General features: G+C 72.6%; 51 protein-coding genes, 1 pseudogene and 1 riboswitch (2 of these 53 running past the window's edge). Of the genes and pseudogenes, 21 read left to right on the top strand and 31 right to left on the bottom strand.

Annotated elements, in window-relative coordinates:
• From ACZ5GP_RS09855 to ACZ5GP_RS09835, 5 genes are all read right to left on the bottom strand, one after another.
• Positions 1-932, bottom strand: the 5' portion of a protein-coding gene (locus tag ACZ5GP_RS09855) for a DUF6895 family protein (protein ID WP_468750338.1). It extends 1 nt beyond the left edge of the window; the window shows 932 of its 933 coding nt (coding positions 1-932); its start codon is at positions 930-932; its stop codon straddles the left edge of the window (only 2 of its three bases are visible, at positions 1-2).
• Positions 929-1762 carry a hypothetical protein gene (locus ACZ5GP_RS09850; protein WP_468750337.1) on the bottom strand — a complete coding sequence of 278 codons (834 nt, stop codon included), beginning with the start codon at positions 1760-1762 and terminating at the stop codon, positions 929-931. Before ACZ5GP_RS09850 ends, ACZ5GP_RS09855 begins: the two co-directional genes overlap by 4 nt.
• Entirely contained in the window at positions 1759-1941 is a 183-nt protein-coding gene (locus tag ACZ5GP_RS09845) for a hypothetical protein (RefSeq protein ID WP_468750336.1), read from the bottom strand. Before ACZ5GP_RS09845 ends, ACZ5GP_RS09850 begins: the two co-directional genes overlap by 4 nt.
• A gap of 570 nt (positions 1942-2511) precedes the next feature.
• Positions 2512-2667: a DUF6131 family protein gene (locus tag ACZ5GP_RS09840; RefSeq protein WP_468750335.1), complete on the bottom strand. Its 156-nt coding sequence runs from the start codon at positions 2665-2667 to the stop codon at positions 2512-2514.
• A gap of 135 nt (positions 2668-2802) precedes the next feature.
• Positions 2803-2931 carry an LPFR motif small protein gene (locus ACZ5GP_RS09835; RefSeq protein WP_468750334.1) on the bottom strand — a complete coding sequence of 43 codons (129 nt, stop codon included), beginning with the start codon at positions 2929-2931 and terminating at the stop codon, positions 2803-2805.
• Between the two features lie 287 nt (positions 2932-3218).
• On the opposite strand from ACZ5GP_RS09835, the gene ACZ5GP_RS09830 reads away from it, so the two are divergent.
• Positions 3219-3446 (top strand): DUF5133 domain-containing protein, encoded by a 228-nt coding sequence (locus tag ACZ5GP_RS09830; RefSeq protein WP_468750333.1) that lies wholly within the window; start codon positions 3219-3221, stop codon positions 3444-3446.
• 291 nt (positions 3447-3737) lie between these two features.
• Positions 3738-5957, top strand: coding sequence for a catalase (locus ACZ5GP_RS09825; RefSeq protein WP_468750332.1), 2220 nt, complete (start codon positions 3738-3740; stop codon positions 5955-5957).
• A gap of 27 nt (positions 5958-5984) precedes the next feature.
• Here the strand turns inward: ACZ5GP_RS09825 and ACZ5GP_RS09820 are convergent, their stop codons facing one another.
• The 3 genes from ACZ5GP_RS09820 to ACZ5GP_RS09810 all read right to left on the bottom strand — a co-directional run bounded on the left by ACZ5GP_RS09820 (position 5985) and on the right by ACZ5GP_RS09810 (position 8045).
• Entirely contained in the window at positions 5985-6974 is a 990-nt protein-coding gene (locus ACZ5GP_RS09820) for an SDR family oxidoreductase (RefSeq protein WP_468750331.1), read from the bottom strand.
• Positions 6975-7067: 93 nt separating this feature from the next.
• Complete coding sequence (locus ACZ5GP_RS09815; protein WP_468750330.1) at positions 7068-7796, bottom strand: SIR2 family NAD-dependent protein deacylase; 729 nt, start codon at positions 7794-7796, stop codon at positions 7068-7070.
• Positions 7797-7901: 105 nt separating this feature from the next.
• Positions 7902-8045 (bottom strand): hypothetical protein, encoded by a 144-nt coding sequence (locus ACZ5GP_RS09810; RefSeq protein WP_468750329.1) that lies wholly within the window; start codon positions 8043-8045, stop codon positions 7902-7904.
• Between the two features lie 361 nt (positions 8046-8406).
• On the opposite strand from ACZ5GP_RS09810, the gene ACZ5GP_RS09805 reads away from it, so the two are divergent.
• The 5 genes from ACZ5GP_RS09805 to ACZ5GP_RS09785 all read left to right on the top strand — a co-directional run bounded on the left by ACZ5GP_RS09805 (position 8407) and on the right by ACZ5GP_RS09785 (position 13010).
• The gene (locus ACZ5GP_RS09805; protein WP_468750328.1) at positions 8407-10248 is read left to right on the top strand and encodes a sensor histidine kinase; all 1842 of its coding nucleotides are present in this window, start codon (positions 8407-8409) and stop codon (positions 10246-10248) included.
• A 123-nt stretch (positions 10249-10371) separates the two neighbouring features.
• Entirely contained in the window at positions 10372-10791 is a 420-nt protein-coding gene (locus ACZ5GP_RS09800) for a roadblock/LC7 domain-containing protein (protein ID WP_358589276.1), read from the top strand.
• Positions 10788-11150 (top strand): DUF742 domain-containing protein, encoded by a 363-nt coding sequence (locus ACZ5GP_RS09795; RefSeq protein ID WP_468750327.1) that lies wholly within the window; start codon positions 10788-10790, stop codon positions 11148-11150. Before ACZ5GP_RS09800 ends, ACZ5GP_RS09795 begins: the two co-directional genes overlap by 4 nt.
• A complete protein-coding gene (locus tag ACZ5GP_RS09790) occupies positions 11131-11745 on the top strand; it encodes a GTP-binding protein (RefSeq protein ID WP_358909792.1) in 615 nt (204 codons plus the stop codon). The genes ACZ5GP_RS09795 and ACZ5GP_RS09790 overlap by 20 nt, the downstream gene beginning before the upstream one ends.
• The gene (locus tag ACZ5GP_RS09785) at positions 11742-13010 is read left to right on the top strand and encodes a cytochrome P450 (protein ID WP_361084930.1); all 1269 of its coding nucleotides are present in this window, start codon (positions 11742-11744) and stop codon (positions 13008-13010) included. Before ACZ5GP_RS09790 ends, ACZ5GP_RS09785 begins: the two co-directional genes overlap by 4 nt.
• Positions 13011-13055: 45 nt before the next feature.
• On the opposite strand, the gene ACZ5GP_RS09780 is transcribed toward ACZ5GP_RS09785, so the two are convergent.
• A complete protein-coding gene (locus ACZ5GP_RS09780) occupies positions 13056-14282 on the bottom strand; it encodes a cytochrome P450 (RefSeq protein WP_468750326.1) in 1227 nt (408 codons plus the stop codon).
• Positions 14283-14483: 201 nt separating this feature from the next.
• On the opposite strand from ACZ5GP_RS09780, the gene ACZ5GP_RS09775 reads away from it, so the two are divergent.
• From ACZ5GP_RS09775 to ACZ5GP_RS09765, 3 genes are read left to right on the top strand one after another with little or no spacing between them, the layout of a single operon-like run.
• Positions 14484-15287, top strand: a complete 804-nt coding sequence (locus ACZ5GP_RS09775) for an alpha/beta fold hydrolase (RefSeq protein WP_468750325.1) — start codon at positions 14484-14486, stop codon at positions 15285-15287.
• Positions 15287-16630, top strand: coding sequence for a PP2C family protein-serine/threonine phosphatase (locus tag ACZ5GP_RS09770; protein ID WP_468750324.1), 1344 nt, complete (start codon positions 15287-15289; stop codon positions 16628-16630). Before ACZ5GP_RS09775 ends, ACZ5GP_RS09770 begins: the two co-directional genes overlap by 1 nt.
• 1 nt (position 16631) lies before the next feature.
• Positions 16632-16958, top strand: a complete 327-nt coding sequence (locus tag ACZ5GP_RS09765) for an STAS domain-containing protein (protein ID WP_468750323.1) — start codon at positions 16632-16634, stop codon at positions 16956-16958.
• Positions 16959-16978: 20 nt separating this feature from the next.
• Here ACZ5GP_RS09765 and ACZ5GP_RS09760 read toward each other — a convergent pair whose 3' ends face one another.
• From ACZ5GP_RS09760 to ACZ5GP_RS09750, 3 genes are all read right to left on the bottom strand, one after another.
• Entirely contained in the window at positions 16979-18139 is a 1161-nt protein-coding gene (locus ACZ5GP_RS09760) for an oxygenase MpaB family protein (RefSeq protein ID WP_468750322.1), read from the bottom strand.
• Between the two features lie 84 nt (positions 18140-18223).
• Complete coding sequence (locus ACZ5GP_RS09755) at positions 18224-19279, bottom strand: polyprenyl synthetase family protein (protein ID WP_468750321.1); 1056 nt, start codon at positions 19277-19279, stop codon at positions 18224-18226.
• Positions 19269-19547 carry a polyprenyl synthetase gene (locus ACZ5GP_RS09750; RefSeq protein WP_468750320.1) on the bottom strand — a complete coding sequence of 93 codons (279 nt, stop codon included), beginning with the start codon at positions 19545-19547 and terminating at the stop codon, positions 19269-19271. Before ACZ5GP_RS09750 ends, ACZ5GP_RS09755 begins: the two co-directional genes overlap by 11 nt.
• Before the next feature lie 266 nt (positions 19548-19813).
• A riboswitch (cobalamin riboswitch) is annotated at positions 19814-19997 on the top strand.
• A 30-nt stretch (positions 19998-20027) separates the two neighbouring features.
• Here ACZ5GP_RS09750 and ACZ5GP_RS09745 point away from each other — a divergent pair.
• From ACZ5GP_RS09745 to ACZ5GP_RS09720, 6 genes are all read left to right on the top strand, one after another.
• Positions 20028-20783: an energy-coupling factor ABC transporter permease gene (locus ACZ5GP_RS09745; protein ID WP_468750319.1), complete on the top strand. Its 756-nt coding sequence runs from the start codon at positions 20028-20030 to the stop codon at positions 20781-20783.
• Entirely contained in the window at positions 20783-21157 is a 375-nt protein-coding gene (locus ACZ5GP_RS09740) for an energy-coupling factor ABC transporter substrate-binding protein (RefSeq protein WP_468750318.1), read from the top strand. Before ACZ5GP_RS09745 ends, ACZ5GP_RS09740 begins: the two co-directional genes overlap by 1 nt.
• Positions 21158-21163: 6 nt before the next feature.
• Positions 21164-21913, top strand: a complete 750-nt coding sequence (cbiQ, locus tag ACZ5GP_RS09735; RefSeq protein WP_468750317.1) for a cobalt ECF transporter T component CbiQ — start codon at positions 21164-21166, stop codon at positions 21911-21913.
• Entirely contained in the window at positions 21910-22734 is an 825-nt protein-coding gene (locus ACZ5GP_RS09730; protein WP_468750316.1) for an energy-coupling factor ABC transporter ATP-binding protein, read from the top strand. Before cbiQ ends, ACZ5GP_RS09730 begins: the two co-directional genes overlap by 4 nt.
• Positions 22735-22862: 128 nt before the next feature.
• Positions 22863-23411, top strand: coding sequence for an HPP family protein (locus tag ACZ5GP_RS09725; RefSeq protein ID WP_468750315.1), 549 nt, complete (start codon positions 22863-22865; stop codon positions 23409-23411).
• 134 nt (positions 23412-23545) lie between these two features.
• Positions 23546-24187, top strand: a complete 642-nt coding sequence (locus ACZ5GP_RS09720) for a PepSY domain-containing protein (RefSeq protein WP_468750314.1) — start codon at positions 23546-23548, stop codon at positions 24185-24187.
• Positions 24188-24260: 73 nt separating this feature from the next.
• Here ACZ5GP_RS09720 and ACZ5GP_RS09715 read toward each other — a convergent pair whose 3' ends face one another.
• Positions 24261-26159, bottom strand: coding sequence for a CASTOR/POLLUX-related putative ion channel (locus tag ACZ5GP_RS09715; RefSeq protein ID WP_468750313.1), 1899 nt, complete (start codon positions 26157-26159; stop codon positions 24261-24263).
• A 300-nt stretch (positions 26160-26459) separates the two neighbouring features.
• On the opposite strand from ACZ5GP_RS09715, the gene ACZ5GP_RS09710 reads away from it, so the two are divergent.
• Complete coding sequence (locus ACZ5GP_RS09710) at positions 26460-28454, top strand: flavin monoamine oxidase family protein (RefSeq protein ID WP_468750312.1); 1995 nt, start codon at positions 26460-26462, stop codon at positions 28452-28454.
• Positions 28455-28576: 122 nt separating this feature from the next.
• Here ACZ5GP_RS09710 and ACZ5GP_RS09705 read toward each other — a convergent pair whose 3' ends face one another.
• A complete protein-coding gene (locus ACZ5GP_RS09705; protein WP_468750311.1) occupies positions 28577-29563 on the bottom strand; it encodes an NAD-dependent epimerase/dehydratase family protein in 987 nt (328 codons plus the stop codon).
• A gap of 150 nt (positions 29564-29713) precedes the next feature.
• Here ACZ5GP_RS09705 and ACZ5GP_RS09700 point away from each other — a divergent pair.
• Positions 29714-30037: pseudogene (locus ACZ5GP_RS09700) on the top strand (alpha/beta fold hydrolase); the annotation flags it as partial.
• Between the two features lie 318 nt (positions 30038-30355).
• Positions 30356-31201, top strand: a complete 846-nt coding sequence (locus ACZ5GP_RS09695) for an RNA polymerase sigma factor SigF (RefSeq protein WP_468750718.1) — start codon at positions 30356-30358, stop codon at positions 31199-31201.
• Positions 31202-31217: 16 nt separating this feature from the next.
• Here the strand turns inward: ACZ5GP_RS09695 and ACZ5GP_RS09690 are convergent, their stop codons facing one another.
• Genes ACZ5GP_RS09690 through ACZ5GP_RS09675 form a run of 4 tightly spaced genes read right to left on the bottom strand, consistent with a single transcriptional unit; the run spans position 31218 to position 35175 of the window.
• Complete coding sequence (locus ACZ5GP_RS09690) at positions 31218-31691, bottom strand: MSMEG_6728 family protein (RefSeq protein ID WP_468750310.1); 474 nt, start codon at positions 31689-31691, stop codon at positions 31218-31220.
• 55 nt (positions 31692-31746) lie between these two features.
• The gene (locus ACZ5GP_RS09685) at positions 31747-32694 is read right to left on the bottom strand and encodes an aldo/keto reductase (protein WP_468750309.1); all 948 of its coding nucleotides are present in this window, start codon (positions 32692-32694) and stop codon (positions 31747-31749) included.
• Positions 32695-32728: 34 nt separating this feature from the next.
• Positions 32729-34222, bottom strand: coding sequence for a GMC family oxidoreductase (locus tag ACZ5GP_RS09680; protein ID WP_468750308.1), 1494 nt, complete (start codon positions 34220-34222; stop codon positions 32729-32731).
• Complete coding sequence (locus ACZ5GP_RS09675; RefSeq protein ID WP_468750307.1) at positions 34219-35175, bottom strand: PfkB family carbohydrate kinase; 957 nt, start codon at positions 35173-35175, stop codon at positions 34219-34221. The genes ACZ5GP_RS09680 and ACZ5GP_RS09675 overlap by 4 nt, the downstream gene beginning before the upstream one ends.
• A 333-nt stretch (positions 35176-35508) precedes the next feature.
• Between ACZ5GP_RS09675 and ACZ5GP_RS09670 the strand changes: the two genes are divergently transcribed.
• Complete coding sequence (locus ACZ5GP_RS09670; RefSeq protein ID WP_468750306.1) at positions 35509-38613, top strand: alpha-amylase family glycosyl hydrolase; 3105 nt, start codon at positions 35509-35511, stop codon at positions 38611-38613.
• A gap of 28 nt (positions 38614-38641) precedes the next feature.
• Here the strand turns inward: ACZ5GP_RS09670 and ACZ5GP_RS09665 are convergent, their stop codons facing one another.
• The 13 genes from ACZ5GP_RS09665 to ACZ5GP_RS09605 form a co-directional block, all read right to left on the bottom strand.
• Positions 38642-39553, bottom strand: a complete 912-nt coding sequence (locus ACZ5GP_RS09665; protein ID WP_468750305.1) for an SDR family oxidoreductase — start codon at positions 39551-39553, stop codon at positions 38642-38644.
• Between the two features lie 5 nt (positions 39554-39558).
• Positions 39559-40596, bottom strand: coding sequence for an ROK family protein (locus ACZ5GP_RS09660; protein WP_468750304.1), 1038 nt, complete (start codon positions 40594-40596; stop codon positions 39559-39561).
• On the bottom strand, positions 40571-40951 hold the full coding sequence (locus tag ACZ5GP_RS09655) for a cupin domain-containing protein (RefSeq protein ID WP_468750303.1): 381 nt from the start codon (positions 40949-40951) through the stop codon (positions 40571-40573). The genes ACZ5GP_RS09660 and ACZ5GP_RS09655 overlap by 26 nt, the downstream gene beginning before the upstream one ends.
• Positions 40948-42186 carry a sedoheptulose 7-phosphate cyclase gene (locus ACZ5GP_RS09650; protein ID WP_468750302.1) on the bottom strand — a complete coding sequence of 413 codons (1239 nt, stop codon included), beginning with the start codon at positions 42184-42186 and terminating at the stop codon, positions 40948-40950. The genes ACZ5GP_RS09655 and ACZ5GP_RS09650 overlap by 4 nt, the downstream gene beginning before the upstream one ends.
• Before the next feature lie 24 nt (positions 42187-42210).
• A complete protein-coding gene (gene malQ / locus ACZ5GP_RS09645) occupies positions 42211-44328 on the bottom strand; it encodes a 4-alpha-glucanotransferase (RefSeq protein ID WP_468750301.1) in 2118 nt (705 codons plus the stop codon).
• A complete protein-coding gene (locus ACZ5GP_RS09640) occupies positions 44321-47392 on the bottom strand; it encodes an HAD-IIB family hydrolase (protein ID WP_468750300.1) in 3072 nt (1023 codons plus the stop codon). The genes malQ and ACZ5GP_RS09640 overlap by 8 nt, the downstream gene beginning before the upstream one ends.
• 116 nt (positions 47393-47508) lie before the next feature.
• On the bottom strand, positions 47509-48645 hold the full coding sequence (locus ACZ5GP_RS09635) for a sugar phosphate nucleotidyltransferase (RefSeq protein ID WP_468750299.1): 1137 nt from the start codon (positions 48643-48645) through the stop codon (positions 47509-47511).
• Positions 48638-50740 (bottom strand): glycosyltransferase, encoded by a 2103-nt coding sequence (locus ACZ5GP_RS09630; RefSeq protein WP_468750298.1) that lies wholly within the window; start codon positions 50738-50740, stop codon positions 48638-48640. The genes ACZ5GP_RS09635 and ACZ5GP_RS09630 overlap by 8 nt, the downstream gene beginning before the upstream one ends.
• Positions 50741-50742: 2 nt before the next feature.
• Positions 50743-52251 carry a hypothetical protein gene (locus tag ACZ5GP_RS09625; RefSeq protein WP_468750297.1) on the bottom strand — a complete coding sequence of 503 codons (1509 nt, stop codon included), beginning with the start codon at positions 52249-52251 and terminating at the stop codon, positions 50743-50745.
• Between the two features lie 8 nt (positions 52252-52259).
• A complete protein-coding gene (locus tag ACZ5GP_RS09620; protein WP_468750296.1) occupies positions 52260-53060 on the bottom strand; it encodes an ABC transporter permease in 801 nt (266 codons plus the stop codon).
• Positions 53057-53899 (bottom strand): ABC transporter permease, encoded by an 843-nt coding sequence (locus ACZ5GP_RS09615; protein WP_468750295.1) that lies wholly within the window; start codon positions 53897-53899, stop codon positions 53057-53059. The genes ACZ5GP_RS09620 and ACZ5GP_RS09615 overlap by 4 nt, the downstream gene beginning before the upstream one ends.
• The gene (locus ACZ5GP_RS09610) at positions 53896-54966 is read right to left on the bottom strand and encodes an ABC transporter ATP-binding protein (RefSeq protein ID WP_468750294.1); all 1071 of its coding nucleotides are present in this window, start codon (positions 54964-54966) and stop codon (positions 53896-53898) included. The genes ACZ5GP_RS09615 and ACZ5GP_RS09610 overlap by 4 nt, the downstream gene beginning before the upstream one ends.
• On the bottom strand, positions 54963-56255 hold the full coding sequence (locus ACZ5GP_RS09605) for an aspartate aminotransferase family protein (RefSeq protein ID WP_468750293.1): 1293 nt from the start codon (positions 56253-56255) through the stop codon (positions 54963-54965). Before ACZ5GP_RS09605 ends, ACZ5GP_RS09610 begins: the two co-directional genes overlap by 4 nt.
• A gap of 267 nt (positions 56256-56522) precedes the next feature.
• On the opposite strand from ACZ5GP_RS09605, the gene ACZ5GP_RS09600 reads away from it, so the two are divergent.
• A protein-coding gene (locus ACZ5GP_RS09600; RefSeq protein WP_468750292.1) for a glucose-1-phosphate thymidylyltransferase crosses the window boundary here: on the top strand, positions 56523-57017 show its start. It continues 573 nt past the right edge of the window; 495 of the gene's 1068 nt are visible here — the first part of the coding sequence; the start codon lies at positions 56523-56525; its stop codon lies beyond the right edge, outside the window.

Below are 57017 nucleotides of genomic sequence, written 5' to 3'. Positions count from 1 at the left end.
CACCGCGGCGTCGCCGTCCCTCCCAGGGTGCGGGAGACCGTGAGGCTGCCGGCGACCGCGGCCACCACGGCGGTGTGCTGGTGGTCGGTGAACCGCCGGTCCGGGTCGTCGGTGACCGGTCCGCCGTCGCGGGGCACGAGGCCGTCGGCGTGCTGTACCCGCGCGAGCCGCTCCCAGTCGGCCGGCTCGCAGAAGGGCTCCTTGAGGCAGCACCCGACGATCATCAGCTCGGCCATCAGGTCCCACTGCTCGATCTCGGCCCAGATGTCGATCCACACGGGCAGCCATGTGCGGACGTACGCGGCGAGGTCGTCGGGCAGCCCCGTCGGCGCACCGCCCCAGTCGGTGAGGTGGAAGACGGTATGGGTGACGCAGTAGCCGGTCATCCAGTCGATCAGCCAGGGCTCGGGGGTGCCGCCCAGCCAGGTGGCACGGGTCAGCGCCGGCCAGTCGTACGAGCTGCCCCGCGGGTCGAGGCCGATGACGCGAGCCGCGTTCGCGACGGCCAGTCTGCGGTTGGGCATCAGCTCGGCGGCCCGGACCGAGCGCAGGGAGGTGGTGTGGGCGAGCAGCCGGTCGAGGGCCTCGTGGCGCAGACCGCAGCGGGCGAACGGGGCGTACGCCTCCAGGGGGTCGGTCAGCAGCGAGTACCGCAGCAGGCGCTCGTACAGCATGTCGCCGTCGCCGAACTGGCTCCAACAGAAGCTCATCAGCTCGCGTGCCATGGTCAGTTCGGTGCTTCCGGCGGCCGACTCGCGCAGCACGAGGGAGGCGGCGAGCGCGGTCTCGCCGAGGGGTTTGTAGACGCTGTCGGGGTCGCCGAGGTCGGCGGTGGTGTCAGCGGGCAGCGCGCCGCGCTCGCGGTGGGTGTACAGCCAGGACAGGGCCTGGGTGCTCACCTGATGCGCGGTCTGGGTCACGGACGCCGTCACGGATCCTCCAGTGCGAGCAGGCGCCCCGAGATCGCCACGTCGAGCGCGAGGCGCGGCCCCCCGCCGAGCAGGCGCAGGTGCGCGACCAGGGGAGCGGCTTCGAGGGGCAGGGACACGCCCTCGGCGCCCAGCAGGGCGAGCCAGCGCGTGATGCGGGCGGCGGTGGGGAAGTCCCGGCGCAGCACGGACCGGGTGGCGCCGCGCGCGAGGGCGAGCGGGGCGGCGCGGGCGGCGTCGTGCACGGGGCCGCCGAGCCCCGGCAGGGCGAGGGGGGAGAGCTGGCCCATGCGGACGGACCAGCGCTGCCAGCTGGAGTCGGACCCTGGGCGGCCGAGACCGTCGCCGGGAAGGTCCGGAGCCTCGGAGAGCACGGGCGATCCGGCCGGTTCAGGGGCTCCTGAGGGTTGCGGGGCGAGGGGGCCGGCGTCGGGGCCCGTACCGGCACCGACGGGTCCGGCCGCGGCGGATGGATCGGTGAAGCGGGCCAGGAGTGTGGCGGTGGCCCAGTCCCGCCAGGCGGTGAGCCAGGGTTCCGGGGCCCCTTCCGGCGGTGCGGGAGGCGGGCTCACCGCCGCCGGGAAGACGGCGAACGACTGGGTGAGGGCTGCCGCGTCCTGCGGGTGGAACACCGCGTTGCCCAGAACGTACGGGGCGAAGAGGTCGGCGCCGAGCACGCGGAGCCCGGCGAGGGCTGCCTTGGGGTCGTCGGCGTGTTCGACGTGCTGGGCGACCATGGCCGTGCCCTCAATGCCCCGGAGGACATCAAGGACACGAAGAGCCAGGTCAGCCGCGGACGCCGCATACGCGGTCTGCGACTGATCGGGACTCACTTGCCCTTCGGCTCCTTCGGCTCCTCGGGGGACAGGAGCAGCAGCGCCAGGAGGACGGCTGAGGCCTCCGGTGTGTAGATCGGCGCGTCGCTCACCATCGCCTCGGGCTCGATCATGGTCGTGCCGAGTGCCGAGGCATCTGTCGGAGTGACGAGAAGTGGCGTTTCCTGAGCAAGCATGTTGCCTCCTCAATTGAATACGTCGTCACCATGTCCGGTGACGCCCACCCTCGGCCCAGTTTAGGGCAATAGGTCAGTAATGTCTGTTTAGTTCGCAACAAACTGGTCTTCGGAGAAGCGCTTCAGCCCTGTTCCCGCCGCTGTGCATGAGCCGATATGCGCCGCCGCCTACCCACAAGTGGTCGGGCACGGAGGGCAGTTGAGGGGAGCGGTGTACGGGGTGACATTCGCGTGAACCCCTGTGCGCCGCTGTCGCGTCAACGCCCCTACCGCGTAGGGAAGTTGGAGGCGCAGGAGAAGCGCGAACGACGGGCGCATGAGATTTGACGGAGTGTCAGGATCGCTGCGGCGCGTGGGGTTTGGCGCGGGCGCCTTCAGGTGGTCGCCACGCCTTGTCCGCAGGAGTGGTCGCCTCGCCCTGTCCACAGTGGCTGTCCCAGGACATGACAGAGCCGGCGATCCGTTCGGGGAACGGTTCGCCGGCTGGGGGGAGCGGCGCTGACACGGCCTTGCCGCGGGCCGGTGGCTCAGCGCCGCCGACCCGCGGTCACAGAAGGTGCCGGGCCGCCACTACCAGTAGTGTCGCCGACCGCCGACGGCGTGGCCGACGGAGCCGAGCACCCACAGGGCAACACCGATGACGACCAAGATGACGCCGATGGTCCACAGAATGGATACACCGGTCACCAGACCGATAACTAGCAGAATGACGCCGAGTGCGATCATTGGATCCTCCGACCCTCTGAATTATTTCCAAGTATGCGCCTGGTGAGCCCTCCGCGACAGTTGCGGACCGATCCCGTCGCGCAGGCGTGGCGACGGTGCGGAAGTTACCGCTGTGACCTGGGTGCGGCCCTGTCGTCAGTGGCGACCGTGAGCAGTGTGGGAAGCGCCGCCGAAGAGCCGCGCGACGGCCCGGAACGGAAGCGTGACCACCGTGGCGATGGCTCCGCCGATGGCGCGGAAAATGTCTGCGATGGCCTTCAGCATGTCAGGGCCTCCATGGTCTGTTTCACCGGCGACTGGCTAATTGCTGAGCGCCGTATTGCTGTTCCTACCGGTTGCCCTGCGAGCGACATCGAAAACACCTGCGTTACTCGCGGTGGCCGCCGCGGCCCGCCCTGGCTCGGCCCCGGGGCAGGGCGGGTAAAGGACATCTCACGAGCCCGCCCGAAATTGTGTGAATACCACCGGCCCCTTGGGGCACAAGGGGGCAGCCGAACGGCGCTTCCCGCACCAGGACCGCGATACCTCGCATCGGACGGAAGGATCACCCCGTGCTCAGGCCCCACCCCTCCTTCGTGCACGCCCTGCTCGAGAATCACGCGACGCTGAGAGAGCTCCAGGCCAAGGAGGACTCCGCCGAAGTCCGTCGACAGCTCGACGACGTCGCCTACACCCTCTGCGTCTCCACCGGTACGCGCACTCTCGACGCGGCCATCGCGGCGGCCAGGGCCCAGCTCGCCGGAGTGGCCTCCCAGGACGACTCCAGCCTGGCCGCCTGAGCCGGTCACCATCGGGCGCGCGCTCCGCCCGCCCCAGGAATTCCGTTTCGCCCCGTGGCCCTCGGGAACACGGGGCGGCAGGCGCAGCAGGCGGCACCCGGACCGTGCCGCCGTCCACCCTCTCTCGTCCCGCGGCCTCTTCCCCACAACGGGCGACCCGTCGGACACGGCGCCTGTGCCACTGGGCGGCTCCCGCCGCAGGGGCACGGCTGGACGGGCGAACGTCCTGTTTGGGCGGGCCCCGCCGAGGCCATGGCTGTGACACCCCCCTCCCTCACTTCTGGAGCGACCATGAGCGACGAGCACCGCAACGACATCCCCGGAGCACCGGCCCCCCAGCCCCCGACGGTCGCCGAGCCCACCGAGCCGCACGAACCCCTGCCGCCCAAGCCCGACCAGGAGAGCCCGGAAGCGGTCTCCCCGACGGGCAAGCCCACCGGCGCCCCCGCCTCCGCGCGGGCCCAGAGCGGCGCCTACCTGACCACGGCGCAGGGCGCCCGCCTGTACGAGACGGACCACTCGCTCAAGGCCGGCGCCCGCGGGCCGGTCCTGCTCCAGGACCACCACCTGCGCGAGAAGATCACGCACTTCGACCACGAACGCATCCCCGAGCGAGTGGTCCACGCCCGCGGAGCGGCGGCCCACGGCATCTTCAAGGGGTACGGGACGGCGGCGAACGTCACCAAGGCGGCTTTCCTCGCCAAGGACGCCGAGACACCCGTCTTTGTACGGTTCTCCACGGTCCTCGGCTCCCGTGGCTCCTCGGACACGGTCCGCGACACCCGGGGATTCGCCACCAAGTTCTACACCGAGGAAGGCACCTTCGACCTCGTCGGCAACAACATCCCGGTCTTCTTCATCCAGGACGCCATCAAGTTCCCCGACATCATCCACGCGGGCAAGCCGCACCCCGACCGGGAGATTCCGCAGGCCCAGAGCGCGCACGACACCTTCTGGGACTTCGTGACCCTCCACACGGAAGCGGCCCACCACACGCTGTGGAACATGTCGGACCGCGGCATCCCCCGCTCCTACCGCATGATGGAAGGCTTCGGGGTCCACACCTTCCGGCTCGTGAACAGCGAGGGCGCCACCACCCTCGTCAAGTTCCACTGGAAGCCGAAGCTCGGCGTGCACTCCCTGACCTGGGAAGAAGCCCAGATCACCAACGGCATGGACCCCGACTTCCACCGCCGTGACCTCGCCGACGCCATCGAGGCGGGCGCCTTCCCGCAGTGGGAACTGGGCATCCAGGTCTTCCCCGACAACCCCGAGCAGAGCTTCCAGGGCATCGACCTGCTGGACCCCACCAACCTCGTTCCCGAGGAACTCGCGCCCGTACAGCCGATCGGGCTGCTCACCCTGAACGCGAACCCGACCAACTACTTCGCCGAGACCGAGCAGGTCGCCTTCCACCCCGGCCATCTCGTCCCGGGCATCGACATCACCGACGACCCGCTGCTCACCGGCCGCCTCTTCTCGTACCTGGACACGCAGATCAGCCGGCTCGGCGGCCCCAACTTCGGCCAGCTGCCCATCAACCGCACCCACGCGCCGGTCAACGACATGCTGCGCGACGGCATGCACCAGACCGCCGTCCACGCCGGCACCGCCCCCTATCGGCCCAACTCCCTCGACGGCGGCTGCCCCTTCCTGGCGGGCGCGGACAACGGTGCCTTCGTCGAGGTGCCCGTCGACGTACCGGCCGCGAAGAAGGTCAGGCAGGCCCCGGCCTCCTTCGCCGACCACTTCAGCCAGCCCCGGCTCTTCTGGCGCTCCATGACGCCCGTCGAGCAGGAGCACATCATCGCCGCGTACACCTTCGAGCTGAGCAAGTGCTACGAGCAGGCCATCAAGGAACGGGCGCTCCAGGTCCTCGCCAACATCGACACCGAGCTGTGCCGGCAGGTCGCCACCGGCCTCGGCCTGCCCGCGCCGCAGCCGACCGAGAACCTGGCCGACCCCGAGCCCAGCCCCGCCCTGTCCCAGGTCGGCGGGACCTGGCCCGTGGAGGGCCGGATCATCGGCATCGTCACGGACGGGGAGAGTGACCTCGACGGGCTGCGCTCGGTGCGCCGCGCCGTGCTCGACGCGGGCATGGTGCCGCTCATCGTCGCGCCCACCGGCGGTGAACTGGCCGCGGGCAAGGAGCCGATCGCGGTCCAGCGGACGTTCGCCAACGCCCGGTCCGTCGAGTTCGACGCGCTCCTGATCGCCGGGGCCCCGGCGCCGGGGGCCGACGCGTACGGAGCCAGGGACGCCAAGGCCGGTGAACCGACGGGCACCGGGACCGCCGTGGACCCGCGCATCCTGCTGATGGCGGCCGAGGCCTTCCGCCACGGCAAGGCGATCGCCGGCTGGGCCGGGGCGGACGCGGCGCTCCAAGCGGCCGGCATCACCGACGCGGCACCGGGTGTCGTCCTCGCCGGCAGCGGCGTGGAGGCGCTGGAGCAAGTGGTCGGACTCCTGGGCCGGCACCGCGTCTGGGACCGCTTCCCGGCGGCCGTCTGACCCACCCCCTGGGGCGGACCCGGACGGCTACGCCCGTCCGGGTCCGCCCCAGGCGCGTCGGCCCATCGCGAGAACGACCCCGGCGGCCAGGGTCACGGTACCCAGCCTCCGGACCGCCGTGCGCCTGCGTCCGTGCCACCCGCCGCCCACCGAACCGGCCCGGGAGAGCGGACGCAGCACATTGCCCGAGGTGGGTGCGGCGCTCTCCTCGCGCGAGAGGTGGGAGCGGTCCATCTGGTGTGCCAGGAGCCGCTCCACGAGTGCGGGCGCCACTTTCGACTGGATCCCGAGCAGCCGGCCGGCCGGACCGACGTACACCTCCCGGCGGGGCCGGCGGGCCAGCCGGAACACCGTCCGTGCCGCGCGCTCGGCCGTGTACACGGGCGCCATGGGAAGCACCTTGCGGCCCGAATAGTTGGCGGCGCTCTCGAAGAACGGCGTGTCCATGGTCGCGGGCAGCACCGTGCACACATGGACACCGCGCTGCCCCGCCAGCCGCATCTCCTGGCGCAGACTGCCGCCCAGCGCCCGGACCGCCGCCTTCGAGACGACGTAGGGGATGTTGTACGGCACCACGCCGGCCCCGACCACCGAGGAGACGTTGACCAGGGTGCCGCCGCCCTGCTCGCACATCATGCCGAGCGCGGCGCGGGCGCCGTGCGCGCAGCCCAGGACGTCGACGTCGAGGACCCGCCGGAAGACCTCCGGGGGAACCTCCTGGAGCGATCCGAAGGCGGCCACCGCAGCGTTGTTGACCCACACGTCGATCCGTCCGTACGCGGCGACGGCCCGCCGGGCGAGCCGGTCGACCGCCTCCGCATCCGTCACGTCCGTGGGAACGACGAGGGCCCGTGCGCCCCGGTGCTTCCGGCACCCGGCGGCGACCTCCGCCAACTCGGCGGCCCGCCGCGCGGCGAGCACCACCGCCCAGCCCCGGGAGGCGAACCGCAGGGCACAGGCCCTCCCGACACCGCTCGACGCCCCGGTGATGACCACGACCTTGCCCTGTTGCGCCACGAGACCGGCTCCTTCCCTGCCGCGTTCCACGCAGGCAGTGGACCGTGCCAAGCCCCTCGACGCATCCGCACGACGGCAACCGGCCCAGCGCGGCTACGTCAGTTCCTCGGACCGCAGCAGTTCCGGAAGGGCCGTGCCGATCGGCTCGCGCACGAGGCGATCGGCACGGTCGTCATACGGCGTCGGCTCGGCGTTGACGATGATCAGCCGTGCGCCGTGGTCGACGGCGAGCCCGGCCAGTTCGGCGGCCGGCTGGACCTGGAGGCTGGTGCCGACCGCGATGAACACCTCGCAGGCCTTGGTGATCGCCACCGCCTCGCCGAGGACCACCGGATCCAGGTGCTCGCCGAACATCACCGTCGCCGACTTCAGGACGCCCCCGCAGACCTGGCACGGCGGATCGGCCTCACCCGCCTCCACCCGGGCCAGCGCCTCCTCCATCGGAGCCCGCGCACGGCAGCCGGTGCACACCACCGACCGCGCCGAACCGTGCAGTTCGAGCACCTTGCGCTCGGGGAGGCCGGCGAGCTGGTGCAGTCCGTCCACGTTCTGGGTGATCACCCGCACGGGAACGCCGGAGCGCTCCAGGGCGGCCACCGCGTGGTGCGCCGCGTTGGGCCGGGCCCGCAGCGTGTGGGTCTCGCGGCGCATCTGCCACGACCGACGCCGGGTCTCAGGATCACCCATGTAAAAGTCGTACGTGACGAGCTTCTCGGCCCCGGGGTCGCGCCGCCACAGGCCATTGGGCCCGCGGTAGTCGGGAATGCCGGAGTCCGTGGAGATGCCCGCCCCGGTCAGCAGGGCGACAAGCGGCTTGCTCATGCGGCCGAGCGTAGGACGCGCGGTCCGGATCAGGCGAACGGATATGCGTCCGTCCCCGCTTGCCGCCCCGACCGGTGTCTCACCCGCCGAGGACCGCCGGGCACGTCACCGCCGGCGCAGCTTGCCCAGGAGGCTCTGCGCCTGGGCGCGGCGCCGCGGGTCGGCGGAGGCGCGACGAACCTGCTCCACGGTGCGCCGGCCCTGCGGACTCCGGACGAAATCCTTGATCTTCGTCATCATTCCCGGCATGACTCCTCCTAGAGCGGGGGTGAACGGTTGCGTGCACCGCTGCGTGTACCCGCTGCGGCGCGGAGTGTGCGTGCCAAGAGGCAGTCAAATACCGCCCGCGCCCGCGCGGAGCCCCCCGCGTCCGGAAAGAGTCGAACTCCTCTATCACCGAGGTGTGTTCGAAGGGGCGAGATCACGACGAACTTCCCTGCGGGGCAAGGAGTTCCACCTCGCTGACGTTCGCGCCCGGACGAGTGGCTAGCATGGCGCGATGTGAGGTCCGGAAGATCGACGTCCTCTTGGCGTCCCCTTCCGGGCCTGCGACCGATGCGCATCGATCGGCTCGCTGTCCGCCTGCACTCAAGGACCGAGGGACCGCTGAATGTCAGTGCCTGCTCCGCCCAGCCCGCGCCGCATAGCGAAGGCAGGGCGCCCCGCGTGGGCCGTGCCCGTCGGCGTGCTGGCGGTGACCGGCGGCGCCGGCGCCCTCGCGCTCGCCGCGGCACCGGCCGCCGCCCGTGGCTGGATGGCGGCCTCGACAGCGGTCGGCTGGCTGTGCCTGGCCGTCTGTCTGCTCGTCGGCTCCGCCGCCGGGCAGCGCGCCCGCCGCTCGGCCGCCGCCGAACACGCCGAGGCCGAAGCCCTGAAGGCCCAGCTCGGCCGCCAGGGCGCCGAGTCCGCGCACCTGGCGAACGTCACCCTCCCCATGCTCGTCAAGCAGCTGCGCGACGGTGCGCCGGCGGGGGAGGCCCTGGCGAGCACCGCGCCCCCCTCGGACGCCCAACTGCGCCAGATCGTGCACACGTTCGCCTCCGCCATGGAGGAATCGGTGCACTACGCCAAGGCCGTTGAGGCCCAGCGCGACCACGCGCAAGGACAACTGGCCCAGGCCACCGGCGAGTTCGACATGCTCACCACGGTGACCATGCCCGCCGCGATCGAGCAGCTGCGCGAGGGAGCCTCCGCCGACACCGTCCTGGCCGCGCTCCAGTGGCCGCAGAACCCCCTGCTGCGCCTGCCCGCGGAATCGTTCATCCGGGAACTCGCGCACAGCGAGCGCCGCGCCGCCGCCGCGCAGGCAGCCTCGGCCAAGGCACTGAGCCGCGTCCAGGCCAAGTCCGTGAGCATGCTCGCCGACCTGCGGGACATGCAGGAGCGCCATGGCGTCGAGGTCTTCGGCGACCTGCTGAAGCTGGACCACAGCACCTCCCAGCTCGGCCTGATGACCGACCGCCTGGCCCTGCTCATGGGCGGCCGCTCCAGCCGCGCGTGGAACAAGCCGATCGTCATGGAGAGCATCCTGCGGGGCGCCGTCGGCCGGATCTCCGCCTACCAGCGGGTACGGCTGCACTGCTCCACCACCGTCGCCGTCGCCGGATTCGCCGCCGAGAGCGTCATGCACCTGCTCGCCGAACTCATGGACAACGCGGCGAACTTCTCCCCGCCCATCGACGAAGTCCACGTCTACGTCGAGGAACGCAGCGCCGGGATCGTCGTCACCATCGAGGACAGCGGCCTGCGCATGGCCGACGCGGCCATGCGCCGCGCGGAGGAGTCCGTCTCCGGGAAGATCACGGACCTGGCCTCGCTCCAGGGCACCCGCCTCGGCCTCGCCGTCGTCGGACGCCTCGCCGCCAAGTACGGCATGAGCGTCAACTTCCGCCCCTCCTCGCGAGGCGGCACCGGCGTCGTGGTCCTCCTGCCGCCGCAGCTCCTCGCCCAGCAGCGCGACCCCGCCCCGCAGCCGCCCGTACGCCGCGACACCGTGCCGCCGACCCCGCTGCTCCCCGCCGCGCCCGCTCCGGAGGCCGAGGCGTACCCCGCCCTCCCGGAGGCTCCCGCGGCACCCCCGGCCGTCGCGCTCCCCGCCGCCGGCGCGATGCCCCCCGCAGCGCTGCCCCCGGTCGCGGACGCCACCGCCCGGCCGGCCCCGACCGCTTCCGCCGCCACGCCGAACGGCCTGCCCGTGCGCGCCCCCGGCCGCACCATGGCCGAGGCGGACCGCGAACGCCGCCAGCGCAAGGCGGCCTCCGACGCCGCATCCGCTCCGGGGACCGGGGACCTCTCCGGCGAGACGGGGCAGCCGGCGCGGGACGCCGGTGCCCGCTTCGGCGCCTTCCACCGCGCGCGCCGCGCCGGGGGCGCCCCGGCCTTCCCGACGGCCCCCGAGCCCCCGGACGCGCCCGGCCACCCCGCCGCACCCGGTCGGCCACCGGCCGAGTAGGACGAAACCCCCCGCACGGCGCCCGGGTCCGGCGCCCCCTTCCCCCTTCCCCCGCTCAAGATCGTGAGATTGGAGGCACGGGCCGGTGACTGGGCATGCCCGAAGCACCTCGCCCCACCCACCATGCAGACCACTGACAACAGCCTGACCTGGCTCCTGCAGAGCCTTCTCCAGCGCACCCCCGGCACGCGGCACGCCCTGGTGCTCTCCCGGGACGGCCTGAAGCTGTGCTGGAGCGAGCATCTGACGCTGGACCAGGCCGACCAGCTGTCGGCGATCTGTTCCGGCATCCAGGCCCTGGCCCAGGGCGCGTCCGCCGAGTTCGGCGACGGAACCGGTGGCGTCCGGCACTCCATGACCGAATTCCACGGCGGGCTGCTCTTCATCGTCGAAGCGGGGCTGGGCGCACACCTGGCGGTCATCGCGGACGAGAACGCCGACCCGGGCGTGGTGGGCCACCAGATGACCGAGCTGGTGGAGCAGATCGGGGAGCACCTGCGTGCCGAACCGCGCGCCGAGGGTGAAGGCAGCGGCTCCTCGTGACGCCGCGCAGGCCCGTGGACATCGGTGACCCGGACCGGCTCTACACGGTCACCGGCGGCCGCAGCCGGGCCGACGACGATTCGTTCGACCTGGTCACGCTGGTGGTGAGCGAGTGCGAGCCGGCCGCGGGCATGCAGTCGGAGCACGCCCGGATCCTCGACCTGTGCCGGCACCCCTCGGCCGTGGTGGAGATCGCCGCGGAACTCAAGCTGCCGATCACCGTGGTGCGGATCCTGCTGGGCGACATGCTCGCCATGGGCCGGATCACGGCCCGGCATCCCCGCGCGGCCCGATCGGTCGCCTCGATCCCCGAATCCGCCCTTCTCAAGGAGGTGCTCCATGGGCTCCGCAACCTCTGAGCTGCCTTCCCGTACCCCGCTGTCCGACACCGCCGAGACCGGGCTGAAGATAGTCGTGGTGGGCGGATTCGGCGTCGGCAAGACGACCTTGGTCCGTTCGGTCAGCGAGATCCGGCCGCTGAACACCGAAGAGGTGATGACGCAGGCCGGTGTCGGCGTCGACGAGACGACCGAGGTGGCCGCCAAGACCACCACGACGGTGGCCTTCGACTTCGGCCGGATCAGCCTCAACGAGCGCGTGGTGCTCTATCTGTTCGGGGCCCCGGGCCAGGAGCGCTTCTGGTTCCTGTGGGACCGCCTCTTCTCCGGCACGCTGGGCGCCGTCGTCCTGGTCGACACCCGGCGGATGGACGACTCCTGGTACGCGATCGACCGCCTCGAACACCACAAGACGCCGTTCGTGGTGGCGGTCAACAGGTTCGACGACGACACCTCCAGGCACTCGCTGGAGGAGATACGCCAGGCCCTCGCGCTGCCCGGGCACGTCCCTCTGATCGACTGCGACGCGAGGGTCAGATCGTCGGGCAAGGACGTCCTGATCACCCTCGTGGACCACCTCTACAAACTGGCCATGGCCCAGGAGATGACACCGTGACCGAGCCGACCGGATCCCCTTACGAGCCGAGCGCCCCGCCGCCGGGGTGTCCCGCTCACGCGGGCGGCGTACGCCTGGGCGGTCTGGAGTACCAGCAGACGCCCGCGCAGCTCTACCGCAGCCTGCGCCGCGAGCACGGCGCGGTCGCGCCGGTGCTGCTCGACGGGGACGTGCCCGCGTGGCTGGTACTGGGCTACTCCGAGGTCAGCTATGTGACCGGCCACGACGAGCTGTTCGCCCGGGACTCGCGCCGCTGGAACCAGTGGGACCGCATCCCCGCCGACTGGCCCCTGATGCCGTTCGTCGGCTACCAGCCCTCCGTGCTCTTCACCGAGGGCGAGGAGCACCGCAGGCGGGCCGGTGTGATCACCGAGGCCCTCGAAGGAGTCGACCAGTTCGAACTCGCCCGGGACAGCGGCCGGATCGCCGACCGGCTGATCGCCTCGTTCGCCGGCAGCGGCCAGGCGGAGCTGATGAGCGCGTACGCCCACGCCCTGCCCATGCGGGCCGCCGTGCAGATGTGCGGCATGCCGCACACCGGCACCGACACCCAGCAGCTCGTCGAGGACCTGCGGATCTCGCTCGACGCGGGGGAGGGCGACGACCCCGTGGCGGCGTACACCCGCGTCGGCGAGCGCATCCAGCTCCTGGTCAAGGAGAAGCGGGAGCGGCCCGGCGCGGACGTCACCTCGCGGATGCTGCTGCATCCGGCGGGCCTGACCGACGAGGAGATCGTCCAGGACCTGATCTCCATCATCGCGGCGGCCCAGCAGCCCACGGCGAACTGGATCTGCAACACGCTGCGCCTGATGCTGACCGACGAGCGGTTCGCCCTGAACGTCTCCGGCGGGCGGCTGAGCGTGGGCGAGGCCCTCAACGAGGTGCTGTGGCTCGACACGCCGACGCAGAACTTCATCGGTCGCTGGGCGGTGCGCGACACCCAGCTCGGCGGGCGGCAGATCCGGGCCGGCGACTGCCTGGTCCTCGGCCTCGCGGCGGCCAACACGGACCCGCAGATCTGGCCCGAGTCGCACGTCGGCCCGGAGAACTCCGCCCACCTCTCCTTCAGCCACGGCGAGCACCGCTGCCCCTACCCGGCACCGCTGCTGGCGGACGTCATCGCCCGCACCGCCGTCGAGACGCTCCTGGAGCGGCTGCCCGACCTCGTGCTCGCGGTGGAGCCCGAGGAGCTGACCTGGCGCCCGTCCATCTGGATGCGCGGCCTGATGTCGCTGCCGGTGCAGTTCACGCCGGTCACGCACTGAGCCCGCGCGGGGCGCCGCCCGCCCGGGCGGCGCCCCGCGTCACGGTCAGGCCGGGACGGGCGTGAACCGGACGGGCAGGGACTGCGGGCCCCGCGTGAACACTCCCTGCTCCACCGGGTCGAAGCCCTCGGCGAGCCGTACGTCGGGCATCGCGTCCAGGAGCTGGTCGACGCCGATCTCCACCTCGGCCTTGGCCAGCAGGGCACCCACGCAGAAATGCCGCCCGAGCGCGAAGGCGAGATGGTCCGCCGCGGCGGAGAACGCGGTCGTGGCGGTCAGGTCCTCCCGGAAGATGTCGAAGCGGTCCGGGTCGCGGTAGCGCCGCTCGTCACGGTTGGCGGAGCCGATCAGGCAGGTCACGGTGGCCCCGGCGGGCACGGTGCCACCGGACAGCTCCACATCGGTCGCCGACTGCCGCATGATCATGTGGACGGGCGGCGTGTACCGCAGGGTCTCGGCGAACGCCCTGGCGATCAGCGTGCGGTCCCGCCGGACGGCCCGGAGCTGCTCGGGGTGCGTCAGGAGGTTGGCGAAGATGCTGGCGATCGCCTTGTCGGTGGTCTCGCCGCCGGCGGCCAGCAGCAGGCTGCAGAAGGCCTTGATGTCCTCGTCGCTCATGCGCACCCCGTCGACCTCGGCGGCGCACAGCGTGGACAGCAGATCGTCGCCGAGGTGCTCGCGGCGCTCCCGGATGATCGGGATCATGTACTCGGCGAACTCCACCCGGGTCCGTTCGCCGGCCGCCGCCACCTCCGGATCGCCCGCGAGATTGCCGAGGAAGGCGATGACGGTGGTGTACCAGCCGTGGAAGCGGGCGTGGTCGGCCTTGTCGAGGCCCAGCATGTCGGCGATCACGTTCACGGGGAAGCGGGTGGCGTAGCCCGCCACGAGGTCCACATCACCGGTGTGGCGGAAGGTGTCGATCAGTTCGCGGGAGTTGCGCTCGATGACGGGCAGGAACTTCTCCCGCAGATCGCCGCCGCGGAAGGCGGGCGCGACCAGCGCGCGCCGCACGGCGTGCTCACGGCCGCTGAGCTGGAGGATCGTCTTGCCGTGGACGGGCTCGATCTGCCAGTCGTAGTTGTCGGTGGTGAACTGCGAGCCCTTGTCCTTGAACACGCGCTCGACATCCTCGTACCGCGAGACGATCCAGCTCTGTGTCGCCTCGTGCCAAAAGAGCGGCGCGCGCTCCCGCATCGCCCGGTAGGCCGGGTAGGGGTCCTTGGCGAACTCGGGCGAGAGGATGTCGGGGACCTGCAGCGCGGCGGACATAGGGCTCCTTGGTGGGTACAGGCAACGCGCACAGGCTATTGATCACTTGCGGAGCCAGCCAGACCGCCCTGGCCTCCTGTTAAGCACTGCACTAAGGTTGGCCGAAAATGATCGTCTGCGTATGGGTCATATGACCTGCCTGCTTCCGTTTGTGGAGGCCCGGTCGACAAGTGCGATCAGTGGCCTGTGAGGATGGCCGACATGGACATTCGCCATAGGAACAACGTGACAGTCACCGGTCCCGCCGACGGGCCGGTGGTGGTCCTGGCGCACGGATTCGGCTGCGACCAGAACATGTGGCGGCTGGTGGTGCCCGCACTCGCGGAGCGCCACCGGGTCGTCCTCTTCGACTACGTCGGCTCCGGCGGCTCGGACCTGTCGGCCTGGAGCCAGGAGCGGTACTCCTCCCTCCACGGCTACGCCCAGGACGTCGTGGAGGTCTGCGAGGAGCTGGACCTGGCAGGGGCGGTGTTCGTGGGTCACTCGGTGAGCGCGATGGTGGGGGTGATGGCCGCACACGCGGCGCCGGAGCGGATCGGGGCGCTGGTGATGGTGGCGCCCTCGCCCTGCTACATCGACGACGACAGCTACCGCGGTGGCTTCACCGCCGACGACATCGACGAACTGCTCGACTCGCTGGAGTCGAACTACCTCGGTTGGTCCTCCGCGATGGCCCCGATGATCATGGGCAATCCGGAGCGCCCGGAGCTGGGGGAGGAGCTGACCAACAGCTTCTGCGCCACCGACCCCGCCATCGCCCGCGTCTTCGCCCGGACCACCTTCCTGTCGGACAGCCGCGAGGACCTGAAGAGCGTGACCGTGCCGACCCTCGTGCTGGAGTGCGCCGAGGACGTGATCGCGCCCCGCGAGGTCGGCGCGTACGTACGCGACGCGATCCCCGCCTCCCGCCTGGTCACCCTGGACGCCACCGGGCACTGCCCGCAGCTCAGCGCGCCGGAGGCCACCGCCGAAGCGATCCTCGGTTTCCTGGAGGAACGGCAGTGATGTGCCGTCCGTGCGGAGAGCCTCCGGGAGCCGGGGGCGCGGCCGGTACGAACGCCGCGTTCACGGCGCTATTGGAGGACAGCGCCGAGGACCTCTACGAATCGGCACCGTGCGGCTACCTGTCGACGCTGATGGACGGCACCATCGCCAAGATCAACTCGACGCTGCTCGGCTGGCTCGGCATGGAGCGCGACGCCGTGGTCGGCGAGATGCGCTTCGCCGACCTCCTGACCGTCGGCGGGAAGCTGTATCACGAGACGCACTTCGCCCCGCTGCTGCGCATGCAGGGTGAGCTGGGCGGCATCGCGCTGGAGATGAAGGCCACCGACGGGCGCCGGCTGCCGGTCCTGGTCTCCTCCCTGGTCAAGCACGGCAGCCACGGCGAGCCGCTGCTGATCCGTACCACCGTCTTCGACGCCTCCGACCGGCGCGCCTACGAGCAGGAACTCCTGCGCCGGCGCCAGGAGGCCGAACAGGCCCGGGCCGAGGCCGAGGAAGCACACGCCGAGGCCGAGCGGTCGCGCGCGGAGGCCGAGCAGGCGCGCCGGCAGGCCGAGGCCGACCGCGAACGGCTCGCGGACGCGCTCGCAGCCCTCCAGCAGACCCTCGTCCCCGACATGCTGCCCGACGTGCCCGGCCTCGAGACGGCGGTCTACTACCACACCGCCTCCCCGGACCTCCTGGGCGGCGACTTCTACGACCTGTTCCCCCTGGGCGGGGGACGGTGGGCGTTCTTCCTCGGCGACGTGTGCGGCAAGGGCCCCCAGGCGGCCTCGCTCACCTCGCTGACGCGCTACACCCTGCGCGCCGCCGCCCTGCACGACCCCGAGCCCGCCGTGGCGCTCGCCACCCTGAACGCCGTCCTGCACGACCGCTACACCGCCGGGGGCGACCCCCGCTACTGCACCGCCATCTTCGGCGTCATAGAACCGGACGGGGAGCGCGCCACCATCCGGCTGGCTTCCGGCGGGCACCCGCCGGCGCTGGTCGTAAGAGCGGCAGGCGACACCGACTACGTCCCCACCCCGGGGGGCCTGCTCGTGGGCGCCCTGCCGGACGCGCCCTTCAGCACGGCGGAGGCCACGCTCGGTCCCGGCGACACGCTTCTGCTCTACACCGACGGGCTCACCGAGGCCCGCGCCGGACGCAGCCGCGAGAGCATGTTCGGCGACGACGCCCTGCGCGCCTTCTTCGACGACGCCCTCTCCACCTCGGCCGATGCGGTGATCACCTCCCTGGCCAAGCTGCTGGAGGGCTTCGGTGAGGGCCTGGACGATGACACCGCCCTGCTCGCGCTCGGCGTCCCCGCCCGCCCGAGTGCCCGTCCGACACCGAAGCAGTGAGATGAGCCCACTGAACATCACTCGCCAGGACGCCGAATCCGGTCCCGTGCTGCACGTGAGTGGCGCGCTCGACTACGAGCGGTCCGCGGACCTGCGCGATCAGCTCCACACCCTGGCCCTGAGCAGCGGCCAGAGCCTGGTCATCGACCTGTCCGGCCTGGACTTCTGCGACTCCAGCGGCATCACCGCCCTGCTCGCCGCCCGACAGCGGGCCCAGGCGGCGGGCGCCGACCTCACGCTGGTCGACGTCCCGGCCAACACCCTGCGCATCCTCACCGTCGCCGGCCTGGACCAGGTCTTCGCCATCCGTTCCGGCACCGCCGGCTGAACCGCGCTCCCGGGGCCCGATCAGGAGACCGTGGACGGCGGCGGGGTCCACCGGCCGGTGCGGGGCACCGAGCCGGAGACGCCGTACTCCTTCCTGAGGTCTTCCGGAATGGCGTAGTGCATGACACGCCCGCGGGTGAGGGAGGACAGTTCCAGGGTCGCGGTGAGGCTGCCGAGGCGGTCCAGCGCCCAGGCGCCCAGCGGCGAGCGGTCCTCGATCGTCTCCAGCACCCCCAGGAGGCGGGGCACGGTCTTGACCACGGTGTCCCACGCGGTGCTCGGCACGCCCAGCCAGTCGGCGCAGGTGTCACCGACGAGGTGGCGGATGAGGGCGGAGACGATCGGGTCGAAGAAGGTGCCGGGCACGACCTCCTCGTACAGGTCGATGAGCTGCCGGGTCAGATGGACGCCTTCCGCGGAGGGCCCCATGTGACGGATCATGTACAGGTCGAGGAATTGCCGGGCCTCGTCGAGTGTCTTCGGTACGGCCTCCTGGTCGATGCCGAGCATCGCCCCGACCACACGCCAGGCGTAGTAGTACGCCTCTGCACCCTCTGTCGACATGTGGATGTTCAGCCGGTGCAGGCTGTCCAGCACGAGCAGCGAGAAGAACATCTGCCCGCCGATCAGGTCCTCCTGGCAGATCGGTGTCCCGAACACCGCGGTGTCCCAGCGGTTCTCCCGCTTGAGGTGATGCCGGATGGAGGCGTGCAGCAGCCGGACCTTCTGCGCGGCCGGGATGAAACGGCTGCCCGCCTCGAAGGCGTCGGGCCGCATCAGGTAGACGGTGAACTGGCCCGTCTCCGCCATCCGCCTGGAGGGGTACGCCAGTCCGTGGGTCGTCGACAGCAGCTTCGCCACGACCGGCACGACGTAGCAGGCGGGCATGGAGGCGAAGGACAGGGCCGTGGAGATGTGCACGTTGTTGTCGATGAAGAACAGCCGGGCCTTCTCCATCTCGCCCCAGTCCACCCACGGCGGGGGATGGCTGGTGGCCGCCAGATAGTCCCTGGCGACGTCCGGCAGCCCGTCCGGCAGGGGAGAGCCGGCGGTGGAGACGTAACGCATCAACGTGTTGAACTTGCCGACCTCCCCGCGCTCGAAGAGCGTGGCGACGGTGGCATCGGCCAGTTCGTCCCCGGGTTCGCGCAAGGCGTTCATCGATGCCTCGGTGTACAGCATGACAGGGTTCCTCGTCTTCCAAGGTGATGGCCACGGCCGAGGGAGGCAGGCCGAGGACCGGGTGGCCGCCGTCCCACGCGGGGGTCAGGACAGGCGGGCCGCCGCCGCATGCGCCAGATCGGTCAAGGCCTTGGCGGCGGGTGTCGGCAGGTCCGCTTCGTGCAGGGCGTCCAGGGCCTCCTCGACCCGGACGGAGATCATGTCCTCGATACGGTCGGGCGCCCCGAGCGCGCACATCACCTCGCGGACGGCGTGCAGATCCGCCGCGCCCGGATCGGGCCGGCCCAGCAGGGCACGCAGTTGATCCCGTTGACCGGCTCCGGCCAGGCGCCAGGTCTCGGCCAGCAGGGCCGTCGGCCGGTGCCCGCGCACGTCGTCGGCGTTGGCCTTGCCGGTGCGCTCGGGGCTGCCGAACAGGCCGAGCAGGTCGTCGCGCAACTGGAACGCCTCACCCAGCGGCAGGCCGTACGCGGTGTAGCCCGCCCGCAGCCGGCCGGCCGCACCCGCCAGCGCCCCGCCGATCAACAGGGGCTGCTCGACGGTGTACTTGGCGGTCTTGTACCGGATCACCTTCAGCGAGGCCGCGGTGTCGGGGTCGGCTCCTGTGCGTAGGATCTCCAGGCACTCGCCCGCGATCAGCTCCCGGGCCAGCGCCGACCACAGGGGGCGGGCCCGGGCCAGATAGGCGGCGGGCAGACCACTGGCGGCGAACAGCTGCCCGGCGAGCCCCATCAGCAGATCGCCCACCAGCATCGCCAGCGACCTGCCGTCGGCCGACGCGCGGGGCCGGTCGGGCACACAGCCCCGCAGGGCCACATGGGCGGTGGGGCGGCCGTGCCGCAGCGGGCTGTCGTCGATGAGGTCGTCGTGCACGACCGCGGCGGCGTGCACCAGCTCCATCGAGGCCGCCGCCCGCACCAGCGCGTCACTGTCGGGCTGGCCCACCCCGCGCCAGCCCCAGTAGCAGAAGGCCGCCCGCAGCCGCTTGCCGTCCGCGACGGCCGCCGCCAGCTGCTCGGCCACCGGATGAAGGAGGGGATCGACGTCCGCGAAGCGCTCGGCCTCCTGGCCGACGAACTCACGCAGCACCGCGTCGACGCGGTCCTTGAACCGTGCGGGTTCCCACAGGTCAGACGCCATCGGCGGCCCGCCGAGCCAGCGCGCGCCGGGCCAGGATCTCCAGGTGGGCCGGGGGCACCGCCGCGTACCGGTCCCGCACGAGGCGCCCGCGCGCCAGCAGATCGTGCTCGGCGTCCGCCGCCAGGTCCGCCGCGTCCGAGCGGTGCAGCAGCCCTCGTACCGTACCCACCGCCGTGCCCAGCGTGCTGACCCCGAGGTCGGCCAGCCCCGCCGCCAGCAGCACCGCCCGCTCGCCGAAGCCGACGATGCGGCTCGCTTCCCGCGTCATGACATTTCCCCCAGGAGGACATTCCGCCGGGGCCCATCCGCCCGGCCACCGTCTCGTGTCGCCGCTCACAGGATGACCACCCGCAGGGTGCGGCCCGGCCGAAACTCACGATCGAGTGAACGCGTCGCTCTCGTGTTGCCGACACGCCGCACGGGCGTTGCTCGAGCGAACCGGGAGTCCTCGTGGGGCCGTTCCCGCAGGGTGTCGGGCTCGTCTGACCACGATCGGAATCGCCCGGGCAAGTTGTCAGGCCCCTCCGTCGCGCACTAATGTCACCACGCCTTGGTGAACGGGAAATCCGGTGTGATGCCGGTGCGGCCCTCGCCACTGTGATCGGGAAGTCCGGCTCCAGCCCTCGCGGCAGCCACTGGGCACACATGTGCCCGGGAAGGCGGAGTCCGGTCGGTACGACCCGTCAGCCAGGAGACCGGCCAAGGCACGTTGTCCATCCACGAGGTGCTGGAGAGGGTCTGCTGAGCCATGCACATAGCCGAGGGTTTCCTCCCGCCGGCGCACGCGATCGCCTGGGGCGTAGCGTCCGCGCCGTTCGTCGTCCACGGAGTCCGTTGTCTGACCCGTGAGGTCAAGGAACACCCCGAGAGCACCCTGCTCCTGGGAGCCGCCGGGGCCTTCACCTTTGTTCTCTCCGCCCTGAAGATCCCGTCCGTGACGGGCAGTTGCTCGCACCCGACGGGCACCGGACTGGGCGCGATCCTGTTCCGGCCGCCGATCATGGCGGTGCTCGGCACCATCACACTGCTGTTCCAGGCCCTGCTGCTCGCCCACGGCGGGCTCACCACCCTGGGCGCCAACGTGTTCTCCATGGCGATCGTCGGGCCGTGGGCCGGCTACGCCGTCTACCGGCTGCTCAGGCGGTTCGACGTGCCGCTGATGGCCGCCGTGTTCTTCGGGGCCTTCGTCGCCGACCTGTCCACGTACTGCGTCACCAGTGTCCAGCTGGCCCTGGCGTTCCCGGACCCCGGCAGCGGCTTCCTCGGCGCGCTGGGCAAGTTCGGCGGGATCTTCGCCGTCACGCAGATCCCCCTCGCCGTCAGCGAGGGGCTGCTCACCGTCCTGGTCATGCGGTTGCTCGTGCAGTCCAGCAGGGGCGAACTGGCGCGGCTCGGCGTGCTGCCGCAGGCCGAACGGCCCGCCACGCCGCACGAGACCCCCGCGACGCAGGAGACCCCCGCGAAGCAGCAGGCGCACGAGACGCACAGGGAGGCCAGCGCATGATGAGCCGGAACACGAAGATCAACCTCCTGCTGCTCGTGGTCGTGGCGGCGCTCGCGGTGCTGCCCCTGGCGCTCGGGCTCGGCGACCACAAAAAGGAACCGTTCACCGGCGCCGACGCCCAGGCGGAGACGGCGATCACCGAACTCGAGCCGGACTACAAACCGTGGTTCTCACCCCTGTACGAGCCCCCCTCTGGTGAAATCGAATCCGCGCTCTTCGCCCTCCAGGCGGCCCTCGGCGCCGGCGTCCTCGCGTACTACTTCGGCCTGCGCAAGGGCCGCAGGCAGGGCGCCGAACGCCGGCAGGCACAGGAGGCCCACGCCGAGCAGCTCCCGGATGACGAGGGCGCCGAGCCCAAGACCGGGCAGCTCTGACCGGCAGTGCTGCCCATCGACGTGGCGGCGCACAGCAGTCGCTGGCGCCGCCGCCACCCCGTGGACAAGGCCGTACTCGGGCTCGGCCTCACCCTCCTCGCGATCTCCCTGCCGCCCTGGCCGGGCGCCGCCCTGGTCGCGGCCACCGCGATCGTCCTGCTGCTCGGCCCGGCGGGTGTGCCGCCGCGCAAACTGTGGCGCGCCTACCGCGTACCGCTCGGCTTCTGCGTCACCGGAGCGCTGACCCTGCTCGTCCAGCTCGGCGGCCCGGACGGGTTCGTCAGCCTTGCGGAGTCAGGGCCCGCGCGGGCGGGAGGCCTGCTCCTGCGCACCTCGGCGGCCTCGCTCGGCGTGCTCCTGTTCGCCTTCACCACCCCGATGTCGGATCTGCTGCCCCGCCTGGTCAAGGCGGGCATCCCGGCGCCCGTCGTGGACGTCGCCCTGGTGACCTACCGGATGAGCTTCCTGCTCCTGGACGCCATGACCCGCATCCGCCAGGCGCAGGCGGCACGCCTCGGCCACACCACACGGGCCGCCGCCTGGCGCTCCCTCGCGGGTCTGGGCGCCACGTCGTTCGTGCGGGCCTTCGACCGGGCGAGCCGGCTGCACGGCGGACTCGCCGGACGCGGTTACGACGGCACCCTGCGGGTGCTGGTGCCCGAGGCCCGCGTCTCGCGGCGGTTCGTGGGAGCGGGCGTGGCACTCCTGGCGGTCCTGACCGCCCTCACCTTCGTCATGGAAAGGCTTCTTGGATGAGCGAGCCCCTGCTGGTGCTGCGCGGCGCCTCCTACGCGTACGAGGACGGGCCGGCCGTCCTCAGCGACCTGGACTTCGACGTGGCCGAGGGCAGGGCACTCGTGCTGCTCGGGCGCAACGGCAGCGGCAAGACGACCCTCATGCGGCTGCTGAGCGGCGGCCTGCGACCGGACACCGGTCACCTGAGGGCCGACGGCACCCCGGTCACGTACGACCGCAAGGGTCTGACGCGGTTGCGGACCACCGTTCAGCTGGTCGTCCAGGACCCGGACGACCAGTTGTTCGCCGCCTCGGTGGAACAGGACGTGTCCTTCGGGCCGCTGAACCTCGGTCTGCCCGATGCCGAGGTCCGCGCGCGCGTCGCCGAGGCGCTCGCGGCCCTGGACATCAGCGCCCTGGCCGACCGCCCCACCCATCTCCTCTCCTACGGCCAGCGCAAACGGACCGCGATCGCGGGGGCCGTGGCGATGCGTCCACGCCTGCTGATCCTCGACGAACCGACAGCGGGCCTCGACCCCGACGGCCAGGAGCGCCTGCTCGCCACCCTGCAGGGCCTGCGGGACACCGGGACCACCGTGGTCATGGCCACCCACGACGTGGACCTGGCCCTGCGATGGGCGGACGACGCGGCCCTGCTGACGCCCTCGGGGGTGTGCACCGGCCCGGTGGCGGACATGCTGGCCCGCCGGGACCTGCTGGCCCAGGCGGGGCTGCGCCTGCCGTGGGGCATCGCCGTCGCGGAGCTGCTGCGGGCGCACGGGCTCCCGGCCGGCGCGGGGGAGGGCCCGCGTACTCCGGAGGAACTCGCGGCCCTGACATGAGAGCGGCTGACGGCACCCCTGACCTGCGGCGACGACAGGGAGAAGCGTAGAATTGCGGGCGTTTGCCCTTCTCCTCACCTGCCGCGCGGGGCTCCCCTGACGGCCGAGCCCCGAAAAAGATCACTTCTTTGAGCATCGATGAAGCCATAGAGGCGCCGCTTTCGCCTGCCGGGCCCCGCGTCCTGGACCGCCTCGCGGGCCGCGCCCCGGCCCCGCCGCCGCCGCGCACCGCCGCCCACAGCGCCGGCGCCGTCACCGCCGTCCTGCTGGCCCTGGTCGCCGTGGGCTCGCTCATCCACGAGCCCGTGCTGATACCCCCGCTCGCGGCATCGGCCGCGATCATCCACGGTGCGCCCGGACTGCCGCTGGCCCAGCCGCGCAGCGTGGTCGTCGGCCACCTGCTGTGCGCCGGTGTCGGATACGGGGTGCTCGGCATCGCGGGCGGTTCACCGTGGGCGGCGGCGATAGCGGCCGGGATCGGCCTGGCCGTGATGACGGTGGCCCGCACCCCGCACTCGCCCGCGTGTGCGACCGCCGTGGTGATCGTCCTGCACGCGCCGGCGCCCTGGACCTTCGTACCGCTGCTGCTGGGGTCGGCCGTCCTGCTCGTCGTGACCGGCTGGGCCGCCTCACGGGTACGCCCGGGCAGCCCCCGCTACCCCGCCTATTGGTGGTAGGCCCGGTCCCTCTGATGGTGCACATCCCCCTTCTGGCACCTCTTTTGCGGGCATCTGCGATATATGTCGCTTAACGTGCCCTCATGGTCACCACAGACAGAAACTCTGCTCAGAGGCGTCGGCGACTCCCGGTCGTGCGCGGCACCGGACTGGTGTGCGCGGCGGCCGCGACGGCGGTCCTGCTCACCGGCTGCGGCGATGACGACGACGGGAACGACACGAAGAGCGACGCGGCCACCGCGCGGACTGCCGCGGTCACACCGTCCGTCTCGGGGAGCGGTTCCCCGCTGACCGAGGACCAGGACGAGCGCAAGGCGCTCATCCCGAAAGTGAAGACGGGCCACGAGGAGGCCCTGCGCACCGCGGTGGGCGCGGTGGACGGCTCCAAGCCGGTCTCCCTCGAACTCAAGGGGCCGCCGGAGGCTCCCAAGTGGGAGGCCGAGGTGGCGACGGGCGACGGTGCCAAGCACCTGCTGGACATCGACGCGGTCACCGGCAAGGCCGGCAAGGCCCGGGCGGACGCGGACCAGGACACCGACGACAAGCGGGAACTGGCGGCCCTGCTGAAGAAGGCCACCGTCACCGCGCAGCAGGCCGCCCGGACCGCCACCGACAAGACCAAGGGCACCGTCAGTTCCGTGGAACTCGACGACACGGACGGCGGCGCGCCGAAGTGGTCCGTCGACGTCGTGACGACCGAGGACTGGAACAAGACGACGTTCGACATCGACGCGACCAACCGCAAGATGCTGCGGGAACACGTCGACAAGGACTGACCCCGCGGACGCGGCCCGCACACGGGACGGCTCACGTCGGCCCGCGTGCGGGCCGCGTCCGTGAGGCCGCCCGTCAGTCCCTGCCGATGACGACCACTTCGTCGTCGTCCGTCCAGCGGCGCCGCTCGTCCTTGGGCGGATTGATCCGCACCCCGTAGCCGAGGCTCATCGACGGGTCGCCGTGCGTCCGGTAACCGATGGCGCACTCCTGGCGCTGCCGTGCCGCCGCCACGACCGTGGCGAAGGACGTCTCGCTCCCCGGCAGCACATAGTCGGTGGCCGGCCGCAGGCGGACCCCGGTGCCGTCGGCCGAGAACAACTCCTCGAACACCGCCGCCAGGTGCCGGTTCTGCGAGATCTGTGCCATGAGCAGACCGATGAGCTTGCCACTGATGATCACGTCGGCACCGGGGCCGATGGGGGCCAGCGCCCGGTTGCGGTCGTCGACCAACTCGGTGACGACCGGCAGTTCGCGCCCGGTCGTCTCCTCCAGTTGACGCAGCAGCAGGAGGGTGACGAGCGTGCGGTTGTCGGGGTCGTCCGGCGACGGGCCGGGAGCGGGATCCCGGCCGAGCACGATCACGCTGTCGTAGGAGCAGACGTCCAGGCGGCGCAGCGTTTCGGGACGGGTGACATCCCCGTGGTGCAGGGTCAGGCTCAGCTCGTTGCCGCTGTCCGCGTCGGCCTCGTCCACCTGCCGCACGGTCGCCTCACCGTGGTCGGTCACCACGTCGACGGCCGATCCGGGCCGGGAGCGGCGTCGCAGCTGGTCGACCATGAGCGGCGCCCGGCGGTTCCAGCCCAGGAGGAGAACCCGCTCCGCTCGCGCGGGAGTCGGCGGGCCGGATGCCATGACCGCCTCCTCGACCAGCCCGGCGCAGTCGTCCAGCCAGACCGTGTCGTCGTCACGGGAGACGACGATGAGCAGGTCGTCGGGAGCGATGAGCGTCTCCGGCGCCGGGTTGAGCAGGGGCAGCTCCCCTCGCATCACCCCGACGACGCTCGACGTGGTGTAGGACAGCAGCGCGTCGCCGAACGGGCGACCGACCAGGGCCGCCTCGCTGGCCAGGTAGAACTCGTCGCCGGCGAAGTCGAGGAGTTCCTGGTGGACGAGGGAGAGCCCGGGATGGCGCGCCGCCTGGACGATCAGCCGGGCGGTGACGGTGTCGCTCTCCAGGATGACGCCGCCCGGCCCGGCGGCGAGTTGGGCGGCCAGCCGGTAGCGGTCGTCCCGGACGGCGGCGACCACGGCCGGCCGGCTGGCCACCTCGGACAGGGCCGCCCTGAGCGCCAGCAGCGTCTTGACCACCTCCGCGTCGGCGGCGGGCTCGTCGTGCGGCATGACCAGCACCACACCGGCCTTGGCCGGGTTGGTCAGGGGTAACACGGCCGGGTCGGTGGTGGGCCCGCTGCGGCAGATCAGCCGCGTACGGCCGAGGGGGCCCACTTTCGTGTTCAGGGCCTCCTCCATGACGGTCTTGTCCCGGTCGGCCAGCACGACCACCGCCGCCCGCCGCTGGTTGGCATTGGCGGCCACCAGTTCGCTCACCACCGTGAACACCTGCTCCGACCACCCGAGGACCACGGCGTGCCCTTCTTCGAGCACGGTGGAACGGCCCCGGCGCAGCGCGGTGAGCCGCTCCGTCAGCGCCGTGGTGATCAGGCCGACGAGGGCCGAGACGTACAGCAGGGTGACCAGCGCCAGCAGCACCGACATCGCCACCCGCAGCGGGGGACCCGTCGCACCGCCGAGCCGCAGCGTCCTGCCGGTGTGGCGCCACACCTGCGCCAGCCGGCCCGCCAGGGACGCCGACACGTCGGGGTCGGTCCAGGCCAGCACCGCACTGGCCGGGAGGACGATGACCAGGCACAGCAGCGCCATCCAGGCGACGAGCACGGCGGCACCGCGGGCCAGCGTGCTGTCGAACCAGTACCGGGCCCTGCCACCGAACAGCGTGCGCCGCTGCGCCACCCTTCCCCCTCCACCTCGTCGCCCGCTCGCAGGACCGCGTCGGCGCCGCCCACCTGATGCACCGCGCAGGCCGCCGGAGAGCACGGATGTGGACACTCATACCGCAGTGTCGGGGGATCGATCGCCGCGGCAGACGGAGAACGCCCGGCGTTCATCCCTTCGGGTTCCCCGGACCTCAGGAGCCCTCGCACCGCGGCGCGCCCCGTCGTGACGTCAGGGTTCGCCGCCGCTTAGTTCCTTCGGGTCAATGCCCGGGCCAGGGGAGGACGCCCGGTCACCGCCACCTGTACAAAGACGGCCATGACTGAAGATCACGCGGTGGTGCGTTCAGACGGCGGTCTCTCCCGCAGGAGTTTCGCGGCGGTGGCCGGTACGGCCACGGTGGCCACGGCCCTGTCCGGCGGCTCCGCCGCGGCTGTGCCCGCACCGGCCGCCCCGGGCGACAACCGTGGCGCCGACTTCGACCGGTGCCTGGCCGTGGCCCGCGCACTCCTCGTACTGGACTCCGACGACCGTCCCCTCGTCCCGCGCTACCAGGAAGTCCTGCAGAAGGGGCTGCCGTCCCAGCGACGGACACGGCCCAAGAACGTCCTGGTCGTCGGCGCCGGCCCGGCCGGACTCGTGGCCGCCTGGCTGCTGAGGAGGGCCGGGCACCGCGTGACGGTGCTGGAGGCCAACGGCAACCGGGCGGGCGGACGCGTCAAGACCTTCCGCCGCGGTGGCCACGAGAACGCCGAGCAGCCCTTCGCCGACCCCCGCCAGTACGCCGAGGCGGGCGCGATGCGCCTCCCGGGCAGCCACCCCCTGGTCATGGAACTGATCGACCAACTCGACCTGAAGAAGCGGCGTTTCCACTACGTGGACGTCGACAGCGAGGGGCGCCCCGCCCACCGCACCTGGATCCACGTCAACGGCATCCGTGTGCGGCGCGCCGACTACGCCCGCGCACCCCGTCGCGTGAACCGCTCGTTCGGTGTTCCCCGCGCCCACTGGGACACCCCGGCCGCCGTGATCCTGCGCTCCGCGCTGGACCCGGTGCGCGACGAGTTCAGCTCCCTCGACCACGACGGCAACCGCGTCGACAAACCGCTCCCCGAGCGGCTGCGGGGCTGGGCCCGGGTGGTGCAGCGGTTCGGTGACTGGTCGATGTTCCGCTTCCTCACCGAACACGCCGGCCTCGACGAACGGACCATCGACCTGATCGGCACGCTGGAGAACCTCACCTCCCGCCTCCCGTTGTCCTTCATCCACAGCTTCATCGGCTCCTCCCTCATCAGCCCCAGCACGCCCTTCTACGAGTTGGAGGGCGGCACCGCCGTGCTGCCGGACGCCCTGCTGGAACGCGTCGGCGAGGACGTGCGCTTCGACCGCCGGGTGACGCGCATCCAATACCACCACCCCGACCGCCCCTCACCGGACGCCGAGCACGTCCGTGGCAAGGGCCCGCACGTATGGGTGGACACCGTCTCGGAGGGTCGCGGCCGCCCGGTCGTCCGCGAGCAGTTCACCGCGGACGTCGCCGTGGTCACGGTGCCGTTCTCCGGACTGCGCCACGTACAGGTGACCCCGCCGCTGTCGTACGGCAAACGCCGGGCGATCACCGAACTGCACTACGACAGCGCGACCAAGGTGCTGCTGGAGTTCAGCCGCCGCTGGTGGGAGTTCGACGAGGCCGACTGGAAGCGGGAGCTGCGCCGGATCGACCCCGGGCTGTACGACGCCTACCGCACCGGCCGGGCGACGGCCGACGGCGGCCTGCTCGGGGCCCACCCGTCCGTACCCGACGGACACATCACGGCGGGCCAGCGCACCCACTACGCCGCCAACCGCGCGATCGCCCGCGAACAGCCGGAGGCGGTCGACGTCACGGGCGGCGGCTCGGTGTCGGACAACGCCAACCGGTTCATGTTCCACCCCTCCCACCCGGTCCCGGGCAGCGCGGGAGGCGTGGTCCTGGCCTCCTACAGCTGGGCGGACGACGCGCGGCGCTGGGACTCGCTGGACGACGACGCGCGGTACCCCTACGCGCTGTGCGGCCTCCAGCAGGTCTACGGCCAGCGCATCGAGGTCTTCTACACCGGTGCGGGCCGCACCCAGAGCTGGCTGCGCGACCCCTACGCCTATGGGGAGGCGTCCGTGCTCCTGCCCGGCCAGCACACCGAGCTGCTGCCCGCCATCCCGGTGGCCGAGGGGCCGTTGCACTTCGCCGGCGACCACACGTCCGTCAAACCCGCGTGGATCGAGGGCGCCCTGGAGTCCGCCGTGCGCACGGCCTTGGAGATCCACACCGGGTGAGCCGCGCGGTCCGTCGGCCGTGAGAGTACTCCCGTCGGCGGCGCGGGCCGGCCCAGGACGGCCTCGGGCGGCCCGCGTTGTCGACGGCCCTACCTCCCCGGCCCGGTGGGGGTGGGGGCGTATCAGCCCAGCGCCCGCAGGAGTTGGCGCTCGCGCTCGCCGCTGAGGCCTGCCCGGCGGGGCCGGTCAAGTCCCTGCTCCCGCTCCCAACGCAGGGTGTCCGCCAGCAGCTGTGCCCGGGGGCGGTGCCGCAGGCCCGCCGCGCTCGCCGCGGCGCCCTCGCGGGCCCCGAAGCCGGTCCAGTCCGGGTCGGCCAACCAGAGCGCCAGGGACTCCGGGCCCATGGCCTGGACCACGTCCTGTCCGACCAGCCAGGCGTCGTCGGCCTCCCGCACGGGGCCGGTGTGCCCGCCGATCCGGCGCGACAGCGCGATCCATTCCCCGAGCGGCACGATCGGGCCGACCGCGTCGTACGTTCCGGTCGTCCCCTTCTCCGCACAGTGAAGCAGCCATGCCGCGAGGTCGCGCGCATCGACCAGCTGCGTCGGAACGTCGGCGGAAGCCGGCACCAGAAGTGGTGCCAGCGGCTCGCGGGCCGCGCGGGCCACCCAGTAGCCGGAGCGTCCGCTGTGGTCACCGGGACCGCCGATCATCCCTGCCCGCGCCACGAGGAGCCGGCCTCCCGTCACGGCCGCCGAGGCCTCCTCGCAGGCCACCTTGGCCCGACCGAACTCCTCCTGGCCGACCTCGTCCCGCGTGGCCGCCGGGAGCAGTTCGGCCGACTCGTCCGCGTGCGGCCGCGCATGGGAGGCGTACGCGCTGACCGACGACACGTACGTCCAGTGGCCCACCCGTTCGCCCAGCCGCGCCAGTGCCCTGCGGACGAAGCCCGGCTGCCACGACACCTCGACCACGGCGTCCCAGTCCTCGCCCGCCACCTCGTCGTACGCCGCCGGGTCACGCCGGTCCGCGGCGACCAGCACCGCGCCCTCGGCCACGCCGCCGCTCTCCCCACGGGCCAGACAGGTGACCCGATGCCCGCGTTCCAGTGCCTGCCGCGAGATCTCGCGGCCCACCCACGCCGTTCCGCCCAACACCAAGATCTTCATCAGCGCACTCAAGCACGGAACGCGCACCGCGGTGTCCCCGCTTCGCTGAGGGCAGAGGTCCGCTCGCCGCACGGAGCCGCGCCCGCCGCGCCGATGAATGTCTGGGGGCGTGGCCGGTCTACAGAGGCATGAAGACCCGCACACTTGAGACAGCCGGCGCGGACCTCGTCCACCCCGGACGGCCCGGCGGCCGTGCGGCCGCAGGCCGATCCCGCCGCTTTCGGGATGCCCGCCGAGGACGACGGATCGCGTGACGACCCGCTGCTGTCCGACCGCTCATGGGCGGTCAGCGCCTACCGGCCGGACGCCGAGGCGATCGCCGCCGCGCCGACCCGCGTCGCGACCGCCGAGCTGCTCGGACAGCGGGCGACCGTGTTCCCGAGCCAGCACGGCGGCTTCTGCGACGGGGAGTTCGGATATCCGGGGAAACCGGACGAGTTCGCGCGGCGACTGCGGGAGGTGCTGGACGGAGCGGGGCCGCAAGACCGTGGCCGCCCGGGCGTTGACTCCGGCCCTGACATGCGCTCGACCCCTGGCGTCCGGGACAGCCGGGCGCGACGCGGGTCGGGCAGCGTCCGGTGGCCCCGGCGTCCCGGCCGGGACGTGATGGGCCTACAGTGAATCGTCCCTGGCAGGCCGCCCGCCAGGCGCGGCGTGGCCTGCTGGGAAGGAAACTGACCGTGTTTCGGAAATTCGCTCATCTTGTCTGTGTGAAGCGCCGATCGCGGGGCAGATGATGCCCGCAGGCACCCCCAGGAAACCAGTGGAAGAGAGGACCCGGACATGGCCACCATGGCGGTCACGGAGCAGGCTCACGCACGTGCAGTGGACAAGGTCGCCGAGCGTGCGTACGTGGACCCGTCGTCGGTGGCGCCGAAGGACGCGCGGGCGATTTCCCGGCGTTTCTTCGACCGGCTGGGTGAGCTGGAGGAGGGTACGCACGAGTACCAGTACGTGCGCAACTGCCTGATCGAGATGAACCTGTCCCTGGTGCAGTACGCGGCCTCGCGTTTCAAGCACCGCGGTGCGCAGGAGATGGAGGACATCGTCCAGGTCGGCACGATCGGCCTGATCAAGGCGATCGACCGGTTCGAGCTGACCCGCGAGGTGGAGTTCACCTCCTTCGCCGTGCCGTACATCACCGGTGAGATCAAGCGGTTCTTCCGCGACACGAGCTGGGCCGTCCACGTGCCGCGCCGCCTGCAGGAAGCGCGCATCGAACTGTCCAAGGCGACCGAGGAACTGCGCACACGCCTGGGCCGTACGCCCTCCACGGCGGAACTCGCCGAGCTGATGCAGCTCACCCCCGCCGAGGTCGCCGAGGCACAGCGGGCCTCCAACGGCTACACGTCCGTCTCGCTGGACGCGGCCATCGGCAAGGACGACGAGTCCGACACCGCCCTGGCCGACTTCGTCGGAGTGGAGGAAGAGCGCTTCGAGCTGGTCGACAACTTCCACACCCTGGCACCGCTCATCGCCGAACTCGACGAACGCGACCGCCAGGTCATCCACATGCGCTTCGTCGAGGAGAGGACGCAGGCACAGATCGGCGAAATCCTTGGCTGCTCGCAGATGCACGTCTCCCGGCTCATCAGCAGGATCGTCGCCCGGCTCCGCACCGGCCTGACCACCGACTGACATCCCGCCCGGTGGGCTACGCGGGGCCCCGGTCGGAGGCCGGCCACACGTACGGCAGGTCGTCGGGGACCCCGGGGAAGAGCACGGAGTAGAACTCAGGGGCCTTGCGCACCAGCGCCGAGCGATGGCTTCGGTGGAAGGCGGGGTCCCCCAGCCAGTAAGGCAGCTCGCCGGCGTCGGCGAGCTGCTTCTGCGTGCGTACGGTGGTGGCCTCCGGGCGGTGCCGGGCGAAGTCCGTGCGGAGCGTGGCGGCACAGGTGTCGGCGCGGCCCTCGGCCACCCACACCGCGCACACGTCCAGGCCGTAGCGGACCAGGGCCTCCTCGTACCCGAGCCACATCCGGACCGCGGGGTGGTGGCGCCAGCCGTAGCCGGGCACGGTCAGCCCGCGCAGCACCTGGAGGGCCTCGACCCGCTGCTTGCCCAGACGGGCCTGATCCAGGACATCGGCGGAGCGCGTGAAGTCGGAGTACGGGAGAAAGGTCTGCACCCCCGCATGCCTACCGCGGCGGGGGCATGCGCATACGGTGACCCGTCCGGGTGGCCTAGGGCAAAGACGTGCCGCGGGCCGTGACCCACAAGGCGTACCACTCCTCGTGGGTGAGGTCGGGTTCGCGGGCGACCGCGTCCCGGCAGGCGCGCAGCCGTTCGGGGCGGCTGGTGCCGATGACGGGGGCGATCCGGGCGGGGTGGCGTTGGAGCCACCACAGCAGGACCGTCTCCGGGGTGGTCTGCTTGCGCTCGGCCAGGCCGGCGAGGAGACGGGCGGTCGGTGAGTCGGCGGCGCCGGTGTAGTGGCCCTTGGCGAGGGCTCCCCAGGCCTGGAGCTGGATCTTGTGGGCGTGGCAGTACTCGACGGTGCCGTGCGGGAAGCCGTTCGCCGCCGCGGCCGGGGTGTTCACCAGGACGCCCGCCTCGACCCAGTCGCGGCTGCGCAGGCTCATCTCCAGCTGGTTGGCGACCAGCGGAACATCGACGTACGCCTGGAGGTGGGCGATCTGCGGCGCGCTCATGTTCGACACGCCGAAGCAGCGCACCAGCCCCTGCCCGTGCAGGGACGCGAACGCCTTGGCGATGTCCTCGGGGTCGGTCAGCGGGTCGGGCCGGTGCAGCAGCAGGACGTCGATCACGTCGGTGCGCAGCCGGGTGAGGCTCTCCTCCACGCGCCGGACGATGCTGGGCCCGCGCAGGTCGTACATGCCGGGCAGGTCGCCGTCGGCCGGGCGGATGCCGCACTTGGTCTGCACGACGATGCGCCGCCGCAGGTCGGGGGCGCGGGCGAGCAGTTCGCCGAAGACCGCCTCGGACTTGCCGTGCCGGTAGATGTCGGCGTGGTCGAAGGTGGTGATGCCGATGTCCAGCGCGGTCTGCACGGCGGTCTCGGCCTGGGCGATGTCCGCGGCCGTGTAAGGAGCGGTGTCCCAGGTGCCGCCGAGCCCCATGCACCCGTACAGCGGCCGCCCGGGGGCGGGCACGTCGGTCTGCGCAGTCATGTCTCTCCCTCGCTTCACGCCTGTAGTGCGGCTGTCACGCCTGTAGTGCGGCTGCCAGCATCTCTGCTGCGGCGAGCACCGGCAGCTGGGTGTTGGCCGCCGGTACCGTCCTCAGGATCGAGGCGTCCACGACCCGCAGATCGCGGATGCCATGCACCCTTCCCTCCCCGTCGACCACCGCGTCCGGGTCGTCCGGCCCGCCCATGGCGCAGGTGCCGACGGGATGCCAGTACGTCCCTACCCGGCTTCGCAGTTCGTGATCCGGGAGGTCGCGGAGAGAGGGGCCGGGGGCCGGTTCCGCCAGGGACTTCAGCGGCGCGGTGGCGGCCAGCTCCTCGGCCGCCCGGATGCCCGAACGGAGCACGGCGACGTCGTGGCCCTCGGGGTCCGTGAGGAAGGCGGGCTCAATGTCCAGGGCCGCGGTGGGCTCGGCCGAACGCAGCCGGACCCGGCCGCGCGACCTGGGCTTCATCAGGAAGGCGGAGATGCCCGCCTCGTACTGACCGGACGGCAGCGAGCCGAACAGGGGCGGGCCCGCGGTGGGGTTGATGTGCAGGTCCCAGGAGCCCGGCGGGCAGTACGGGCTCGCCGCCCTGATCAGCATCCGGCTCACGTACAGCTCACCGCGGGCCTGCTTCGCGGCCAGGTGCTCGTTCAGCTCGGCCGTCGGGCGCAGCGGCAGGAAGACGCCGGGCTGGTCGATGAGGTTCGCGCCGACGCCCGGCAGGTCCAGGACCGGCCGCACACCGCTGCGCGCCAGTTCGGCGGCGGGCCCGATCCCGCTGCGGAGCAGCACGGCCGGTGACCCGAACGTGCCGCAGGCCACCAGACAGGTGTCGGCGCGCAGGGTCACGCGCCCGTGCCGTGTGCCGACGTCGGCGCCGTGCACCCGTCCCGCGCGGACGGCCAGCCGGTCCACGGTGGCCTCGGCCAGGATCGTCAGGTTGGGCCGTGCGCGCGCCTCGCCCAGATAGGCGAAGGCGGCGTTGTGCCGGACGCCGTCGACGGCGTTGAGCAGCGGAGTGCCGTAGCCGAGGCCGCCGGGGGCGGCCATGTCCACCTCCCGGTGCCCGAGTTCGCGGGCGGCCGCCAGCGCAGCGTGGCTCCACGCGGAGAACTCGCGCTCCGGTACCCGCCGCATCCCCATCTGCCGCTCCGCCCTCTGGCGGAAGGGCTCCATCGCGTCGGCCGTCCACCGCGGGCCGCCCGCCCGCGCCCACTCGGCGTGGTCCGCCTGGGAGCCCCAGGTGTTCCAGCAGCCGTTGACGCAGGACGAACCGCCGAGGACGCGGGCGCGAATGCGGTGGACGGCGGTGCGCCGCTCCCACACGTCGTCGCGAGGCAGGGCACGCGCGTCGAGCACCTTCGACGGCCAGTCGCGTTGTCGCGGGCCGTAGTCGCGGCCGGCCTCCACCAGGCAGACCGAGCGGCCGGGGTCCTCGCTCAGGCGGGCCGCGAGGACACAGCCCGCCACTCCTCCGCCGAGCACGACGACGTCGTACCCCTTCGCGGGAGCCGCGCCCGTCATGCCCGGCCCTCGTCCGCGGCGGGCGCGTCGCATGCGCCGGGCGCCAAGCGGTCCTCCACTGCGGCAGCCCTGGCGAGGAGTTGGTCCCGGCGGATGACATCGGTGCCGGTGGCGGGCACGGTGCAGGCGTGGGCACCGGCGACGGAGCCGTACAGGGCGCAGCGCGGGGGCGGCTCACCGGCCAGCAGACCGAAGAGGTAACCGGCGGCGAAGGCGTCGCCCGCTCCGTTGGAGTCCACCACCGGCGCCGGGGGCGCCACGGCCGGGACGTGGGTGAGGCGGCCGCCGGCCAGGAGGTACGCGCCCGCCGCCCCGGCCGTGGCGACCACCACCTCGGCACGGCCCCGCGCGGCGATCCGCCGCATGGTCCGCTCCGGGTCGGCCAGCTTGGCCGTCGACAGGAACACCAGGTCGGCCTGGTGGGCGAAGGCCTCGTGGTAGGGCTCGGCGCCGTCCCAGTCGTGCAGATCGGTCGAGATGGACACCCCCGCCGCCCGCAGTACGGGCAGGGCGTGGGCGCAGGGCTGGGTGAGGGAGACGTGCGCGTGCCGGCTTGCCCCGGCGAGGGCCCCCACCGTGGCGGGCGGCAGTCGGTCGGCCTCGTGCGAGCGGGTGTTGTCGTACAGCGAGAGGCGCCGGCCGTCGGGGGCCACGAGGTTCACCGCCCGCTTGGTCCCCGCGGCCAGCGGCACCTCGGTGAGCGGGATGCCCCGGTCGCGGTGCAGCGCGCGCACCAACTCGCCCGGGTGGTCGTCGCCGACGACGTCGATGTGGTGCGTCCGCAGCCCCAGCGCCTGGACGCCCATCGCCACGAAGTCGCCGGTCTGCCCGGCCCGCATGTCGATGGAGGGGACCATGTAGCTGTCGGCGAAGGGCAGCGGCAGTTCGGGGACGTACACGATCGTGTCCACCCCGGCACCCCCCAGGACGAGCACGTCGATGTCAGTGGGCACAGATCCTCCTGGGCGGGGGGCCGGTGGGGCTCGGCCGGGCTGGTCCACCCCGACCGGAGTGCAGTCAAGCACGACGGCCGATCTCGATGGAAGAGGTTGTGCAATTTACTGGCAGAAATTGCAAGAGGGGCGCCCCGACAGCCCTGCAAGGTGGGCATGTACGTCGTGAGTCGAGGGTTGGAGGTCGCAACTCGCCTGACTTATGGGGCAGTTCGCCCAGAGCGTGTGGTTGACCCGCCAAGAAGCCGCGCCTAGGGTCCCCTTGCAAATACTTTCCGCAATCCAGCAGGAGCGCCTGCCCGGTTGCTCCGACGACCCCGAAGGAGCGCACCCGTGAACCCGGCCCGCTTAAGATCCGCAGCCGTACTGGCCCTTGCGCCACTGGCCGCCCTCCTGCCCGTGACCCACCCCACCGCCGACGCCGCGCCCGCCCCGCCGCCACCCTCCGACGCCGTGCTCGCCGCGCAGCCCACCCGGCACGACCTCACCCGCGAGCAGTTCTACCTGGTGATGCCCGACCGCTTCGCCAACGGTGACCGCGGCAACGACCGGGGAGGGCTGACCGGAGGACGGGAAGGCACCGGCTTCGACCCGAAGGACCCCGCCTTCTTCAACGGCGGCGACCTCAAGGGCATCACCGGGAAACTCGACTACATCAAAGGGCTCGGCACCACGGCGATCTGGCTGACCCCGGTCTTTGAGAACCTGCCCGTGCAGGAGCGGGGCGGGCACCTGGCCGCCAACTACCACGGGTACGCCATCACCGACTTCACCCGCGTCGACCCGCACTTCGGCACCGACGAGGACCTGACCGACCTCATCGACAAGGCCCACGCCAAAGGCATGAAGGTCTTCTTCGACGTCGTCACCAACCACACGGCGGACATCGTCCACTTCGCCGAGAACACCTACGACTACCGGTCGAAGGGCGCCCACCCCTATCTGGACCCCGAGGGCCGCCCCTTCGACGACAGCGCGGGCATGCGCCCCGTGGACCGGGACAGCTTCCCCTACACCCCGCGGATCGAGGACGCCGACCGGCACGCCCGGACACCCGCCTGGCTCAACGACCCCACCATGTACCACAACCGCGGCGAATCCGCCTTCGCCGGGGAGAGCGGCCTCAACGGCGACTTCATGGGCAACGACGACCTGTGGACCGAACGCCCCGAAGTCGTCGAGGGCATGAAGCGCATCTACGAGCGCTGGGTCGGGGACTTCGGCATCGACGGCTTCCGCGTGGACACCGCGAAGAACGTCAACATGGAGTTCTGGACCGAATGGGCCCGCGCACTCGACGCCTACGCGGCCGGCAAGGGAAACCGCGACTTCCTCATCTTCGCCGAGGCCTTCTCCGCGGACCCCGCCATCACCGCCCCCTACGTGACGCGCGGCGGCCTCGACGCCACCCTCGACTTCCCCTTCCAGGCCATCGCGCGCAACTCCGCCTCGCGCGCGGGCCCGCCCGGCGACCTGTCCCGCCTCTACGCCCAGGACTACCGCTACACCACCGGCAAGGCCAACGCCTACGAACAGGTCACCTTCCTCGGCAGCCACGACATGGGCCGCATCGGCGGCATGATCGCCCAGGACAACCCCGGCGCGGGCGACGCGGAACTGCTGCGCCGCGACCGCCTCGCCCACGAGCTGATGTTCCTCGGCCGCGGCAACCGCGTCGTCTACGCGGGCGACGAGCAGGGCTTCACCGGCGCCGGCGGTGACAACGCCGCCCGCCAGCCGCTGTTCGCCACCGACGCCCCGGCCTACCGCGACGACGACCAGATCGGCACCCGCCGCACCCACGCGCAGGACGCCTACGACCCCGGGCACCCCCTGTACCGGGCCATCGCCCGCCTCTCCGACCTCACCCGGCGCCATCCGGCCCTGCGCGACGGCGTCTTCACCGAGCGGTACGCGGGCCCCGCCGACCAACCCGGCGTGTACGCGTACTCCCGTACGGACCCCAAAAGGCGCGTCGAGTACGTCGTGGCGCACAACAACGCCACCGAGGCGAAGACCGTGCGCATCCCCACCGGAGCCGCGCACCGGCGCTACACCCCGCTGTACGGCACGGTCGGCACCCGGCCGAGGAGCGGCGCCGACCGGCACCTCACCGTCACCGTCCCCGCCCTCTCCTCCCTGGTGCTGAAGGCCGACAGGCCGCTGCCCGGGCCGCACGCACGGCCCCACGTCACGCTGCGCGCACCGGAGAAGGGCGCCACCGGCACCGTCGAGCTGACCGCGGACGTCGACGGCGGCGAGCTGAACCGGGTCGTCTTCGCCGCCCAGCAGGGGACGGGCCCCTGGCAGGTGCTCGGCACCGCCGACCACGCCCCCCACAAGGTCACCCAGCAGCTCGACGCCGCACTGCCCGAGGGCACCGAGCTGCGCTACAAGGCGGTGGTCGTGGACAGCCGGGGCCGCACGGCGCACTCCCTCGCCACCAGCACCGCGGGCCGCACACCGCCACCCGCCCCGCCTGTCCTCGAACGCGCCTACGCCGTCGTGCACTATCAACGGCCCGACGGCGACTACGACGGCTGGCGGCTGCGGATCGGCACCGGCGGCGCGCATGCCGCCTTCACCGGCCGGGACGCCTACGGGGCCTTCGCCTGGGTCAAACTCGCCGAGGGCGCCACGACGTTCACGTACACCGTCGAGAAGGACGGCGCGACCGACGGCCCCGCGCGATCCGTCGACCTGAGCCGCACCGGCGAGGTGTGGATCACCGCGGGGGACGACGGCCAGCGCGAACAGCGGCCGGACGGCGCGTATCCGCCGACGGACGGCTCCACGGCGGTCCTGCACTACCACCGGCCGGACGGCGACTACGAAGGCTGGGGCCTGCACGTGTGGGACGGCGCCGCCAAGCCGTCCGACTGGGACGTCCCCGTACGGCCGACGCGCAGCGACGCCTTCGGACTCGTCTTCGAGGTGAAGCTGCGGCCCGGCGCGCGCAGCCTCAGCCACGCCTTCCACAAGGACGACGAGAAGGACGTACCCGAGGATGAGGCCCTCGACATCGCCCTCTACGGCAACGAGGTGTGGCGGGTCGCGGGCGAGCCGGCGTACCTGACACCGGCACTCGGCGGAGCGCTCGGCCTCGACCTGTCGGCGGCCCGGGTCCGATGGCTCGACGAGGACACCGTCGTATGGCCCGCCGGCGGCGCGGGAGTCGCCTCGCGCCAGCTCGTCTACGCGCCCGGGGGCGGCATCACCCTGCGGGACGGCGTGCTCTCCGACGAAGGGCACTGGCTGCGCCTGCGCCCCGCCGAAGCCCGGGCGGCGCGGCGGCACCGGCTCGCGGCGGGGGAGACGGCCCTCACCGTCGACCCGCGCGACCGGGACTGGATCCCCGACGCCCGGCGCGCCCGGCAGCTCCTGGCCACCGAGCGCGCCGCCGACGGAGCGCTCATCGGTGCCACGAGCGTGCGCTGACCCCTGAAGCGGGGTGGGGGAGGGCGTCCTACGAGGAGGCGAACACGGCCGTCAGGTCGTGGGCGCCTTCCACCACCCCGCGGATCGGGATGTCCCGTGTGGCGGGCAGCGTCCCCAGCAGGTCATCGGCCAGACACGCGTTGCGCGGCCGGGACGCGTAACGGCTCCCGGCCCTCGGTACGGGCACCACCAGATCGGCCGGCAGGCCAAGGCTCCGGGCGATCACGGTGGCCCACTCGGCACGGCTCACCCGGTCCGGACCGCCCAGATGCAGCACCGGCGGGAGCGGGGTCACACAGGTCAGCAGCGCGGCCACCACCTCCGCCACGTCCTCGACGTGCACCGGGGTCGTCCACTGGTCGTCGGGGGCCTCGACGCGCTCCCCGGCACGCAGCCGATGGGCGCAGGCGGCGAAGTAGTTGAGCCACTTGCCGGCGTCGGCGGGCTCGTGGCCGTAGACGAGGCTCACGCGCAGGGCGATCGCGTCGGCGGCGCGGGCCAGCAGCAGTTCCTCGGCACGGTGTTTGGCACGGCCGTAGGCGTTCGCCGGGGAGACGGGCGTGGCCTCGGTGTTGTGGGGCGACGTACCGTCGAAGACGTTGTCCGTGGAGATCATGACGATGCGGGCGCGCCCGCCGAGGCCGGCGAAGGCGGCCGCGACCGAGGAGTGCGCGAGGTCCGCCTCCGCGGGGTGCGCCTCGCACCAGGTGACGTCCGAAGGGCCGTGCACGAGGACGATCCGGCGCGGCCGCAGCCGAGCCACCAGACGCCCGCAGGCTCGCGCGTCGGTGGCGTCCAGGGCGGCCCAGCGCGCCCCGTACTCCTCCGGCGGATCGGTGGGGCGGCCGCGCGAGACGAGGGTGACCGCGTCGCCGGCGGCCATCAGGCGGCGGGCGATGCCCGTGCCGACGAAGCCGCTCCCGACGACGAGCGTGGACACGCCCCTCACCGCGCGCCCCCCTCGGTCCGGCCCGGGTGGCGGGCGGCCAGCAGGCGGCCCACGCCGATCAGGCCGTGGTCGTCGTCGGACGCGCCGAGCGTGACCATGGCGTCGATCCGCTCCTGGGTCAGCCCGAAGCAGCCCTGCCGCGCCAACTCCGCGACCAGGAGCCGCCGGTAGCGCTCCCCGACGGCCAGCGCGAAGCCGCCCACGATGATGTAGCGGCACACACCCACCGCGGCGAAGACGGCGCCGATGGCCTGGGCGAGGGGGACGAGGGCGGCGCGCAGCACACGGGTGGAGAAGGCGTCGCCCTCGGCCAGCGCCTTGGCGAGGGCCGGGTTCCCGATGGGGCCCCCGCTCAGCTCCGCGAGGCGGGAGCGGGCGAACCCGTCCGGGTCGGCGGCCGCCGCGCGCCGCGCCGCGGCGAGGACGCCCCGGCCCGAGGCGACGGCACCGAGGTGGCCGCGGCCGCCGCAGTCGCACAGCGGCGCGTCGGGGGAGAGGTCGCACACCCAGTGGCCCAGCTCACCGCCGTGGCCGGCGGGGTCGAGCAGCACATCGCCGTCCCGGAAGACCTTGTTGCCGATGCCGGAACTGACGGTCAGCAGGCAGAACGGAGCCGGTTCCGAGGCCGCGTAGCGCCAGGCGGCCGCCGTCAGATCGTTGACGACGGTGACCGGTGTGCCGAGCCGCTCGATGAGCAGCCGGGCGAGCGGCAGCGGGTCCCCGCGCCGCCCCCACACCGTCGGCGCCGCGAGGACCAGACCGTCGGCGGAGATCGGGCCCGCGAATGCGACCCCGACCGGTCGCGCGGGCCGGCCGGCCGCGTGCCGGGCCACCTCGCGCACGATCTGCTCCACCACCCGCTCCTGGAGCACGGGCACGGGGGCGTGCGGGTCACGGGCCATGCCGTCGACGGGAATCCGGCGCACGTGCGACAGCTCGCCGGTGGCGGGCGTGTACGTACCCACCCGCAGTGTCGTGCCGCCGACGTCGACGACGGTGTGGGCGGGGTCAGCCGTGGTCGTGGCCGTGGGCACGGAGTTCCTCCTCGAAGACCAGCAGGCGCAGGTCGGTGTCGTGGTCGTTGAGCAGCCCGTGCTCGCCGTGGGGCCGGTTGACGACGACGTCCCCGGGACCCACCCGGAACTCCTCGCCGTCCCGGTACATCAGGCCGTGCCCGGCGAGCACCACATACGTCTCGTGGTCGGCGCCGTGCCGGTGGCGGCCGATGGAGGTGCCGGGCGGCAGCACGGCGAGGTCGATGAAGTCCGCGCCGGGGCCGCCGGGTCCGCGGGCGAAGACGCGGTGCGCCAGGATCGTGCCGATCCCGCCGTGGTCGTGTTCCTTGCCGACCAGCAGGTCGCGCAGGTTCGGTATGTGTCTTTCCGTCATCGCGCCCCGCCCTCCGGGCCGGTGAGGGGAGCGGCGGCTCCCTCGTCCGGGGAGGTGCGTGGGGCGCGGGCGGCCCGGGTGGCGAGCGCGTCGAGGGCCGCGCGCAGGGTCTCCTGCGGGACGTCCTCCAGCTCGTCGACGAAGCCCGCCTTGCCCACCCCGGTGGGCACGACCAGGTGGAGCTTGCGGCCCCGGCGCTGCCAGGACGCCCACAGCGCCTGCGTCATCCGGTCGGGCGTGCAGGTCGCGGCGTCGTGGACGGGCAGGCCGATCCGTTCCAGGAGCGTGACGATCCGCTCGCAGGTCTGCGCGTCCACGAGACCGAGGAGCCGGGCGAGGTGGGCGGAGAGCGCCATGTCGACGGCGACCGCCTCGCCGTGTTCGAGGCGGTGGCCGCCGGCCGTCTCGATGACGGGGCTGAAGGTGTGGCCGAAGTCGACCAGCCGTGCGAGTTCCTTCTCGCGCAGGTTGGGGCAGAGCTCCTCCATCATCAGCCGCATCGACGTGCGGATGACGTACGTCTCCAGCTCCGCGCCGGCCGAGTGCCCGGGGCGCCGGAAGACGTCCGGGTGCCGCTCCAGGGTGCGGAACAGGTCGCCGTCGAGGATCACCGCCATCTTCACGATCTCGGCGAGACCGCAGCGGATCTCGCGGGCGGGCAGGGTGGCCAGGAGCGCGGGGTCGTTCAGGGAGGCGTGGGCCGGGTGGTAGGCGCCGAACATGTTCTTCGTGTGCAGGCCGTTGACCCCCGTCTTCACGCCGACACCGACGTCGACCTGGCCCACCAGGGTGGTGTTGACCTTGATGTACCGGATGCCCCGGGAGTACATGGACGCGGCGAATCCGACGATGTCCGCGACGATGCCGCCGCCGACCGCCAGCATCACGCCGTGCCGGTCGAGCCCGGCCGTCTTGGCGGTCGCGCACACCCTCTCGGCCGAGGTGAGCGACTTGTTGTGCTCCCCCGAGGGGATCGGGTGGACGCTCCAGCTGCCGGGCTCCAGGTGCGCGCCCAGATAGGCGCGCACCTGCTGTCCGTAGAGGCGGTCGACCGTCGGCCCGACGAAGGCCACCACACGCCGCCCCTCCAAGTAGTGGGCGAGCAGCGGGTTGTCCGGGTGGAAGACCCCGTCGGTGACGTCGACCCGGTAGCCGGTGCCGTCCGGTGCGTGCAGGTCGAAGCCCCCGGCGTCCTCACGGACACCCGCGGCCTCGGCAAGAACCTGGCCTGCCATCTCTCTCCTCGGTCTTCGTTCGGTTCAGCTGTTCGGATCGTCGTTCGGGCCGCTGCCCCGGACCGACGACGGCGTCGTCGACCGGGTCCCGGGTGGCGCGGTGGCGGTGCGCGGAGGAGCGGCCAGGCCGGCGAACACGCCGGTGACCGTGCGCAGCACAGGTGAGGCGGGCAGCTCCTCCAGCGGGACGGGCCGTCCGTCCGCGTCCGCCACCGGCAGCCGCCAGTTGGGGTGCACCACGGAGGTGCCGGGCAGGTTCTGCGGGCGGCGGTCGCCCGTCGCGTCCGGCAGCCACACCCCGAGCAGCAGGGCCGGGGTGAGCGGCAGGAACCGGTGCAGGGCGGCCACCTCACCGTCCGGCGAGGGCAGCAGGCCGAGCCGTGTCAGCTCCGCGAGCCAGCCGTCGCGCTCCGCGGCGGCCGCCGCCTTCTCGTCCTGGACGGGGCGGGTCAACAGGCCGAGCCGCTCCCGCAGTTCGACGTGTTCCCCGGAGAGCCAGGCCGCGGTGGTCGGCAGGTCGTGGGTGGTGAGCGTGGCGAGGCAGTTCGCCCGCCACCGGTCGGGCGGCAGCGGACCGTGCCGGCCCTCGCTGCCGCCGAGATACTCGAACCGCTGCACCGAGGTGCCGAGGATCCCGCGCCCGGCCAACTCCTCGCGCACGCCTCGCTCCACCGTGCCGAGGTCCTCGCCGATGACGCTCGCACCCGCGCGGTACGCCTCCAGGGTGAGCACACCCAGCATGGCCCGCGCGTCATACCGTACGTATGTGCCCTCGGCCGGCGGGCGCCCCTCGGGCACCCACCAGAGCCGGAACAGGCCCATCACATGGTCGACGCGCAGTGCTCCCGCGTGCCGCAGCCCCGCGCGCAGCAGTTCCGCGAAGGGCCGGTAGCCCTCGGCGGCGAGCGCGTCGGGACGCCAGGGCGGCAGCCCCCAGTCCTGGCCGAGCGGGTTGAAGTCGTCCGGCGGAGCGCCGACGCTCATCCCCGTGGCCAGACAGTGCCGCAGGGCCCAGGCGTCGGCACCGCCCGGAGCGACCCCGACGGCCAGGTCGTGGACCAGGCCGATCTCCATCCCCGCGTCCGTCGCCGCCTGCTGTGCGGCGGCGAGCTGCTCGTCGGTGATCCAGGCCAGCCAGCGGTGGAACGCCACGCTCTGAGCGTGCTCCCGGCGGGCCCGCGCCACGGCGGGCGAACGCGCGTCGCGCAACTCCACCGGCCAGCACCGCCAGTCGGCGCCGTGCACCTCGGCCAGCGCACACCAGGTGGCGAAGTCGGTGAGACCTTGCCCCTCACGCGCGGTGAAGGCGGCGAAGGCGGCCGCGCGGCCGGGGGAGAGCGGCACCGCGTGCACGGCGCGCAGCGCCCGGTGCTTCAGGTCGCGGACCGCCTCCCGGTCGATGAGCGAACCGCCTTCGAGCACCACGTCGTTGAGCGCGCGGGCCCGGACGGCCAGGGCGTGCACGAGGTCACGTCCCGCCGGGTCCAGGTACGCGTACTCCGGCACGGCCTCCACCCGCACGTGCATCGGATCGGGGAAGCGGCGCGAACTGGGGCGGTACGGCGACGGATCCGGCAGCGGCCCCGGCACAGCCGCGTGCAGCGGACCGAGCTGGACGAAGCCGGCGCCGAGCTCCCGCCCCGACCAGGCGGCCAGTTCCGCGAGGTCCGCCAGGTCGCCCATGCCCCAGGAACGGCGGGAGAGCACGGAGTACAGCTGCACGAGGAAACCCCACGAGCGGCGCTCGGGCACGGCCACACGGTCGGGCACGGCGAGCAGCGGGGCCTGGGCCTCCCGCTCACCCACGCGTACCCGCAGGATGTGGTGGCCCGGCGGCAGCGCGTCGGCCGGGGAGGCGGTCCCGCCGCCCTCCAGCTCCACCTCGGCGACGCCCTGGGCGGGCGGTATCAGGCCCTTGCCCGCCTCCGCCACGACACAGGGCGGCAGCAGCCGTTCCGCCCGCACCCGCCGGTGGAGGTCCAGGGCCGCACGCGCCGCCTGCGGGGTGGTGGCGTCCACCCCGCAGGCGCCGAGGACGGCGACGAGGGTGTCGGCCGGGACCGCGACCCGCCGTCCCCGGTCGGTGGCGTACTCGGTCGCGACGCCATGGGCGCGCGCGAGTTCACGGAGCGCGTCAGCCATGGGTGGCCTCACCGAGCGCCGGCAGCGGGGAGACCGTAGGGGCGAAGACGCGTTCGAGGACCGCCGCGACGCCGTCCTCGTCGTTGCCCGGCGCCGTCTCGTCGGCCATGGCCCGCAGCTGCGGGTGCCCGTTGGCGACCGCCACGCCGTGCCCCGCCCAGGCGAGCAGCGGAATGTCGTTGGGCATGTCGCCGAAGGCGATGGTGTCGGCCCCCGTGAAGCCGAGGAGCCGCGCCGCCCGGGCCACGCCCGCGCCCTTGGTGACGCCGGGCGGCAGCACCTCCACCATGCCCTGGACCGAGTGCACCACGGACACCGCGTCACCGCACAACTCCCGTACGGTGGCCGCCACATCGTCCTCGGGGACCCGCGGGTGATGCAGCACCAGCTTGTCGATGGGGGAGTCCCACAGCAGCGCGCGGTCGGCGGTGACGTCCCAGCCGTGACGGACGCGTTCCCCGAACCGGGGAGTGACCTTGAAGCGGCTCTCGGGCGCTGCCGTGACCACGCCGAGTTCCAGGGTGCCGAGCACCGCCTCGGCGCGCTCCACCACGTCGCGGGCCAGCTCCCGGTCGAGCGGGGCGGAGTCGAGCAGCCGGTCGGCGGCGGCGTCGTAGAGCTGGGCGCCCTGTCCGCAGACGGCGAGGCCCCGGTAACCGAGCACGGCCAGGAACTCCTTGCAGGCCGTCGCGGGCCGCCCGGTGACGACCAGGTGGTGCGCCCCCGCCCGCGCGACCAGGTCGAGGGCCCGGCGCGTGCGCTTGGAGACGGTCAGGTCGCTGCGGAGCAAGGTGCCGTCCAGATCCGTGGCGACGACACGGAACGGCGGCTCGGGCACCGGCACGGTGTCCCAGGTGACGCGTCCCGACCTCGACGTCAGCATCAGCACCATGTCCTGGCCCGGCGGCGGCCCGCCCACATGCCCCCGGAAGACTCCGTCGCCGACCGGTTCGAGACTCACGAGCGCGGCCCCGCCGGCGGGCACGGGTTCGTCGGAGGCCAGGGCCTCACCGACGGACTCACCCGCGCGGGAGCGCTCCGCGAGGGCGGCACGGGAAGTCGTGTGGGCGGTGTCCACGCCCTGGGCGGCGACCACCTCCACCCGTTCGAGCCCCGGGTGACGGTATGTCACCGTCAGCGTGCCGTCCGGGGCGCGCGCGATCCAGGAGCGGTCGCGGAGCAGGTCCAGCAGGTCCGGGCGCACCGCGGCACGGGCCACCTGGGCACAGCGGACGAAGTCGGCACGGGCGTGCGCGGCCTCGAAGAGGCGCTGATACGCGGCCGCGTCCAGCGGGGCGACCCGCTCGTAGGCCCCGACGTCCCCCCGTTCGGCGGCGCCGCGCGCGATGAGGTCACGGTGTTCGGCCCAGGCGTCGTCGGAGAGCCGGTCGAACCAGCCGTACCGGATCGCCTCCTCGTCGGGGAAGCACACCGACTCGCCCCGCAGCAGGGTCGCGAAGGCCGCGAGCCGGCGCTCGGCGGCCCGCTCCCAGGTGAACGACCTCGCCACGTGGCGGGCGTTCTCCGAGAGACGGGCGTAGGCGCGCGGCTCCCGACGGAACAGGGCGGCCGCTTCCCTGATGCGCTCGGCCAGTTCTCGGGCCAGCGCCGGATCGTCGTCGCGGAACGAGCCGCGTACGGCGAACCCGGTCGCCGCCGGGTCCGTGAGCGGCAGCGTGTGCAGGAAGTGCGCGGTGACCTGCTGAGCCGTGCCGATCGGCACCGCCCCGCACGCCATGGCCTCCGCCTGGGCGATGAGGAAGCCGTCCAGCTCGAACTTGGAGGGGTAGACGCAGAAGTCCGCGCAGGCGGCCTGCGTGAAGAGGGTCTCCTCGTCGGCGAGGCGCCAGTCGAGGTGGACCTGGCCGGGATGGCGGTCGGCGACGCGCTGGAAGTACGCGTTGGCGGCGCCCGCCGGTTCCTGACCGCCCCGGCTCAGCGAGAAGCGGATGACGAAGCTGATCCCGGGGTCGGTGGCGAGGACCTCCTCGATCGCCCGCATCAGCTCCAACTGGCCCTTGTGGTGCACCGCGTAGCGCGCCGCGTGGTAGAAGACGGGGCGCGCGGGATCGAGGCCGAGCGAGCGCAGCACCGCGTCGCGGTCGACGGCGGCCGGGTCGCGGGCCAGCCAGCTCTCGGCGATGCCGCACCCGCCGAGCAGCAGCTTGTGGGCCTGCTCGCGCAATTGCCGGGAGACCGGCAGCTGCTGGAAGAGCGCCTCCATGGGGGTGTCACGGAAGGTGCTGTAGTACGCGCGCTGCCCGGCAGACACGAAGTCGACGAGGTCGGCCTCGGCGGCGATCAGCGGGAAGAGCCCGACGTGGTCGGGGCCGTACTCGTCGTGCATACGGGTCCCGGCAAGGGCCCGCGCCATCACCGCCGTGGCGCTGCCCTCGGCGGGCGGCGGCGCGTCGAGCGCGTCGAGGTCGACGCGGTCGCGGACCCCGAACAGTTCGAGCAGCCGCTCCACCTGCGGCCGGTAGAGCTTCTGCGTGACGGGGCCGTTGGCCGCGACCGTGACGGCGGTGCGCAGCTGTGCCTTTGCGCCGAGCACCGGCGGCAGCAGCCAGGCGTAGTACGGCTCGAAGCCGTGCACGACGGCCCCCTCCTCGCCGACCAGCTCATCGAGGAAGCGCAACGCGTCCACCTGGAACACCAGCGGCTTGAAGTGCGCCAGGTCGCGCCCGACCGCACTCGGCGGCGGATAGAGGCGGTCCGGGAGCAGATCCAGCTGGGCGTTGGACAGGAAGTACACGTCGACGCCGTGCAGCCGCAGCCGGTGCGCACGCGTGGTCAGGTCGAGGGAGAGTTCGCCCGGGCGGACCGGCCACGCCTTCGGATCCAGGACCAGCGGCACGGTGTGCGCCCGGCGGTAGGACGTCTCCTCGATGGCGAAGTCCTCCCGCAGGGCGTCCAGGAGACCGTGCGCCGGGGTGATCACCGAGACGCGGTGGCCGCGCGCCGCGTAGGCACGCGACAGGTTCCACACGAGCGGTGACAGGCCGCCGCGCATCAGGCGGTGGTCGAAACCGCCGCACTCGAAGGAGACATGGATGATGTGCACGGTGGAAGCGCTCCCTCACTGTGCGGGCACGGCGCGCGCCGAGGCGGCGCGCGGTCCCGACCGGTCGATGTGTGCGATGCGGCGGCCCGGGCCGCGTCCGTGCGGACGCGGCGCGCTCACGCCCGTACTCCTTCCGGCACCCGCTGCACCGTGCCGTCCTCCAGGACCACCGCCGAGTCGATGTCGGCCCCCGGCGGCACGGCGGCGCCGGGCAGGAGCACGCTGCGGCGCACGCGGGCATCCGTGCCGATCCGGGCGCCGGGGAAGAGCACGCTGTGCTCCACCAGCCCGTGGTTGACCAGATCGGCGGGGACCACCGAGTCCCGTACGCCCGGCGCGCGGGCGACCCGGCGGCGCGCCACTTCCGGCGAGATGGTCCACGGCATCCGCTCGACGGGCAGACGGGACGGACCGGGCGAATCCGGTGGGCCCGGCTCCGGGGAGGCCAGCGCGAGGTGCGCCCGGTGGTAGCGCTCGACGGTGCCGATGTCCTGCCAGTGGCCGGTGACCTCGTGGCCGCGGATGTGCTCCCCGGCCGCGAGCATGGCCAGGATCACGTCCCGGCTGATGTCGTGCTGCCAGCGCGTGCCGTCGAGCCGCTCCAGGGTGCGCCGCAGCACCCGCGCGTCGAAGACGCAGAACGCCGCGAAGACCAGGTCGCCGGTGGGGTTCTCCGGCTTCTCCACGAACGCCGTGAGATGCCCGGCCGCGTCGAACTCGACCATCCCGAACAGATGGACCCAGCGCGGCTCGATGCGCTGGTAGGCGAGGGTCAGCGCGGCCCCCGACGCCCGGTGCTCCTCGATCAGCGGCCCGTAGTCGAAGCGGTAGACGTGGTCGGCGTGGAGCACGAGCACCTGCTCGGCGCCGCCCCCGAAGACGTACGCGCTCTTGCGGATCAGCGCGTCGGCCGTCCCGCGCTCACGCGGCCAGGTCCGCTCGGGCAGCTCGCGGGGCAGGCCGCCCTCGGCCGAGCGGTAGGCGTGGTCGTACGGGCCGAAGTGCACCCGGAAATCCGCCGCCGTGTTCCACACCCGGTGCAGGTCGTCCATCAGCCGCCGCTCCTCGTACTGGGAGAGCAGCAGCACTTCGCCGAGTCCCGAGGCGCGCGCGTTGGCCAGGCTGAAGTCGATGAGCCGACAGGCCCCGCCGTAGGGCATCAGCGGCTTGAGGCGCCCGGCGCCGAGGGGGCCCATGCGTCGGCCCTCGCCGCCCGCCAGCAGCACGGCCCGGACCGCGCCCGCCTCAGCCATGCCGCACCTCGTCCCACGTCACGCGCCCGGACGACAGGGTCAGCAGCAGCCACGCGCCGGGGCGGTCCGGCGCGGGGCCCGCGAACTCACCGGGGGCGGTGCGCGTCAACGGCCGCACCTGCGGCCGTGCGCGGCCCGCCGCGTCGGAGGGCGCGGGCAGGACCAGTTCCACGCGGTCCGCGTGCGCGAACCGGTAGCCGAGCCGCCCGTCCGGCAGCAGCGCGAGGCGGGCGCGCAGCCGGGCCACGTCCTCGTCGGGCACCGCACCCGGCCGGCGCTCCAGCACCCTCTCGCAGGTGGCGAAGTCGGCGCGCCGCCACGCGGCGTCGAAGAAGAGCCACGCGGCGTCGTCGTCCAGCGGGGCCCGGCGCTCGTACGCGGCGAGGTCACCGTGTTCGACCGCCGCCCGCGCGGTGAGCAGTTCGTCGGGGAGGAGGTCCGACCAGCCGTGCCGCAGGGCCCGTTCGGCGGGAAGCCGCGCGGGCTCGCCGCGCCAGAGCCGGGTGAAGGCGGCCAGATGCAGGTCGGCGCAGTGCTCCCAGGTGAAGGCGTGTGCCACGGCGGCCGAGCGGCGGGCCAGCTCCCGGTAGCGGTCGGGGTCCTCGGCCCACAGGGTCACCGCCTCCCTGATCCGGGTGCTCAGCGCGGCGGTGAGCAGCTCGTCGTCCTCGGCGAACGAACGGTTCACCGCGAAGCCCGTCGTGGTCCGCGGCCCCTCCGCGTGCCGGAAGTGGGCCATGCCCCGCTGGTCGGTGGCGATGGGCACCGCGCCGGCCGCCATCGCCTCGCCCTGCGCGATGAGGAAGGTGTCCATCTCGAACTTGGAGGGGAAGAGGCAGAAGTCGGCGGCCGCGGCGTACTCGAAGACGCGCCGCTCGGGCACGCGCTCCCACTCCAGGTGCAGCCGCCCCGCGTGCCGCCGTGCGATCTCGTGGAAGAGGGGGTCGTCGATGCCGGCGCCGGAGATGCAGCGCACCACGAAGTTGGCGGCGAGCCCCTCGGACAGGACGCGGTCCACCGCGCGCAACAGCTCCACCTGCCCCTTGTGGTGGACGGCGTAGCGCGCGTTGTGGAAGAACGTGGGCAACGCCGGATCGAGACCGAGACCGCCGAGCACCTTGTCCCTCTGGACGGCGGCCGGGTCCCAGCCGAGCCACTCGTCGGAGATCGCGCACCCGCCCACGAACATCTTGTGCGCGTTGCGCCGCACCACGTCGGCGATCGGCAGCTGGGCGAAGAGCTGCTCGAAGGGCGTGTCCCGGAAGGACGCGTAGAAGTCGAGCTGCCCCTCGGAGAGGAAGTCGATCAGGTCGGCGTGCTCGGCGGTCAGTTCGTAGACCGCCACGTGGTCGGGCGGGTAGTCGTAGTGCAGATGGGTCAGCTGCTGGTACTGACGCGGCGCCAGGGGAAGCGCGTCGGCGGTGTCCGGGCCGGGCAGCGCCACCGCCACGCCCAGCGCGTCGAGCAGCCGCCGCACCTTGGGACCGTAGACCTTCTTGGTGATCGGCATGTTGCTCTGCACATTGCTGACGACCAGCTTGGACGGGTCGTCGCGCAGCGCGGCGGGCAGCAGGTAGTGGTAGTACGGCTCATGGGCGTGCACGAGGGCCTTCTCGTCGCCGAACCAGGTGCGCAGGAACCGCACGCTGTCCACCTGGAAGACGAGCGGCTTGAAGAACACCAGATCGTGGCCCTTGGCGGAGTACGGCGGATAGAACGTGTCCGGGAGCCGGTCCAGATAGTCGTCGGCCAGGAAGTACAGGTCGACCCCGTCGAGCCGGATGCGGTGCGCGGTGGTGCGCAGCTCCAGGCGGACCTCGGCGGGGAAGTCCCGCCACACGTCGGGGTCGAGGACGATCGGCACCGTGTGGACGTCCTCGTAGGGCAGGTCCTCGACCTCGTACCGCTCGCGGAGGTCGGCCAGCCTGCCGTGCGCCGGCGTGACGATGGAGACCCGGTGGCCACGCGCGGCGAACGCCCGGGAGAGGTTCCACAGGTACACCGAGGTGCCGCCCTGCAGAAAGGTGTGGTCGAAGCCGCAGCACTCGAAGTACGTCTCGATGATGTGCAGGCGCGGGTCGGTCGGCTCGGTCACGGTCACGTCCTCGCGGAGATCGGAGCGGAAGCGGAGGCGGGCGCGGAAGGGGGCGCGAGAGCGGGGGAGAGCGCCGGGGTGTGCGCGGCGTCGAGCGCCAGGGCATGGCGCAGGTCGATCGCCGCGTGGTAGGGGCGGGCGTGGGCGCAGTTGTAGGCCAGCTCGTGGAGCAGCCGCCGCAGATACAGCAGGCGCCGCAGCGGGCTGTCGGCGACCGGGCCGAGCAGCAGTCGCAGCACACGCCCGCGCCACAGGTCGGCCGTACGGAACACCTGGCGCAGGACGGCCCGGTCGCCGGCCGCCCAGCCGGGGGCGCCGTCGAGGGCCCCGCGCATCGTCTCCAGCGAGTCCACGCCGAGGCGCCGCGCGCTCTCGAACGCCGCCTCGTCGGCCGCGAAGTACTCAAGGGCGCGCTGTACGGCGACGAGGTCCTGGAGCGGTGACTGGGCGGCCCACCCGGGCTCGTCAGGACCCAGCGCGGGCGTGGACAGGTCGATCACGCTCATCCGCCATCCGTCGCCCACCCCGGGACCGCACAGCAGGTGCGACAGATGCAGGTCACCGTGGCAGGGCCCGGCCCCCGGCACCCCGTCCCGGCCGTCGAACTCGGCTGAAAGCGCGCCCACTTCGGACTCCAGCGCGGCGAAGGCGGCGCGCCAGGAGGCCGCGGGCAGAGACATCTCGGCACCGGCCAGCGCCGTGCGCCGCTCGGCGGCCCGCGCCAGCACCTCCCGCGCGGGATACCCCGCGGGGGCGGGGCCGCCGAGGCGGGTGGCCAGGTCGCGGTGGAAGGCACGCAAGAAGTCACCGGCCGCGCGGAGGCGGTCCTCCAGGGGCAGCAGATGAGGTCCCACCACATCGTCGGGCGACTGCCGGGTGTCGGTGAGGCGTGGCCACAGCGACCGCAGGTTCTCCCGCAGCGGCAGGTCGATGCCGTCGCCGGGAGCGTAGCGGTAGATCACACCCAGCGGGTGCCGGGCGCCCGTGGCGGGATCCGTGTACGTGTAGTCGCCGACCCAGGAGGGGGTGTGCCCGGTGCCGCTCATGCGCCGCAGCAGCTCCGGTTCGCGGACGGCCTCGTCCAGCCGGCGGTAGGTCTTGTGGATGTGCGGGACGCCCGCGATGTCCACTAGGGACAGGGCGTTGGAGGACCAGCCCTGCTCGAAGGGGAGCCGGCGCACCTGGGGCACGGGCCCGCCCGCCCCGCGGAACCGCACGGTGCCGCCGCGCGCGGTGGCCAGCTCACCGGCCGAGCAGGCGCGGGCCACCGCGGCGGCGTCGAACTCCGTACTGCCGTGCGCCTCCTCGATGCCCCGCGTGCTGCCCGGACGCACGGGGAGGAAGAACCGCTGCCCGGCCGCCGGGCCGCCGACGGCGGCGACCACCAGGAGCAGGGCGGCGGAGCCGAGCACGGCGTGATCGACGCGCTCGTACCGGTCGGCCCGGCGGCCGTCCTCGGACATCCAGGGCGCGGTGCGCAGCAGTGGTTCCAGGTCTTCGTCGCGGATCATGCGGCGTCTCAACTCCCGGTCATGTCGAATCGGTTGATGCCGCGCCGCCACAGGGCGAGGGCCGTGAGCACCGCCCCCGCCGTCACCACGGGGAGCCACATCAGCAGGCCCGTCCCACCCCGCAGGAGGTAGACGCACGGCACGTACGAGGTGAAGGCGAACGGCAGCACCCAGGTCAGCAGGGCGCGCAGCGAGGAGTGGTAGATGTCCAGGGGGTAGGCGGCGAACTCCGACACCTGCGTGGCCGCGTACATCGCGGGCAGGCTGGTCACGGTCCAGAAGGACAGTGAGGCGAAGAACAGCTTGACCGCGGTGTGGAGCAGCGCCCCGCACAGCACGAGCAGCGGCGCGAGCGCCCACTGCGCCGGGCTCGGGTCGAGGTCGAGTTCACCGCCCGCCCAGGTCACGAGCACCGCTCCCACGACCAGTTCCCCCAGGCCGTCGGGGTGGAAGAAGCGCTCGGACAGCAGGGCGAAGAGCGGGTTCACCGGCCGGATCAGATAGCGGTAGAACTCGCCGCGCTGCACCAGCTTGCGGCCCAGCTCCCACAGCTGGTCGGTGAAGAGGTGGTCGAGACCGCGCGGCAGCAGGGAGAAGCCGAGCAGGAACAGCACCTCGTGGTACGACCAGCCGCCCACCGCGGGCACCTGGCGGAACACCAGTCCCACCACGGCCGTCTGGATGCCGACCCGCACCAGGAACGCCCCGGCGCCGAGCGCGAAGTCCAGCCGGTAGGCGATGAGCCGGTGCAGGCCGACACCGCCGAGGAAGAGGGACAGGCGCAGATACCGCAGAGCCGTGCGTGTCATCCGCCGAGCACCTCCAGGCGCCCGGTCGCGGCCCGCCACAGCACCGCGGAGAGCCCGGACAGGACGATGACCCAGACCGCCTGCCGGCCCAGCACGCCCAGGGCGCCCGCTGCCCCCTCGTACCGTCCGAGGAGCAGCGTCAGCGGGCCGTCGACCATGCCCTGGAAGGGCAGCGCCATGGCGACGGCTGCCAGGGGGCCCGGCATCAGCGCGATCGGCACGAGCTGGCCCGCGAAGAAGGCGACCACGCTCTGCTTGAGCATGCGCACCCCCCAGGTGTTGGTGGTGATGAAGCCGGTCATGCCGGTCAGCAGGTTCACGCAGAAGGCGATGAGCATCGACAACAGAGTGGAGAGGGCGAACAGCGCGGCGTCGGTGGGCCGTGGCGCCGTCACCGGCACGAGCAGGGAGAACAGCAGCAGCACGGGCGCCCCGACCAGCAGCGCGTTCGCCGCCACCACCGGCACACAGGCCGCGAAGCGTACGAGCGGATAGCTGACGGGGCGCACCAGCATCACCGCCACGTCGCCCCGGTAGACCTCGGCGGCCACCTCGTCGTCGACGCGGTTGGCGTGCAGCACCTGGAGCACCTGGCCCACCAGCAAATACGTGGTGATCCCCGCTGTCGTGAACCCACCGGGCCCCGCGCCGGGCGAGCCCGCGTACACGGCCCGCCACAGGAAGACCGTCACCGCGGCGCCCGCCGCCGCGGTGACCCCCGTGACGAAGAACATCGAGCGGTACTGGAGCAGCGACTGCAGGCCGCCGGTGGCGAACGGCAGGTAGCGGCGGGCCCGTCCCGCCCAGCTCACCCGGGGCCTCGCGGTCACGGCGCTCACGCGGCACCGCTCTCGGCGCGGGCCGCCGGCCGGCCCTGCGGCGAGCCGACCGCCTTACCGGCCCCTTCGTAGACGCGCCGCAGCACGTCCTCCAGGTCGGGCTCGGGGGCGTAGCAGTCCGTCAGGTCGAAGTGCTCCAGGAGGAAGGCGAGCACCTGCCGGGAGGTGAAGAGTTCCACCGGGTAGTCCACCCGGACCCGGCCGCCCTCGTCCTCGCTCGCCCGCGCACCGGGCAGGCCCCGCTCGATCCGTTCCAGCACGGCGCGGACCGGCAGCGGGTCGCGGTGGTCGAAGGTGACACTGCGCCGGTCGGCGGTGCGCAGCAGGTCGTGGATGGTGCCCTGGTGGACGACCCGGCCGCGGTCGACGACCAGGGCGGTGTCGCAGATCGCCGCGATGTCACCGATGTCGTGGCTGGTGAGCACCACGGTGGTGCCCAGCTCCCGGTTGGCCCGGTTGACCAGGACCCGGACCGCTTCCTTGAGGACCATGTCGAGCCCGATGGTGGGCTCGTCCCAGAAGACGACGGCGGGATCGTGCAGCAGGCTCGCCGCGATCTCGGCCCGCATCCGCTGCCCGAGACTCAACTGCCTTACGGGGGTGGTGCCCAAGGCGTCGATGTCGAGCAGCTCGCGGTAGAGCGCCAGGTTGCGGCGGTAGACCGGCTCGGGAATGTCGTAGATCCTGCGCAGGATGCGGAAGGAGTCGGGCACGGACAGGTCCCACCACAGCTGGCTGCGCTGTCCGAAGACGACACCGATGGAACGGGCGTTGCGCTGCCGTTCACGGTAGGGCTCCACGCCGGCGACCAGGCAGCGCCCGGAAGTGGGCGTCATGATGCCGGTCAGCATCTTGATCGTCGTGGACTTGCCCGCTCCATTGGCCCCGATGTACGCGGTCCTGGAGCCGGCGGGGATCTGGAAGGAGACGCCGTCCACGGCGCGGACCAGCCGGTGCTCGCGGGTGAAGAGGGTGGCGAGCGAACCGAGCAGGCCGGGCCGGCGTTCGGCCACACGGAACTCCTTGGTGAGATCCTCCGCGATGATCACGGGGTCCGGACCGCTCACGAGGACACCCGTCCGATGGCCTCGGCCATGATGTCGACGCCGTGGCCGAGCTGCTCGTCGTCCAGGGTGAAGGGCGGCGCCAGCCGGATGATGTGCCCGCCGACCGCGGTCCGCAGGCCGAGGTCGAGTGCGGTGGTGTGGACGGCGCGGGCGAACTCCGGTGCCGGACGACGGCTCTGGCGGTCCGTCACGAATTCCAGCCCGAACAGCAGCCCCGCCCCGCGCACGTCCCCGAGCTGCTCGCACCCCGCCCGCAAGGCGTTGAGCCGCTCACCGAGCAGCGCGCCCAGCTCCCGCACCCGCGCGGTGAGCCGGTCGCGCTCGATGACGCCGAGGGTGGCGCGCGCGGCGGCGATGCCGAGGGGGTTGCTCGCGTAGGTGGAGGCGTACGACCCGGCCGCCGCGGCGGCGGGGGAGCGCAGCAGCTCGCCGCGTCCGGCGAGCACCGCGAACGGGAAGCCGTTCGCCATGCCCTTGGACAGGACCACCAGGTCCGGCTCGATGCCGAGGGCCTCGCTCGCCAGGAAGGAACCTGTGCGGCCACCGCCGGTCAGCACCTCGTCGGCGACGAGCAGCACACCGTTCTCCCGGCAGGCCTGCGCGATCTGTTCCCAGTAACCCGGTGGTGGGGTGATCACGCCGGCCGCGCCGAGTACCGGTTCGAAGACGAGCGCGGAGACATTGGGCTTCTCGGCGATGTGTTTGCGCACGAGCGAGGCGCAGCGCACCCCGCACGAGGGGTACTCCAGTTCGAGTGGACACCGGTAGCAGTAGGGCGCGTAGCCGAGGACGCTGTTCCCGGCGAACGCCTGGTTGCCGATGTCCCAGTGCACCAGCATCCGCGCGCCCATCGTCTTGCCGTGGAAGCCGTGGCGGAGCGCGCCGAGGCGGTTGCGGCCCGGGGGAGCGGTCGCCTGCACCACGCGCAGGGCCGCCTCGACGGCCTCGGCGCCGGTGGAGAAGAACGCGTACGTGTCGAGGTGGTCGGGCAGCAACCGGGCGAGCAGGTCGAGGAGTTCGTCGCGGCCCTCGGTCGCCGCGTCGTGCACGTTCCACAGTCGGGCGGCCTGCGCGGTGAGCGCGTCGACGACCTCGGGGTGGCAGTGGCCGAGCGACTGCGTCAGGGTGCCCGCGGCGAAGTCGAGATAGTCGTTGCCGTCCAGATCCGTCAGGACGACACCCCGCCCCTGGGTGAAGACGCGCTGTCCGAGGGCGGTCTCCTCCGAAGCGCCGGGCGCCAGATGGAAGGCCTCCCTGGCCAGCTGTGCGCGCTGGCGATGACCTGTCACCGCTGCCCCCAGTCATAGTCCGGATCGCCTGCCAAGTACGCGGCACGGAACCGAAGTTGGGCGGGGGTTCCGGCGGCGCGGCACCGAGTCAAACAAGCCGCCGCCCCGTTGGCAAGAGCTTTCAGAAAGTTTCAGACAGAGCTTGCGGCCGTTGGGTCGACTCTGCTTGAGTCGTGGAGCCGCTTCGAGTGCATGGAGCCGCTTCGAGTACGAGGAGGGAACCGTGGAAACGCACCCCCTTGCCGTCCCGCCCAGCGGACGGCTCTCTTGAAAGCTCTGGTCCTGGCGGGCGGAACGGGCAGCCGACTCCGGCCGTTCACCTTCACCAGCGCCAAACAACTGCTGCCCATCGCCAACAAACCCGTCCTCTTCTACGGCCTGGAGGCCATCGCCGCGGCCGGCGTGGAGGAGATCGCCGTCGTGGTCGGCCGCCACGGCGCAGAAGTCCGTGAAGCCGTCGCCGACGGCGCCCGGTTCGGTCTGCGGGTCACCTATCTGCACCAGGACGAACCACTGGGGCTCGCCCACGCCGTGCTGCTCGCCCGGGAGTTCCTCGGCGACGAGGACTTCCTGCTCTACCTCGGCGACAACTACCTCCAGGAAGGGCTGACCGGCTTCGTCCGGCGGGCCGAGGCGGATCCGAGCGCCGCCCGGCTGCTGCTCACCCCGGTCGCCGATCCCACCGCGTTCGGCGTGGCGGAACTCGACGCGCGCGGCGACGTGCTGCGCCTGGAGGAGAAACCGGACCGGCCGCGCAGCGAC

Source organism: Streptomyces sp. NPDC031466 (assembly GCF_055581265.1).
Note: the sequence above shows the minus strand (reverse complement) of the source record. Positions and strands in the feature narration are given on the sequence as shown.

Bases quoted from the DNA above. Each gene is read 5' to 3' on its own strand.
- ACZ5GP_RS09620 (WP_468750296.1), bottom strand. From the start codon at position 53,060: ATGACACGCACGGCTCTGCGGTATCTGCGCCTGTCCCTCTTCCTCGGC.
- ACZ5GP_RS09775 (WP_468750325.1), top strand. From the start codon at position 14,484: ATGGACATTCGCCATAGGAACAACGTGACAGTCACCGGTCCCGCCGAC.
- ACZ5GP_RS09790 (WP_358909792.1), top strand. From the start codon at position 11,131: ATGGGCTCCGCAACCTCTGAGCTGCCTTCCCGTACCCCGCTGTCCGAC.
- ACZ5GP_RS09650 (WP_468750302.1), bottom strand. From the start codon at position 42,186: ATGGCAGGCCAGGTTCTTGCCGAGGCCGCGGGTGTCCGTGAGGACGCC.
- ACZ5GP_RS09845 (WP_468750336.1), bottom strand. From the start codon at position 1,941: ATGCTTGCTCAGGAAACGCCACTTCTCGTCACTCCGACAGATGCCTCG.
- ACZ5GP_RS09815 (WP_468750330.1), bottom strand. From the start codon at position 7,796: ATGAGCAAGCCGCTTGTCGCCCTGCTGACCGGGGCGGGCATCTCCACG.
- ACZ5GP_RS09730 (WP_468750316.1), top strand. From the start codon at position 21,910: ATGAGCGAGCCCCTGCTGGTGCTGCGCGGCGCCTCCTACGCGTACGAG.
- ACZ5GP_RS09800 (WP_358589276.1), top strand. From the start codon at position 10,372: ATGCAGACCACTGACAACAGCCTGACCTGGCTCCTGCAGAGCCTTCTC.
- ACZ5GP_RS09705 (WP_468750311.1), bottom strand. From the start codon at position 29,563: ATGAAGATCTTGGTGTTGGGCGGAACGGCGTGGGTGGGCCGCGAGATC.
- ACZ5GP_RS09760 (WP_468750322.1), bottom strand. From the start codon at position 18,139: ATGCTGTACACCGAGGCATCGATGAACGCCTTGCGCGAACCCGGGGAC.
- ACZ5GP_RS09685 (WP_468750309.1), bottom strand. From the start codon at position 32,694: ATGACTGCGCAGACCGACGTGCCCGCCCCCGGGCGGCCGCTGTACGGG.
- ACZ5GP_RS09710 (WP_468750312.1), top strand. From the start codon at position 26,460: ATGACTGAAGATCACGCGGTGGTGCGTTCAGACGGCGGTCTCTCCCGC.
- ACZ5GP_RS09625 (WP_468750297.1), bottom strand. From the start codon at position 52,251: ATGATCCGCGACGAAGACCTGGAACCACTGCTGCGCACCGCGCCCTGG.
- ACZ5GP_RS09655 (WP_468750303.1), bottom strand. From the start codon at position 40,951: ATGACGGAAAGACACATACCGAACCTGCGCGACCTGCTGGTCGGCAAG.
- ACZ5GP_RS09825 (WP_468750332.1), top strand. From the start codon at position 3,738: ATGAGCGACGAGCACCGCAACGACATCCCCGGAGCACCGGCCCCCCAG.
- ACZ5GP_RS09835 (WP_468750334.1), bottom strand. From the start codon at position 2,931: ATGCTGAAGGCCATCGCAGACATTTTCCGCGCCATCGGCGGAGCCATC.
- ACZ5GP_RS09810 (WP_468750329.1), bottom strand. From the start codon at position 8,045: ATGCCGGGAATGATGACGAAGATCAAGGATTTCGTCCGGAGTCCGCAG.
- ACZ5GP_RS09780 (WP_468750326.1), bottom strand. From the start codon at position 14,282: ATGTCCGCCGCGCTGCAGGTCCCCGACATCCTCTCGCCCGAGTTCGCC.
- ACZ5GP_RS09840 (WP_468750335.1), bottom strand. From the start codon at position 2,667: ATGATCGCACTCGGCGTCATTCTGCTAGTTATCGGTCTGGTGACCGGT.
- ACZ5GP_RS09635 (WP_468750299.1), bottom strand. From the start codon at position 48,645: ATGGCTGAGGCGGGCGCGGTCCGGGCCGTGCTGCTGGCGGGCGGCGAG.
- ACZ5GP_RS09750 (WP_468750320.1), bottom strand. From the start codon at position 19,547: ATGACGCGGGAAGCGAGCCGCATCGTCGGCTTCGGCGAGCGGGCGGTG.
- ACZ5GP_RS09745 (WP_468750319.1), top strand. From the start codon at position 20,028: ATGCACATAGCCGAGGGTTTCCTCCCGCCGGCGCACGCGATCGCCTGG.
- ACZ5GP_RS09755 (WP_468750321.1), bottom strand. From the start codon at position 19,279: ATGGCGTCTGACCTGTGGGAACCCGCACGGTTCAAGGACCGCGTCGAC.
- ACZ5GP_RS09770 (WP_468750324.1), top strand. From the start codon at position 15,287: ATGTGCCGTCCGTGCGGAGAGCCTCCGGGAGCCGGGGGCGCGGCCGGT.
- malQ (WP_468750301.1), bottom strand. From the start codon at position 44,328: ATGGCTGACGCGCTCCGTGAACTCGCGCGCGCCCATGGCGTCGCGACC.
- ACZ5GP_RS09765 (WP_468750323.1), top strand. From the start codon at position 16,632: ATGAGCCCACTGAACATCACTCGCCAGGACGCCGAATCCGGTCCCGTG.
- ACZ5GP_RS09740 (WP_468750318.1), top strand. From the start codon at position 20,783: ATGAGCCGGAACACGAAGATCAACCTCCTGCTGCTCGTGGTCGTGGCG.
- ACZ5GP_RS09680 (WP_468750308.1), bottom strand. From the start codon at position 34,222: ATGACGGGCGCGGCTCCCGCGAAGGGGTACGACGTCGTCGTGCTCGGC.
- ACZ5GP_RS09805 (WP_468750328.1), top strand. From the start codon at position 8,407: ATGTCAGTGCCTGCTCCGCCCAGCCCGCGCCGCATAGCGAAGGCAGGG.
- ACZ5GP_RS09695 (WP_468750718.1), top strand. From the start codon at position 30,356: ATGGCGGTCACGGAGCAGGCTCACGCACGTGCAGTGGACAAGGTCGCC.